Here is a 57671-nt window from a genome sequence, read left to right as displayed (position 1 = left end):
CGATGTGCATGCAGATCTGGCCGGTGTTGCCGAAGACGCCGAACAGCGTCCCCTCGACCCATTCCTCGACGTCGACGTCGTCGAGCACGATCATCGGGTTCTTGCCGCCGAGCTCGAGGCAGCAGCCGATCAGGTTGCGGCCGGCCCGCTCGCCGATGACGCGACCGGTCGCGGTCGAGCCGGTGAACATGACGTAGTCGGCGTTGTCGATGAGCGTCGGGCCGACGTCCGGGCCCTCACCGCACACGACCTGGAAGAGGCCCTTCGGCAGCCCAGCCTCCTCGAGCAGCGAGATGCCGTAGAGCGGCGACAGGGCGGTCTTGTTGTCGGGCTTCACCACGACGGCGTTGCCCGCGATGAGCGCCGGGATCGCGTCGGAGAGACCGGTCGCGAACGGGAAGTTCCAGGGCGCGATGATGCCGACGACGCCCTTGGGGACGCGGACCTCGGTCGAGCTCGACACGATCGGCACCGGGCCGCCGTGCTTCTTCGGCGCGAGCAGCTTCTTGGCGCGCTTGAGGTAGTACGACATCACCATCGGCGGGTCGCAGGTCTCCTCGATCGCCATCCGCCGGTTCTTGCCGCTCTCGACCTGGATGAGGTCGGCGGTGGTGTGGGCGTTGTCGACGAGCAGCGTGTGCGCGCGGTCGAAGACCTCGAGCCGCTTGGCGACGGGCCACTGGGCCCACAGCTCCTGGGCGGCGCGCGCCCGGGCGAACGCCTCCTCGATGTCCTCGGGCGTCGACTGCGGCAGCTCGACGAGGACCTCGCCGGTGTAGACCTCGGTCAGCTTCCAGGTGGCGCCGGTGCGCCCCGGGACGCGGGCGACCAGGCGCTCGAGCAGCTCGTCGGTGACGGAGGCGGGGCGCGTTGCGCTCACCAGGACACTCCGCCCAGGATCAGCTCGGCCGCCTTCTCGCCGATCATGTAGCACGGCGCGTTGGTGTTGCCGCCGGTGATGCTCGGCATGATCGAGGCGTCCGCGACGCGCAGGCCCTCGATGCCGCGGACCTTGAGGTCGGGGCCGACGACGGCGCGCTCGTCGACGCCCATCCGGCAGGTGCCGACGCCGTGGTAGACGGATGTCGAGCGCTCCTTGAGCGCGACCCGCAGCTCCTTGCCGTTCGGGATCGACGGCCCGGGGTGGATCTCCTCCTTGACCGCGCCGCCGAACGCGGCCGACGCCATGATCTCGCGGATCATCTCGGTGCCCTCGGCGAGCACCTCGACGTCGTCCGGGTGCTGGAAGAAGCCGTAGTCGATGAGCGGCGCGGCCGTCGGGTCGGCCGACGCGAGGCGCAGCGTGCCGCGGCTCTTGGGGTAGATCAGCGTCGAGAAGACGGTGAGCGCGGGGCGGCCGTCGGGCATGTGCCGGATCGGCTCGTCCTGGTTGGGGCTCGGGTAGGCCCAGGGCAGCATGTGCAGCTGGAGGTCCGGGACGTCGGTCGCGAGCGACGTCCGCACGAAGCCGACGGACTCGAACACCGAGTTGTCGAGGAAGGAACCGCCGCGCGTGAGGTCGCGCGCCATGCCCTTGAAGAAGGTCCACGCGTTGCCGCGGTAGCTGACGCTCGGTACGTGGAAGGACATCGGGTGGAAGAGGTGGTCGTGCAGGTTGTCGCCCACCGGGAGGTCGGCGATGCAGTCGATGCCGACGCTGGCGAGATGGTCGGCCGGGCCGACACCGGAGAGCATCAGCAGCTGCGGGCTGTTGGCGAAGCCGGCCGAGAGGATGACCTCCCTGCCAGCCTTGATGAAGCGCCGGGTGCCCCCGCCCTTGCCCTGGTCGATGACCTCGACGCCGGTAGCGCGGCCGTTGTCGATGACGACCTTCGCGACGTGGACCTCGGTCTGCAGCTCGAGGGTGCGCGGCTGCAGGTGGTGGACGTAGCCGCGGGAGGAGGAGTAGCGCAGGCCGTCGGCAGCGTTCTGCTGCATCCGGGCGATGCCCTCCTGCTCGGCGGCGTTGTAGTCGTCGAGGACCTTCACGCCGAGGGTGTCGGCGGTGGCCTGGATGAACTGGAGGCTGGCCTCCTGCGGCGTCTTGTTGCGGCTGATCTTGATCGGGCCGCCGGCGCCGCGGTAGGCGTTCTCGCCGTCCTCGAAGTCCTCGTAGCGCTTGAAGGCGGCGTTGACCGTGTCGGCGTCCCAGCCGGTGTTGCCCTCGGCCGCCCAGGAGTCGTAGTTGGCGCGGTTGCCGCGGACGTAGACCATGCCGTTGACCGAGCTCGAGCCACCGACCACCTTGCCGCGCGGGGCCGGCATCCGGCGGCCGTCGAGGCCGGGCTGCGGGACCGAGCGGTAGCCCCAGTCGAAGAGCTTCTCGAGCCGCGGCTCGGAGTGCATCGGGCCGATCATGCCGGGCTTCTTGGTGAAGTAGCCGTGCATGCCCTTGTCGTCGGACTTGCCCGCCTCGATGAGGATCACGCTGGCGCCGGACTGGGCGAGCCGCCCGGCGACGATCGAGCCGGAGCTGCCCGAGCCCACCACGATGTAGTCGGCCTCGTTGCTGTACGGAGCGCGCTTCGCCATCCGGTCCCATCCTCCTCGATCGGGGCCGGGCAGGTCGGTGGGGCGCCCGGCCAGGTCACTGTAACGCGTTCTAGTTTCGTTACGAAAGGGTTTCGTGTTTCGGCCTCCCGGGTGACTCCTGCCGTGCGGCGGCGCGGCGGAGGACGCCGGCGGCGGTCCGCTGCCCCCACTGCGTCGGAGGCGCGCACGCCCGGGTGGCAGGATGAGACGGGTGCGGATCCTGTCCATCCAGTCCTCGGTCGCCTACGGCCACGTCGGCAACTCCGCGGCGGTCTTCCCGCTGCAGCGTCTCGGGCACGAGGTCTGGCCCGTGTTCACCGTGCACTTCTCCAACCACACCGGGTACGGCGCGTGGCGCGGCCCGCTGCTCGACCCCGCCGACGTCCGCGAGGTGATCACCGGCATCGAGGACCGCGGCGTGCTCCCGACCTGCGACGCGGTGCTCTCCGGCTACCAGGGCTCCCCCGAGGTCGCCTCGGTGATCGTCGACGCCGTCCAGCGGGTCAAGGCGGCCAACCCGGCGGCGACGTACACGTGCGACCCGGTGATGGGCAACGCCAGGTCGGGCTGCTTCGTCAACCCGGCGATCCCGCCGATCATCCGCGAGCAGGTCGTCCCGGTCGCCGACATCCTGACCCCGAACCAGTTCGAGCTCGGCTTCATCACCGGCCGCGACGGCCTCTCCGAGCCGTCCTCCCTCGACGACATCCTCGCCGCCGCCGACGACGTCCGCGCGATGGGCCCCTCGGCCGTCCTGGTCACCTCGGTCGAGCGCGCCGGCGCCGCTCCCGACGTCATCGAGATGCTCGCCGTCACTGCCGACGGCGCCTGGATCGCCCAGACCCCGCGGCTGCCGATGAAGGCCAACGGCTCCGGCGACATCACCGCCGCCCTCTTCACCGCCCACCTGCACGGCACCGGCTCCCCCGCCGTCGCGCTGGGGCGCACCATCGCGTCCGTGTACGACGTGCTGAAGGCGACCCTCGAGTCGGGCGAGCGGGAGCTGCGGCTGGTCGCGGCGCAGGAGGCGATCGCGGCGCCGGACGAGCGCTTCGAGGTCACGCAGGTCCGCTGATCCCCAGCCCGCCTGGTCAGAGGTGGGAAGATTCTCAGAAACTGCACAGGGTCATCACCTGTCATTCGCGGGCACAATGTGTTGCAGGGACGTGCGGCCCGAACTTGCCGAGCTCAGTCGCACCATCGACATGGCGGTGCTCGGCCGCCGGATCAAGCCGGCTCGCGTCGCGGCCGGCCTGACCCAGGGCCAGCTCGCGATGCCCGAGGCCTCGACCGCCTACCTGTCGCGGATCGAGTCGGGCGAGCGCCGTCCCGACCTCAAGCTGATCGTCGCCTTCGCGGCGAAGGCCGGCGCGAGCCTCGAGCAGCTGCTCACCGGGCTCAACCGCGACCAGCAGGTCGAGCTCCGGATCCAGGTCGACCAGGCCGCCTGGAACCTCGGCCACGGTGACGCCACCGCCGCCCTCGCCTCGCTGCGCGCCGCCGCGCAGACCATCGAGGGCACGCCCGACACCGAGCTCTCCGCCGACATCCGCCGCCTCACCGCGCTCGCCGAGCAGGCCACCGGCGACCTCGACGACGCGATCATCACCCTCGAGGACGTCGACGCCGGCGACGTCACCGGCCGCGGCTGGCTCGAGGCCGCCGTGACGTTGACCGAGCTGTATGTCCTCGCCGGCGACGCGGCGCGCGCGGCCGACCTCGGCGAGCGGGCGCTCGCCGTCCTGGAGGCGGACGGGCTGGGCCAGGGCCGCCATGCGCTGGCGCTCGTCACCTCGCTCGCGCGGGCGCACCAGGCGCGCGGCGACCGCGAGCGGGCCGTCGCGGCCTGTCGCCGGATCAACCCCGAGCCGAGCACCGACCTGGCGCTCGCGGGGTCGTACCGGGCGGCGAGCGATGCCGCCCTGCAACGCAACCAGATCCACCTCGCCGACTCCTACGCCGCGACCGCGCGCCGGATCGGCGACGGTGTCGCCCAGCAGCTCGCGACCGCCCGCTACCACGCGGCGGTGGGCGAGCTGCTGCTCTCGAACGAGCCTCCCGACGCCCCTGCAGCCCGCGCCGCGCTGCACACCGCGACCGACCTCCTCGCCGCGACCGGCGGCCCCCACCCCGAGCTCGCCGCCGTCCGCGTCACCCTGGCTCGGGCGATCCTCCTCGACGGCGACGCCGACACCGCGCTCGCCGTCCTCGGCACCGACGCGGACGCCGACCTCGACCCGATCCTCGCCGCCACCCGTCACCTGCTGCTCGGCGAGATCCAGCGTGGCGCGCACCAGCACGGGGCGGCCCGCGCGAGCTTCGCCCACGCCGCCGACGCCCTGCGCGCCACCGGCTCCGACCGGGCAGGCGCGCAGCTGTGGTTCGAGCTGGGCGCGGTCTTCGACGACCTCGGCGACACCGATGCCTCCCGCGACGCCTATCGCCGCGCCGCGGCGGCCACCGGACTCGCCAGCCTGGGCGGCCAGCGCGCCCGCGCCACCCGATCCTGAGGCGTGAGCACCGACACGGCCGCCCCGACGCGGGATCCGTCGGACCCTGACTGCACTATGGGCGCGTGCTGCCCGAGGTGTCCGAGCTCCTCCCACTGGTCGACCCTCAGATCCTGGGTCGGCGGCTGCAGGCTGCCCGGCTCGCGGCGGGGCTGAGCGCGACCGATCTCGGACTGGGCGACGAGGCCCTCGGCGAGGTCGAGGACGGACGGGTCCGGGCGTCGCTCGCGCTGCTCGAGGTCGTCGCCGAGCGGGCGGGCACGTCGGTCGACGTACTGGTGACGGGGTTGCCGCGGGCTGTGCTGATGGACATCCAGGGTGAGCTAGACCTGGCCGGGTTCGGCGTCTCCGCCAGCAACACCACGACCGCATTGGCGGCCGCCGACCGCGCCCTTGAGCGACTCACGGGCGCCACCGCGCCTCCGCTCGCACGAGCGGCCCGCCGCCTGCGGGCCAGCGCTCTGGAAGCCGCCGGCGACCTTTCCAGTGCGATCGTCGACCTGCGCGCCATCACCGCCGAGCCCCTTCCCGAGGTGCAGTGGGTCAAGGACCTGATGGCGCTGTGCCGCTGCTACCGCGACACCGGTCGGCTCGACGAGGCGATCGAGGTCGCCGAGAGCCGACGTGGCGATATCCGCGCCCTCGGGCTGGCCGAGACCACGGAGGCCTTGCAGCTCACCATCACCACGGCCACGGCCTATGACGGTCGCGGCGAGTCCGGTCAGGCGAGGCGCGTCTGCAAGCGCGCCGCGCGCGAGGCCCAACGGCTAGGCCTGACCGTGGCACACGCGTCCGCGCTCTGGAACCAGAGCCTGGCCGTGCTCAACGACGGCGATCCCGAGGGAGCGCTCGCCCCCGCTCTCGAGGCCCTCGACCTCTTCATCACCCACGACGACACTCGCAATCTGGCCCGGCTGCGCGTCCACATCGCGATCACCCAGCTCGCGCTGCAGCCACCGGATGTCCTCGGCGCCCTCAGCATCCTCGACAGGGCCCGCGAGGAGCTCGAACGGTCGACGGCGTCGACCGTCGATGTGGCCATCCACCGACTGATCACCGCCCAGGCTCTCCAGCTCGCCGGCGACGACGAGCGGGCTGCCGCCGTCCTCGCCGAGAGCGAGGCCCTGATCCCGGCAGACATCCCGACGGTCCGAGCCTGGCAGGCCGCCCTCCGCGGACGGCTGGCCGCGGGGCGGGGCGACCTCGACGAGGCACGGGGGCACTACCAGGAGGCCGTCACCATCATGTACGCCCACAGCCCCGCCACCGACGCGGATTCCGGTCAGCTCTGGTTCGAGCTCGGCGAGGTCCTGACGGAGCTCGGTGAGGGCCGCCTGGCGCTCGAGGCCTACCGCAGCGCCGGCGTGGCCCGCGGGCTCCGCGTGACCTGACCGCCGCCCGAGCGGCCCCGGATCCGGTCCGAGGCCGCCGAGCGTGGGTGGAACGTCAGCAGCAGCCCACACGCACATTGGCCGACGCCATGGGCGGCGCGGCGACCGTCACTCCCATCACGGACATCCCCGCGACGACGCCGACCACCAGAACCCGCTTGAACCGCGACATGTCGCGCTCCCTCCGTCAGGGGGCCGCGCGCCTTTCGCGCACCCCTCGACGCGGGACTGTAAATAATTGACAACTTCAAAATCTCGTTCTGACAGATTTTGTTGCCTGCTGTTGCCAATGGGCCTCCTGGGGTGGCGCTGGTTCCACTCAGTGGCACGTCCAAGCACCCGAGCCAGGCGGCATCGACCGCTCTCGCGTAGGCAAGATCGGGCATTCACCAGGTTGGTGAATCTTCTTCGCGAGTCGGACCCCGGAAATCCGGACAGGGCGCGGCCGAGCGGGCAGGATGACCGCGTGGTGCCTGAGCCGAACGAGCTCCTCCGGCTGGTCGCGCCGACGACTCTCGGGCGGCGGATCCACGCTGCGCGGACCGCGGCCGGGCTGACGGACGCCGACCTCGGCCTAGCCCCGGTCGAGCTGGCCGACCTCGAGCACGGCGTACGACGGCCCGGGCTCGCGACGCTCGCGGCGATCGCGGAGCGGACGGGCGCGTCGCTCGCCGTCCTGTTGACAGGGCTGACGGACGACGAGCTGCTCGACATCGAGGGTCGGCTCGACCGGGCCGAGCTGCGCGTGCCGGCGGTGGACCCGGCGCACGCGATCGCGACCGCCGACCGGCTGCTGGCGCGGCTGGCGAAGGCCGGCGCGACGGCGCCGCACCTCGAACGCGCAGCGCGACGGCTGCGGGCGGCCGCGTTGGAGGCGGCGGGTGAGCTGAGCGACGCGATCGTGGAGCTGCTGCTCGTCACGGCCGAGCCGCTGCGGGAGGTCCGCTGGCTCGAGGACCTGATCTCGCTCAGCCGGTGCTACCGCGAGACCGGCGACCACGAGCGGGCGATCCAGGTCGGCACGGAGCGCCAGGACGTCGTCCGCGAGCTGGGGCTCGACGGGACGACCGAGGCGATCCAGCTCCTGGTGACGGTCGCCGCGGCGTACATCTTCAAGGGCGACTACCGCCACGCGCTGCGGCTGTGCCTGTGCGCCGCGGAGGAGGCCGACCGGTTCGGCCTCCCGGTGGGCCGCGCGTCGGCCTTGTGGAACGCGAGCCTGGTCAAGCTCGACCAGCTCGATCCCGCGGCGGCCCTGGACCTGGCGCTGGAGGCGCTGCGGATCTACGAGGAGAACGGCGACCTCCGCCGCACCGGTGCCCTGCGTGCGCAGATCGCGTGCATCGAGCTCGAGTTCGAGCCACCCAACGCCGCCAGTGCCCTGCAGCATCTCGCCCTCGCCGAACCGGAGCTGGAATGGGGCGGCGCCGGCGTCATCGCCAAGGCGCGCCACCGACTGGCCCGCGCCCGCGCCCACCGCGAGCTCGGCGACCCGGACGCCGCACAGCGGGCCCTCGACGAGAGCGCCTTGCTGCTGCCGCCCGATGCCCCCGGCCTGCGCGCCTGGCACTCCGTCGTCCTGGCCCAGCTCGCCGCCGACCGCCGCGACTTCGACGCCGCGCACGCCCGTCTGCAGGACGCCGCCCAGCGCCTGACCGCCCTCGGCGCGGACTCCGACGCGGGCCGCGCCTGGACCCGCCTCGGCGACACACTTGTCCAGGTCGGCGAGCACGCGCGCGCGGCCGACGCCTACCGCCGCGCCGGCGTCTCGCTGGGGCTGCGGCCGAGCCGCTGACGCGTCACCTAGGATTGCGCGGTGCCCGGGCGTCCGGGCACGCGCCGCGTTAGCTCAGTTGGCAGAGCATTCGTCTTGTAAACGAAATGTCGCGAGTTCGACTCTCGCACGCGGCTCCGCGACCGCCTTCCGTCATTCCGTCATTCCGGCCGTCGGTAGGAGCCGTCGAGCCGCGGGGCGACGACGCCGGCGAGCCCGGCCATCAGGACCGCCACCAGGACGGCCGCGCCGGGGATCAGGGCGAAGCTCGGCGAGAGCGGAACGTCAGCGTGGTCGAGGTGCATGACCGCGATCCCGAGAGGCGCCGCTGCCACGGCGCCCAGCAGCGGCCCCGGCAGTGCCGCCACGGCCACCTCCCACGAGCGGACGGCGGCCAGCTGTCGCGTCGACATCCCCACCGCCAGCAGGGTGAGGTCGGGGCCGCGTCGGCCGTGCTGGAAGGTCACCAGGTTGATCCCGAGAGCCATCAGCACCATCATCGCGGCCAGGCTCGCGCACACGAGCAGGGCTCCGGAGGTCAGCGCGGTCCCCCGCTCCCCGGCGACGTCGCGGTCGTTGAACAGGGGCGGGGCGTCCGGCCAGGCGCGCTGCACCGCAGCGGCCACGCGCGGCGCGTCGTCCGCGCTGACCGTGAACGCATAGCTCAGGTCGGACGGCTCGCGCTCGCCCACGGCACGGAAGGCAGCCGACACTCCCGACGCACGCCGTACGACCGCACGCACGACGCCGCCGGCGGACAGCGCCGCCTGGATCGGAGCCACCGGCGACGGGCGGCCCAGATCGTCGGTCGCCGGGATCTCGATCACGCGGTCTCGCGCGTCGCGGCCCTGCGCCTCCCACGCGACGCTCTGCGCGGCCCCGAGCACCATGCCGCAGACCAGCATGAGCAGCAGGAGGGCGAGGGCCATGCGCGAGGTCTCGCGGACGTGGTGGTCGACCCGCGCCGACGCCACCCGCAGCGGCAGTCGGGGGCGGCGACGCAGCACGCGGGCGACCGTCCGGGTCAGGAGCGGCGCCGCGAGAGCGACCCCGACGCCGCACAGCACGACGGCGACGGCCAGCAAGATCGCCAGTCGCGGCGGTGTGGCGATGTCGGCGTCGCGGTGTCGCAGCTGACTGATGACCACACTCGCCAGGATCAGCGCCCCGGCCAGCAATGGCGCGAGTCGGGCGAGGGACAGTGGCGCGTCGGCCCACCGCCGACGAGCAGCCCATCCGTCCCGGCCGACGCTGCGAGCGCCACCGACGGCGGCGATCGCAGCCACACCGGCGAGTGAGAAGCCGATGACTCGTGGGTTGAACGCCCGCGACGGCCACCAGGTGATGCCGAAGAGGCCCAGCCCCGAGAGGGCCTCCGCCACCGGCCAGGCCACCAGGAGTCCGAGCAGCGCACCGAGCAGCGACCACGCCAGCGAGTTCGCGGCGGAGACGGCACGGATCATGCGCAGCGGAGCTCCGAGCAGCTGCAGGACGGCGAGCCGCTGCCGGCGGGCGCCGTCGGCGACCCGCGCGACCCCGATCATGAGACCCACCGCGCCGGCCGCGATCGCCGACAGTCCGACCGCCCAGAGCGTGGCGAGGCCCCGGCGGCCGATCTCCTGGGCGACGTCGACCTCACTGCCGTCGTGGCCCGGCAGGCCGAACCCGACCAGCGCGCCGGTCCCCGGCCTGCCCCTCAGCTCTGCCGCGGACACCCCCATCACCACGACGACGTCGTCAGGATCGCGCAGACCGGCCCGACCGATCCGGCCGACGTCGCGTCCGCGCACCAGAGCAGTGAGATACGGGTTGTTGCCGCGCTGCCGGGCCGCGGCCGGCGACAGCCAGAGCTCGCCGGCCCGCGGCCATGCCCGTAGGCCGGGCGGCGGCGCCGTCGTGGTCGTCTGCGGCCCGAGCTCGAAGACGGTCGCCTCGCCGGCGCCGACGTCGAGAACCCGGACCCGCCCGAGCGGTGCCTCGGACCCGTGCGGCGAGACGAAGGTAGGCGACCGCGCTGCAGCGATCTCGGCGCGCGACGAGATCGACTGCAGCAGACCGAAGCCCAGCGCGATCGCGACCATCACGATCGCCGACCCGACGACGAGCCCCACCACCGCGCCACGCTCGGTGCGCGTGCGCGGCAGGAGCAGCCGTACGCCCAGACGCAAGCCGACCCAGGTCGCCCGGTCAGCCATCGACGATCCGCCCGTCGCTCATCACGATGCGGCGATCGCACCGACGTGCGACGCGCTCGTCGTGCGTCACCACCAGCAGCGTCGCGCCCCGCTCGGCCACCAGCTCGAGGAGCAGGTCGAGGACGGCGTCGCCGTTCGCGCTGTCCAGGGCGCCGGTCGGCTCGTCCGCGAGCACGAGCTCGGGACGGTGCACGATCGCTCGCGCGATGGCCGCCCGCTGGGCCTGCCCGCCGCTGACCGTGCCGGGCTTGTGGCCCCGCACCGCCGACAGACCCACGCGGACCAGCACCTCCCGCGCGTCGTGCAGCGCCTGCCTGCGACGTACTCCCCCGAGCTCGGCGGCCAGGGCGACGTTCTGCTCGAGCGTCAGCTCGGCGATCAGCTCGCCGAACTGGAAGACCAGGCCGACCCGCGACCGACGGAACGCCGCCCTGCTGTCGGCCGAGCCGGCAGGAACCGTCTCGCCGGCGACCAGCACCCGCCCGGCTTCGGGCACGAGGATCCCGGCCGCCGCCAACAGGAGCGTCGTCTTCCCACATCCGCTCGGCCCCATCAGCGCCGCCGAAGTGCCGGAGCCCACGGTGAGACTGACGCGACGGAGCACAGGCTCTGTGCCATAGGCGTGCGTCAGGTCGACGACGGTCAGCCCGTTGGCCGGCATCGCTCGATCCCCCTCAGTAGTAGGGATTGTAGTGGTACTTCCAGCCCGAGCAGTCGTCGCCGATGTACTGCAGCTCGCAGATCCGGTGGTGGAACTCGTGGGTCACCACCAGGTCGGGATCCCAGCGCACGGTGTTCGTGTTGAGCCACTGGTCACCCTTGAACTTCCACGGGCTGTAGCCGGCGATCTGGAGCCGGAACTCGACCGCACGATCGTTGGTCGAGCGGTCGTTGACATGGCCGCCGATCCGGAAGCCGCCGTGGTTGTCACCCGCGCTGTACCAGAGCTTCTGGCCGGAGTCGAAGGACACCTTCGCGTTGCCGTTCCACTGCTGCGCGATCGAGACCCAGCCGGTGTTGGCGGCCGTGGCCGCCCCGATCAGGCCGACGACGAGTGCGACGAGCAGCGCGATGAGGGTGCCGATCCGGCGTACGAGCGGACGGCGTCGTGTGGCGAGTGCGTGCATGGTTCAACCTCCGAGTGATCGATCTGTTCCCAGCACTCAAGGTCGGTCGACATTCGCCGTCAAGAGAGTTCAGCCACGATTGCCGCGCGATCTCGACGGACCGTCGCGCCCCGAGACCTAGGGTGTTCCTCGTGGACCTCCCCGTGCTGCCCCCCGTGCTCCCGATGCTCGCCAAGGCCGTCTCCGGCGTCCCCGACCCGGCCAAGTACGACGCCCAGGGCCTCAGCTTCGAGCCGAAGTGGGACGGGTTCCGGTGCATCCTGTTCCGCGACGGCGACGAGGTCGAGCTGGCGAGCCGCAACACCAAGCCGCTCACGCGCTACTTCCCCGAGCTGGTCGAGGCGGCGAAGGCGGAGCTGCCGGAGCGGTGTGTGCTCGACGGCGAGATCTTCGTGTCGCAGATGAGCGACGACGGGAAGGGGCGGCTGCAGTTCGAGGTGCTGCAGGAGCGGATCCATCCGGCGGCGTCGCGGATCGCGCTGCTGTCGGAGCAGACGCCGGCGGACTTCGTGGCGTTCGACCTGCTGGCACTCGACGACACCTCCTACCTGGAGCGGCCCTTCGCCGAGCGCCGCACCAAGCTCGAGGAGGCGCTCGCGCACCTCTCCGCCGACACGGGCCGCTGCCATCTGACGCGCACCAGCACCGACCCCGCCGTCGCCGAGGAGTGGTTCCACACGTTCGAGGGTGCGGGGCTCGACGGGGTGGTAGCGAAGCCGCTGAGCGCGCCGTACGCCCCGAACGCGCGGACCATGCTGAAGATCAAGCACGAGCGGACGGCCGACGTCGTCCTCGCCGGCTACCGCGAGCACAAGACGAGTACGCCGGAGAACCCGCTGATCGGCAGCCTTCTCCTCGGCCTGTACGACGGCGGCGAGCTGCAGCACATCGGCGTCAGCGCGAGCTTCACCGCCAAGCGCCGCGCCGAGCTGTGGCACGAGCTGCAGGCGCTCGTCGTACCCATCGAGGAGCACCCGTGGGGGCGCTGGCAGGAGTTCCTCGTCGCCAACCCCGGGCGGCAGCCGGGCACGCAGAGCCGGTGGAGCCAGGGCAAGGACCTGTCGTTCACGCCGCTGCGGCCCGAGCGGGTCATCGAGGTCAAGTACGACGCCATGGAGGGCCGCCGCTTCCGGCACACGGCCCACTTCAAGCGCTGGCGCGACGACCGCGACCCCGAGTCCTGCGGCTACGACCAGCTCGAGCAGCCGGTCCGCTACGACCTGGCCGACGTCCTCGGCGGTTGATCTCGACCCGCGCGGCATGCCGGGGCAGGATGGAGACATGACCAGCGACTCCGCTCCCCGCGAAGAGCCCTATGACGTCATCCTCCTCGTCGAGAAGGCCCTCACGGCCGCCGACGCCGCCCAGGTCCGCTCGCTGCACGTCGAGCTCGACGACGACCCGACGATCGAGGTCGTCTATCACGTGCTGCTCCCGATGGCCGACGCCGCCGCCGCCGTCGAGGCCTCGCTCGGGGTCATCGGCGGAGCCGACCTGATCGCGCCGCCGATCACGCCGTCGCCCGGCGAGATCGAGAACCTGCGCGAGGAGTACCGCGACCAGGCCGACCGCGACATCGCCACGACGCGCACCGTCCTGGCGTCCACCGGCGCCCACATCGGCAGCGGCACGATCGTCACCGAGCCGCCGGTCGACGCGCTCATCCACAAGGTCAAGGAGGTCGACGGGCGCGAGGCGATCATCCTCACCCGCCCGCACCTGGTCGCCGAGTTCTTCCACGTCGACTGGACCTCCCGCGCCCGCCGCAAGCTCGGGGTCCCCGTCCTCCACCTGCTGGAGCACGAGGAGTCGTAACAGCAACCCACCCGAGGTCGTTGGTCGGACATGTCAGCGCTGCACACCCTCGACGTCCGCCTCCTGGCGGCGCTCGCGGGCGCGCACCTGCCGCCCACCGACCGCGACCTGGCGCTCGACCTGTGCGACGGCGCCGTCGACGCGGTCCGCTCGCTCAGGCTGCGGCACCCCGGGCGCGCGGTGCGCGAGATCGTCGTCCTGATGATCGCCGAGGAGATCCCGGCCCTCGACCAGCGGGTGCGGGGCGACCTCGCGCGGCTGTGCGAGGTGGAGGTCGTGCGAGGGCTCTGAGCCGTCAGGTGCCCTCGACGCGGTTGCCGTCGGCGTCCCAGTGCTCGGCGACCTTCTTGCTCGGCTGCACCCGCGGCGGCTCGCCCGGCATCTTGGGGTAGTCGGGCGGGAAGTTGAGCTCGCTCGCGCCGTCGGCGATCTGCTGGTCCCAGAGGTCGAGCAGCGGCTGCAGCGAGTACGACGTGTCGTCGATCGCCGCCCACGGGTCACCGTCGGCGACCCGGTCGGGGACGGTGAACAGGTTGTAGTCACGCGGGTCGGTGACGTCGGCCAGCTCGGCCCAGGTCATCGGGGTGGAGACGGGGGCGCCCGGCTTGGGCCGCAACGAGTACGCCGAGGCGATGGTCCGGTCGCGGTTGTTCTGGTTGAAGTCGACGAAGATCCGCTCGCCGCGCTCCTCCTTCCACCAGGCGGTGGTGACCTGCTCGTCGCGGCGCGACAGCTCGCGGCCGAAGGCGATGGCGGCGTGGCGGACGTCGGTGAACTCCCAGCGCGGCTCGATCCGGACGTAGATGTGCACCCCCCGGTTGCCCGATGTCTTCGGGAAGCCCTCGAGCCCGAGGTCGGTCAGCAGCTCGCCTGCCACGCCCGCCACCCGAACCGCGTCGGTGAAGGTGGTGCCGGGCTGCGGGTCGAGATCGATGCGCAGCTCGTCGGGGTGGTCGACGTCGGCGCGTCGTACCGGCCACGGGTGGAAGGTGAGCGTGCCCATCTGCGCGCACCACACCGGGACGGCGATCTCGGTCGGGCAGATCTCCTCGGCGGTCCGGCCCGAGGGGAAGGTGATCTCGACGGCCTCGAGATAGTCGGGAGCCCCCTTGGGGACCCGCTTCTGGTAGAAGCCCTCCGCGTCGTTGTCGCGCGGCCCGGTGGCCAGCCGGAAGCCCTCGCGGACGCCGGAGGGCCACCGCTCCAGCGCGGTCGGCCGGTCGCCGAGCGCCCGCATCAGGCCGTCGCCGACGGCGGCGACGTACTCGGCGACCATCAGCTTGGTGACCTCGGGCGTCCGGTCGGTCGCCTCGTAGATCACCCGGTCGGGGCTCGACACCCGGACCTCGCGCTCCCCTGCCTGGACCATCGCCGCCGCGGTCTTCGCCATGCGACGACCTTAGAGGCTGGCCCGGACAGCGCTCAGCAGGTCAGGAGTCGGCGGGCTCGAGGCTCAGGCTGATCGAGTTGATGCAGTAGCGGTCACCGGTCGGGGTGCCGTAGCCGTCGGGGAAGACGTGGCCCAGGTGGGAGCCGCAGTTGGCGCAGCGCACCTCGACCCGCTTCATGCCGTGGCTGTTGTCCTCGATGTACTCGATCGTGTCGCTGATCGGCTGGTAGAAGCTCGGCCAGCCGCAGCCCGAGTGGAACTTCGTGTCGGACTCGAACAGCTTGGCCTGGCACGCCTTGCAGCGGTAGACGCCCTTGGTCTCGGTGTCGGTGTACTCACCGGTGAAGGCGCGCTCGGTGCCCGCCTGGCGCAGCACCTGGTACTCCTCGCGCGACAGCTCGGCGCGCCACTCCTCGTCCGTCTTCTCGACCTCGTAGCCCATGGGTACGAGCGTACTCAGCCGGTCACGCGGCGGCACCCGCGACGGGCATCCCGGCCTCCCGCCAGGCCGCGAAGCCGCCGACGACGTCGGTCGCGCGGTCGACGCCGAGGCGGCGCAGCGACTCGGCGGCGAGCGAGGAGGTGTAGCCCTCCTGGCACAGCACCACGACCCGGCGCTCGTACGACGCCTCGGGCAGCCGGGCGTCGCTGCGCGGGTCGAAGCGCCATTCGAGGACGTTGCGCTCGACGACCAGGACGGGCAGCCAGGGGGCGACCTCGCCCTCGACCGCGCGCTGGGCGGCGGGGCGGATGTCGACGAGCAGGGCGTCGAGCGCGATCAGCTCCTGGAAGGCGGCGCGGGCGCTGATCCGGTCGAGCCGGGTGCGGGCGTCGGCGAGCATCGCGTCGATGCCGTCGTACGTCATCGGGGTCTCGAAGGTGATGGTCATCGTCACCACTCCTCCCCGGCCCGCTCGACGCCGAGCGCCTCGAGCCGGTCGCCGCGGAAGCGGAACCGGGTCATGGTGGACAGCCGCGGCGAGTACGCGTGCAGCGACAGGGCCGGCACGTCGCCCTCGTTGCGGACGTCGTGCGCGTAGCCGGCCGCGAACGCCTTGCCGTCGCCCACGCCCAGGTCGACGAGCTGCAGCCCGCCGTCGAAGGTGTGCTCGACGAGCCCGCCCCGCAGCACGGTGAACGCGCCCGACGACGACCCGTGGTCGTGCCAGTCGGTCGCGGCGCCCGGCGGCCAGGAGATCAGCCAGAGCTCGTAGTCGTCGGTGGTGAGGAGGCGGATCCACGACCGCTCGGTCGGGTGGGCGTCGAGGAGGTGGAGGAGGTCGGGGTCGGCGGCGTGGTCGCGCACGACCTCGAGCAGGGGAAGGACGGCGAGCTGGGTCATCGGAGAGTCTCTCGGGTACGACGGCGCGTCGGCACGGACGCGGCCGCGGAGCTGCTGGATCGGGGTACGGGAACAGGACCGCGTCAGGCGGTCCGGGCGAGGTCGATCAACAACAGCGACAACACCGCATCGCGTCGCGCAGGGCGACGGCGAGAGCTGCGGTGGTGTCGGACATGCTCCGATTCTCTACCAACTCGGTGGGAAAACAAAGGCGGGACCACCGATCGGACGATCGGAGGTCCCGCTCACGGTGCCAGGCCGTCTCCGGGGACTCGGGGAGTCGTGTGCCTGAGAACCCGTCCAGGCGGGTTCTCAGGCACACGACTCCACCCGGGAAGGGCGGGCGGAGGCTCAGGGCAGCGCGGTCAGCAGCTCGCCGAAGGTGGTCCGGCGGCCGGTGTAGAAGGGGACCTCCTCGCGCACGTGGCGCCGGGTCTCCGAGCCGCGCAGGTGGCGCATCAGGTCGACGATCCGGGTGAGGTCGTCGGCCTCGAACGCCAGCATCCACTCGTAGTCGCCGAGCGCGAAGCTCGGGACCGTGTTGGCCCGCACGTCCGGGTAGTCGCGCGCCATCTGGCCGTGCTCGGCGAGCAGACGGCGGCGCTCGGCGTCGTCGAGGAGGTACCACTCGTAGGAGCGGATGAAGGGGTAGACCGCGACATAGGCGTGCGCGCGCTCGTCGGCGAGGAAGGCCGGCAGGTGGCTGCGGTTGAACTCCGCCGGGCGGTGCAGCGCCATCTGCGACCACACCGGGGCGAGCCGCGAGCCGAAGGCCGTGCGGCGCAGCCGGTGGTAGGCGTCCTGCAGCTGGTCGCTGGTGGCGGCGTGCCACCAGATCATCAGGTCGGCGTCGGCGCGCAGGCCCGCGACGTCGTACAGGCCGCGGACGACGACGTCCTCGGCGGCGAGGTCGGCGAGCAGGGCGTCGAGCTCCTCGGTCTCCTGCTTGCGGACGACGTCATCGGCCCCGAGCGGCTGCTCGAGCTTGAACACCGACCACATGGTGAAGCGGATGGTGTCGTTGAGCTCGTTGATCTTCGCCGCGTTGGTCTTGATGTGCGCCTGGGGGTCCTGGTCCGACATGTCTGCCATTGTGCCGCTCGCCCCTCAGCGGCCGTAGCCCGCCTCCCGCGCCTTGACGATGGCGTCGGCGCGGCCGGTCGCGTGCAGCTTGGCGTAGATCGCGGACACCGTGTTGCGGACGGTCTTGTTGGAGACGTACAGCTCCCCCGCGATCTCGTCGTTGGTGCGGCCCGCGGCGATCCGCTGGAGGACGTCGCGCTCGCGGTCGGTGAGCTCGGGGAAGGGCTCCTCGTCGGCCTGCGCGGCGGGCGCGGCGCCCGCGAACAGGCCGGCGATCCGGGCGGCGAGGCTGGCGCCGAACACCATCCCGCCGGCCGCCGCCGAGCGGATCGCGTGCTGCACCTCGTCGGCGCCGGCGCCCTTGAGCAGGTAGCCGCAGGCGCCCGCGCGGATCGCGCTGAGGATGGTGTCGTCGTCCTCGTTCATGGTCAGCATCACGACCCGCAGCCCGGGGTTGCGGCCGGTGAGGAAGCGGGTCGCCTCGATGCCGTCGAGGTGCGGCATCTGGATGTCCATGACGACCAGGTCCGGGTCGACCTCCTCGACCAGGTGCAGCGCCTCGCGGCCGTCGGCGGCCGACCCGACGACCTCGATGCCGTCGAGCGCGCCCAGCAGGGAGGTGAGTCCGTCGCGGACGATCTGGTGGTCGTCGACGACGATGACTCGGATGTTCATGCGGGGCTCCTCAGCGGAAGTCGGGCCCGGACGACGGTGCCGCCGTCCGGAGGTGAGCTGATCGTGGTGGTGCCGCCGAGCTCGGCGGCGCGCTCGCGCAGGCTGACCAGGCCGACGCCGGCCGCCCGGTCGGCGGGGATGCCGCGGCCGTCGTCGGCGAGCTCGACGACGAGGGCGTCGCCGGCGACGGCGAGGTCGAGGCGGGCCTGGGAGGCGTCGGCGTGGCGGGCGACATTGGTCAACGCCTCGCCGACGATCCGGTACGCCGCGACCTCGACCGCCGCGGGCAGCCGCAGGTCGTCGGGGGCGCTGACGTCGAGCGGGATCGCCAGGTGCTCGGCCTGCTGGCGGAGCGCACCGACGAGCCCGCGGTCGTCGAGGGCGGGCGGGCGGAGGTCGTGCACCAGCCGTCGTACGTCGGCGACGACGTCCTGCACCTGCGTGCTGACCGTCTCCAGCTGCTGCCGCGCGGCCGCGGGGTCACGGTCGACCGTCATCCGGGCCGCCTCGAGCTGGAACACGATGCCGCTCAGGGCCGGGCCGAAGCCGTCGTGCAGGTCGCGGCGGATCCGGCGCCGCTCCTCCTCGCGAGCCGTGACCAGCCGCTCGCGGCTGCGCTGGACCTCCTCGGCGAGCTGGCTGGTGCGCGCGGCGGTGGCAGCCTGGCGGACCAGGTCGCCGAGCAGCGCCTCGTCGCGCACGCTGAGCCGGCTGCGCAGGCCGCGCGCGGGCAGCACCAGGCGACCGATGGTGGCGTCGCGGTAGGTGATCGGCAGGGTGCGGACCTCGGCCGGCCGGTCGCCGTACGTCGTGACCAGACGCTCGCCGTGGCCGCGGTCGACCTCGACACTGACGAACGAGACGGCGAAGGCGCCGGCGACCGCGCGGGCGACCGCGGCGAGCTGCTCGGCGGTGTCGTCGGTGTTCTCGAGGGTCGAGGCGAGGCCGGCCACGGCGTCGTACCGGTTGCCGCGCTCGCCGAGCATCACCCGTCGTACCGTCGCCGAGAGCCGCTGCCGCAGCGGCCCGTAGAGCAGGACGGCCACCGCCAGCACGACCGCGACCACCTGCGCCTGGGTGAGCGCGTCGTCGAGGACCAGGGTGAGCATCCCGAGCACGGCGGCGTCGGCCGCGACGAGGACGGCGAGGGTGGCCGCGAGGACGACGGTGCGGCTGAGCAGGTCCTGGATCGGGACCAGCGTGGGCCGCACGATGGCGATCGTCATCGCGGTCGGCGGCAGCACGGTCGCGGCGAAGGCGCCGAGATAGTCGGCCCCCTCGAACGGGAACATCAAGCTGGCGATCAGGACCGCCACGATGACCATGACGCTCCACAGCAGCCAGCGCATCTGGTCGCGCTCGAGCCCCTGCGAGCGCAGGTAGCGGACCACGACGGTGAGCAGCGCGAAGAGGAAGCCGGCCACGCCGAGCCCGACGCCGATCGAGACGACCTGCTGGCCGTGGCCGGCAAGCGCCGTGATCGTCGTGGGATCGGGGTTCACGCCCGGTGGCAGGCGGTCGAGGCCGCGGTCGCCCTCCGACGGCGCGACGATCACGCAGGCGCCGCTGAGCACCAGCACCGCCACGTTGATCCAGCCGGCCGGCGTCCAGCGGCCGGGCAGGAAGCGACCGGTCGGGAAGACGAGGAGCAGGACGGCGGTGACCGAGGTGAGATAGGAGCCGAGCCGGTTGAGGATCCAGAGCATGAGCGTCATGCCCGGCCACGCGGTCGTCTCGGTCATCCCGGCGCCGACGTAGCTCTGCGAGAAGCCGTCGAGCGCCCAGAACAGCCCGGAGAACGCGAGCACCCAGCCGAACCGCTGGGACCGGTCGCGCATCAGCACGATGCCGGCGAGGACGCCGAGCAGCGCGCCGTTGAGCAGCCACGGCCAGCCGGGGCCACCGGCGATCCGCACGCCGGGACCGTCGTCCGGCGCCCCCATGTCGAGCCAGGCGGAGACCGGGACGAGCAGCACGCACAGCGCCGGCAAGGCGAGGACCGCGACGACCTGGAGGCCGCGCGGTCGTCGGTCCACCGGGTCGGGCCGGTCCTCGATCTGCACCGGCACATTGTGCAGCCGGTCCGCGCCCCCACGACGCGGACCGGCTGAATTGGTCAGGCTGGGCTCGATCACTTGCGGCCGCGGAACGCCTTGTCGCCGGCGAGGAAGCCGAGGGCGATGACGATGAGGCCGATCGGACCGGTCATGCCGGCCATGTACTGCAGGGGCGAGATGCCGAGCAGCAGGGTCAGGCCACCGCCGAGCAGACCGACCAGGCCGATCCACTTCGGCACGCCGCCCTTGCGGGACGCGCCGAACAGGGTGATGCCGGACAGGCCGAGCAGGCCCCAGCACCACGGCACGGTGCCGATCCAGTGGTTGTAGAAGGCGGAGTTCTCGGGCGCGACGAGCTTGGTGTCGCCCGCGGCGAAGATGAACTCGGTGTCGAGACCGGAGCCGATGATCAGGACCATCGCGGTGATCAGGACGCCGGAGAAGGCCACCAGCGGCAGCACGCTGTCGGCGCCCGTCGTCGCCCGCAGCCGGCGGTAGAGCCCCGCGGCGAAGACGATCATCAGCACCGCGCTGACCATCGAGGTCAGGTGGAAGGCGAGCATCTGCGGGACCATGTCGCCGAGCGCCTTCGCGACGGCGACCGGGTCGCCGGCGTTCTTGTCGTCGTAGACGGCGTGGACGCTGGAGGAGGCGACCACCATGCCGACTCCGGCGACGCCGGCCAGGAGGCCGGCGAGCGCCCAGCGGGTGGGCGGGTAGGTGGTGGGCGTGGCGTGCGACTCGGCACCGACGGGAGCGTCGGCGGCGGCCGGAGGGACGTAGGTGTGTGCGGTCATGGCAGGAAGGTGCCGGGCCCGGTGTCCCGCTCGACAGGGACAACCCGGTAGACCTCGCGGGACGATCGTGCCGCCGTAGCGTCATTCGTTCTGTGGGTGAGAGCCCACAGCACGTAGGACGTCAGCTCGCCAGGGCCTCCGCGGCGCGCTCGGCCGAGCCGATGGTGGCCGGGATGCCGACGCCGTCGTACGCCGCGCCGCACAGCGCGAGACCGGGGACGTCGGCGACCGCCGCGCGGATCCGGGCGACCCGGTCGGCGTGGCCGACCCAGTACTGCGGCAAGCCGCCGCCCCAGCGCTGCACCACCGCGTCGACGGGTAGGGCGCCGGCGGGCAGGCCGGTCGCCGTGGCCAGGTCGGCGAGGGAGGCGCGGACCAGCGCGTCGTCGGGCACCTGGAGCGAGCCCTCCTCGCCGTACCGGCCGAGGGAGGTGCGCAGCACGAGCAGCCCGTCGCCGGTCCGGCGGACCCAGTCCCACTTGGCGAAGGAGAAGGTCGACGCCTTCACGCGACGGCCGTCGACGGGCGGGACCAGGAAGCCGGACGCGCCGGTGTCGAGCGCCTCCGCGACGCTCGGGTCGTCGGCGCGGAAGGCGAGGGTCACCAGCGCCACCGAGGCGTAGCGGATCTCTTCGAGCTCGGCGGCGGCCGCGGGCGCCAGGTCGGCGAGGAGACGGGCGGTCGGGGCGGCGGGCGTGGCGAGGACGAGCAGGTCGGCGGACTCGTCGCCGCGCGAGGTGGTGAGCGTGAAACCCGCGCCGGTACGGCGGATCGCGGTCACCCGGACGTCGTACCGGACCTCGCCGTGCCGCTCGGCGAGGTCGGCCGCGAGCGCCTCGGGCAGCCGCCACATCCCGCCGTCGACGCCTGCGAACACGGGCGGCGCGTCGGCGGGCGGCGCCGGGACGACGACCTCCGGCCGGGCGAGCAGGTCGAGCAGCTGGGGCGCCGCGGAGCGCGCGGAGATCCGCCGCGCCTGGCCGGCGTAGACGCCGCCGAGCAGGGGCTCGACGAGACGATCGACCACCTCGTCGCCGTACCGGTCGGCGACGAGGGCGCCGACCGCGACGTCGCCGTCGACCGCCGGGACGTGCTGCGCGCGGGCGCGGGCGAGGCCGTCGGCGGACAGGATCCCGGTGGCGGCGAGGTCGTCGAGGTCGAGGGGTGCGCCCATCACGGTCCGGGGCAGGCGGCGCAGCGCGTCGCGGGTCCAGACGCGGGAGGTCGCGAGGGTCGGATGGGTCAGCGGCAGGTCGAGCGCGCGGGCGAGCGCGACGCCTTCGGGCCGGCGGTTGAGCATGGCCTCGGCGCCGATGTCGACGGTCACGCCGGCGACCTGGCCGCCGTGGAGCTTGCCGCCGACACGGTCGGTCGCCTCGAGGACGACGACGTCGTGGCCGGCCTCGGCCAGCCTCCGAGCCGCCGTCAGACCGCCGATCCCCGCTCCCACGACCACCGCCCGGCTCACGGCCCCAGCCTGCCATGCGCGCCGGGGAACCGGTGCGGCGGTCGGAGCGTCCGAGCGACATGAAGCCGACGCCGCATCCCGTCCGCACCCGCCTGTCCCTGGCCGTCGCCGGGCTCGCCTCGCTCGTCGCCCTCGCCGCGTGCGCGTCGGGCGGCTCCGCGAGTGACGCGGCGTCGAAGCGCGCCGCCGAGCCGGCCTCGGCGCCGGCGGCGGCGAAGGGGGGCCCCGCGGGTGCCCTGAGCTATCAGAAGGACGCCTCCGTGCAGGACTCCGGGCAGGGCTCCGTGCAGGACTCCGTGCAGGACTCCGTCAAGCAGGACGCCGCCGCGGACGACGCGATCATCTCGACCGGCAGCGTCTCGCTCGAGGCGACGGACGTGGCGACGGCGCGGCTCGACGTACGCAAGATCGTCGACCGGTTCCACGGCCGCGTCACCGAGCAGGAGACGACGACCGGCGACAAGGGCGAGCTGTCGACGGCGCGGATGGTGCTGCGGGTCCCGAGCGCGAGCTTCGACGAGGCGGTCGCGGCCCTGGAGGGCGTGGCGACGCTGACCGACTCCAGCACCAGCTCGGAGAACGTCCAGGCCGAGGTCGTCGACATCGCGGCGCGGGTGCGGGCGCAGCGTGCGAGCGTCGACCGGATCGAGGCGCTGCTGGCGCGGGCGCAGACGATCCAGGAGATCGTCGCCATCGAGGCCCAGCTCGCGAGTCGGCAGTCCGACCTCGACGCGCTCGTGGCCCGGCAGCGCTATCTCGCGGACCAGACCAGCGAGTCGACGATCAACGTGTACGTCGAGCACGCGGCCGCGCACCACGCGAAGCCGAAGAAGGCGCGGACCGGCTTCCTCGGCGGGCTCGAGAAGGGCTGGGACAGCTTCGCCGACGGGCTCGGCGGTGCGGCACTCGTGCTCGGGTTCGCGCTGCCGTGGCTCGCGCTCGGGGCCCTCGTGGGGACCCCGATCTGGCTGGCCGTACGCCGTCGCCGCCGCAACGCCCCGGCGCCCGCCGCGGCCGCCGCTCCCTGAGTCACCGAAGGCGTGCTAGTGTTTCTCTAGTCGATTACTTGACTTTGAGGAGCGCGCGATGCGGATCGAACAGCTGGAGTACCTGGCGGCGGTGACCCGGCACGGATCCCTGCGCCGGGCGAGCGAGAACCTGCACCTCTCCCAGCCCGCACTCAGCGAGGCGCTCACCAAGCTCGAGCGCGAGCTGCGGGTGACGCTGCTCGACCGGCACCGCTCGGGCGCCCGGATCAGCCGCGAGGGACGCGAGCTGCTGCCCTACATGACCGAGGTCCTCGACGCGGTCGACCGGCTGCGCGCAGCGGCCGGCACCCGCCGTACCGACGCGCGGATGATCCGGATCGGCACCGTCCACGCCGCCACCACGACCCTGCTCGTCCCGGCCGTCGACGCCTTCCAGCTCAGCCACCCGGGCACCACCGTCGAGGTGATCGCGCTCCCCCAGCCGCAGATCGACGAGGGCCTCGTCGACGGGTCGATCGACCTCGGGCTGGTCAACGTCCTCGACGGCGACGACGCCCCGGTCGGCCTCGACGGCGAGGACCTGCTGCACGGCCGGCCGGTCGCCGTCCTGCCCGCGGGGCACGTGCTCACCGCCCGCCCCCAGGTGACGATCGAGGAGCTGCGCCAGCAGCGGTTCGTGCTCATGCGCGCCGGCCACGTCATGCACCGCTACGTGCAGCGCGCCTTCGCCCCCGAGGCCCCGCCCGCCGCCCACAGCACCGACGGCGCCGAGCTCGGCAAGGCCCTCGTCGCCGAGGGCGTCGGCATCACGATCCTCCCCGACTACGCCGTCCACGGCGACCCGCTGCACCGGCTCGGGCTGATCGAGACCCGCGCGATCGCGGGCGAGCAGACGACGCTCACCCTGCAGCTGCGCCGTCGTACGACGCTGCAGCAGCCGCTCGCCGTACGGGAGCTGCAGGGGGCGTTGGCGGCGCGGGCGGCGGAGTACCGCGCCGCGGCGACCACCGCCGCGTCATGATGAGGCGATGACCGACACCCGCATCGCCGTCCTCATCGATGCCGACAACATCTCCCCCAAGTACGCCGCCGCGCTGCTCGAGGAGCTGGCGGCCTACGGCGTCGCGACGGTCAAGCGCGCCTACGGCGACTGGACGACCGCGAGCCTCGGCGGCTGGAAGTCCGAGCTGCACAAGCACGGCATCGTCCCGTTCCAGCAGTTCGCCTACACGAAGGGCAAGAACTCCACCGACTCCGCGCTCATCATCGACGCGATGGACCTGCTCTACGCCGGCAACGTCGAGGCGTTCGCGCTGGTGTCGAGCGACAGCGACTTCACCCGGCTGGCGACGCGGATCCGCGAGTCCGGCAAGCGGGTCTACGGCATCGGCGCGCGCAAGACGCCGCAGTCGTTCGTGGCGGCGGTCGACACCTTCATCTACGTCGAGGTGCTCGGGCAGGAGGGCGAGCCCGGCGACGCGGACGAGGCCCCCGAGGAGCCCACGACGCCATTGCCCAACCTGCAGAGCCTGCTCACCCGTGCCGTCAACGCCACGTCGGACGACGACGGCTGGGCCCACCTGGGGGCGATCGGCAGCTATCTGCGCTCCCTCGACTCCTCCTTCGACCCGCGCCTCTACGGGTCGCCCAAGCTGGCCGCGCTGGTCGAGGCGCAGCCCTACCTGACGACCAGCGGCGGCGGCAGCAGCGGCGTCCGCGTGGGCCTCAAGGGCAAGACGACCGCCCGGAAGGCCGCGACGAAGAAGTCCTAGGAGGGCGCGGCCGGTCAGGCCACCTTCCTGGTGGCCGCCGAGACCTTCACCACCGTCAGGCAGCCCGGACGGGAGGCGGTCACCCGGACCGTGATCCGCTTGCCCCGGTCGGCCTTCACCAGCCGGTACGTCGCGCCGGTGGCGCCCTTGATCGCCTTGCCGTTGCGCAGCCACTGATAGCGGAGCGTCGGCGTCGGCGCCCACGTGCCGGCCCGGGCGGTCAGCTTCCTGCCCACCTTCGCGGTGCCGGCGATCTTCGGCGTGGGCGTCGTCGCGAACGTCCCCGTGACCGCGGCGGTGGCACGTGAGGTCTTCACCTCGGTGACATAGCCGGCCTTGGTCGCCGTCACCCGCACCGAGATCGCCTTGCCGGCGTCCGCCGCCGTGAGCTGGTACGTCGGGCCGGTGGCGCCGGCGACGGGGCTGCCGCCGCGGAGCCACTGATAGGTGAGAGACGGCGCGGGGTCCCACGTGCCGGTGACCGCCGTGAGCGTCTGGCCGACGATCGTGCGGCCGGAGACGGTGGGCTCCGGCGCGGTGGCGAAGGGCGCGAGCACCGCTCCCGCGGGCACCGAGGTCGTCGACGCCGTCGCGTAGCCGGGCAGCGTCCCGGTGACCCGGACCGTGATGGTCCGGCCGGCATCGGCGTCGGCCAGGACGTAGGTCGAGGCGGTGGCGCCGTCGATCGCGACACCGCCGCGCAGCCACTGGCGGGCGAGCGTGACACCGGTCGGACCCCACGTCCCGGCGTCCACGGTCAGCGTGCCGCCGACGACGGCGTCACCGGACACGGTCGGCGTCGCCGTCGTCAGCGTGCCCTGCTGCACCGCGGCGGTCGCGGCCGACGTCTTCGCCGCGCTCTGGTAGCCGGTGAGCGATCCGGTGACCCTCACCGTGATGGTCTTGCCCGCCTCGGCCGCCGTCGGGACGAAGGTCGTCCCGGTCGCGCCGCTCACCTTCGTGCCGCCGGCGAACCACTCGTAGGCGAACGACGGCGTCGGCGTCCAGGTGCCGGGCTGGGCGGTGATCGTCTGGCCGACCACGGGCTGCCCCGTGATCGTGGGCGTGCCCTGCGCCAGCACGCCCTGGACCACGGCCGTCGGGTCGGAGGTCGTGGTCACCGGCGGATAGCCGCCGGCGAGCGTGCCGGTCACCTTGACCGTGATCCGCTTGCCGCGATCGGCCTCGACCAGCGGGTACGTCGACGCGGTCGCGCTGGTGATGGCAGCGCCGTCGCGCAGCCACTGGTAGCTCAGGACCACGCCGCTCGGCCCCCACGTGCCCGGGGTGGCGGTCAGGACCTGGCCGACGACCGCGCTGCCCGAGACGGTCGGCTTGGTGCCGGTGACACCGCCGCCGACGGTGGTCTGCGCCGAGACGCGGAGCGTGCCCGTGCAGCAGTCCCAGTTGTAGACGCTCATCCGGAGCTCGACGGTGGCGCCGGCCATCGCGGGGGTGAGGTCGAGGCTGCTGTTGGCGAGGTCGACGGTGCTGCCGACCTGCTTGCCGTCGACGTACCAGGAAGCCATCGGCTGGGTGCCGGCCGGCGAGAACGTCATGCCCGGCTGGATCGTGAGCCGGTTGCCCGGCATCGGGGTGCCTTGGATGGCGAGCGTCCCGGTCATCGTGGGCGTGCTGCCGCCGACCGGCCCGACGGAGAACGACGACGTCGCGGTGCGGTAGCCGGCGAGGGTGCCGGTGACCTCGACGGAGAGGTCCTTCCCGGCGAGGGCCGCGGTCGGGGTGAAGGTGGCGCCGGTCGCGCCGGGGATGACGACCCGGTCGCCCGCCGCGTAGGTCACCCACTGGTAGCCGAGCGCCACGCCCGCCGGCCCCCACGTGCCCGGCCGGACGGTCAGCGGCACGCCCGCCTTCGCCGCGCCGTCGACCCAGGGGTGACCGACCGTGAGCGAGGACCCGGCGGACGGCAGCGTGACCGTGCCCTGGAGCACCGGCTCGGCGAGGGACGGCGTCCACTCGGTCGCCGTCGCGAGCGTCGTCGCGTTGGTCCAGCACCGGTCGGCGTAGCGCTCGGCCCGGGTGTTGTACTCGTAGTCGTCGTCGTAGAAGCACACCTTGTAGGTGGCGCCGGCCTCGACCGTGCGGTCGAACCCGCCATCGGCGTCGGTCAGCAGCGGGCCCATCTGCAGGCCGTGGTCCCACTCGCCGGTGGCCGGATCCTTCGTGAAGACGTTCCAGCGGACGTTGGCCAGCGGCGCGCCGCCGGGCGCCACCGCGCGGAGCTGGATCGCCGGCGTGACCGTGACGGCCGAGGTGGCCGCGCGGGCCGCCGACGGCGGGAGGAGGAGCAGGGCCGCCCCGAGTGCGATCGTCATCAGGGCCCGCGAGATCAGCTTCACACCTCAGATCTACCCGCGCCCCCTGCGCGCCTGAACCGCGGAAACCGCGGAAGTCGGGCTCAGCCCAGCGGGTAGCCCTGCACGAACTCGGTCAGCCGGGCCAGCTGGTCGGGGTTCGTGCTCGGGATCACGCCGTGGCCGAGGTTGAAGATGTGGCCCCGGGCGGCGCGCCCGGCCTCGATGATCTCGGCCGCGCGGGCGGTCATCACCTCGGTGGGCGCGAAGACGAGCGTCGGGTCGAGGTTGCCCTGGACGCCGCGGTCGCCGACGAGCGGGATCGCCCGCTCGAGCGGCGTACGCCAGTCGACGCCGACCACGTCGGCGCCCGCCTCGCCCATCAGGTCGAGGAGGTTGGAGGTGCCGACGCCGAAGTGGATCCGGGGGACGCCGAGCGCGCCCACGCGCTCCAGGACGCGCGCCGAGTGCGGCTGGACGTAGCGGACGTAGTCGGCCGGGGTCAGCGCGCCGGCCCACGAGTCGAACAGCTGGACGGCGGACGCGCCCGCGGCGACCTGCGTCTCGAGGAAGACGGCGGAGACGTCGGAGATCTTGCGCAGCAGCGCGTCCCAGACGTCGGGGGCGCCGAACATCAGCGCCTTGGTCTTCGCGTGCTCCTTCGACGGCCCGCCCTCGACCAGGTAGGACGCCACCGTGAACGGCGCGCCGGCGAAGCCGATGAGCGGCGTGCCGCCGTTGATCGCGCCCAGCTCGCCGACGAGGCCCTCGACCGCCTGGGTGATGAAGCCGATGTGGTCGGGGGTCAGGTCGGGGATCGCGGCGACGTCGTCGAGCGTGCGCACCGGGTTGGCCACGACCGGGCCGACGCCGGGGACGATGTCGAGGTCGACACCGACCGCCTTGAGCGGCAGCACGATGTCGGAGAAGAAGATGGCCGCGTCGACGCCGTAGCGGCGGACGGGCTGGAGGGTGATCTCGACGATCAGGTCGGGATCGGCGCAGGAGTCGAGCATCGCGACGCCCTCGCGCACCTTGAGGTACTCCGGAAGCGACCGGCCGGCCTGCCGCATGAACCAGACGGGCGTGTGCGACACCTCCTCACCACGGGCGGCCTTGAGGAAGGCGCTGTCGGCGAGGGGGCTGGCGGTGTCGGTCACGGGACCAGGGTCTCAGGTGCACGGCGTGGGACGCACATCGATCGGGCTCCGAGGACCTATGGTGAGCCCATGGTCGCCCGGCAGGAGACGAGCCAGGGGTCCGGCGCGGCCGGCACACCCCCCGAGTTCGCTGCTGCCGTCGCAAGCCTCCGTACGGCGACCTTCCGGCCCGAGGTGTTCTGCGAGGAGATGCCCGCGCCCCAGCGGATCGCCCCCTACGCCACCGCGCTGTCGGCCGACGTGACCGTCGACGACGAGGAGGTCGCCACCGGGCGGCTCGTCGTCCTGCACGACCCCGCGGGCAATGACGCGTGGGAGGGCACCTTCCGCTGCGTCGCCTACTGTCGCGCCGAGATCGACCACGACCTCGCCACCGACCCGATGCTCACCGACGTCGGCTGGACCTGGCTGACCGACGCGCTCGCCGCGCACGGCGCCGAGCACGTCGCCGTGTCCGGCACGGTGACCCGGGTCGCGACCGAGAGCTACGGCACGATGGCCGGCGAGCCGGGCAGCGCCCAGCTCGAGGTCCGGGCGTCCTGGACCCCGGTCGACCCGAGCGCCCTGGCCACCCACGCCGAGGCGTGGGGCGAGCTGATGTGCACCGCCGGCGGCCTGGAGCCCGTGCCCGAGGGCGTCGCCGTGATGCCCTCGCGCCGCGGCCAGCGAGGCGGCGCCGGCTGATGGCGGACCAGCCGAAGAGCGCCGGCGCGAACGACGGAGCGGAACAGGCCGACGAGACGGAGCCGGTCGAGCTGCTCACCCTCGCCGACGGCCTCCCCCCGGTCATCGACACGCCGGAGGCGCTCGCGTCGTACTGTGCCGCGGTCGCGGCGGGCTCCGGCCCGGTCGCCATCGACGCCGAGCGCGCGTCGGGCTACCGCTACTCCAACCGCGCCTACCTGATCCAGGTCAAGCGCGAGGGCGCCGGCATCGGCCTCATCGACCCGATCCCGTTCCCCGACCTGTCGCCGCTCGCCGACGCGATCGGCGACGCCGAGTGGATCCTGCACGCGGCCACCCAGGACCTCCCCTGCCTCGCCGAGGTCGGCCTGCGCCCCAGCGCGCTCTTCGACACCGAGCTCGCCGGCCGGCTGCTCAGCTATCCGCGGGTCGGCCTGGCCACGCTCGTCGAGACCCTGCTCGACCGGCGGCTGCTCAAGGAGCACTCCGCCGTCGACTGGTCGACGCGGCCGCTGCCCGACACCTGGCTGGAGTACGCCGCGCTCGACGTCGAGGTGCTCGTCGAGCTCCGCGCGGTGCTCATCGAGCAGCTCGACGAGGCCGGCAAGTCCGACTGGGCGCGCCAGGAGTTCGAGAATCTGCGCGGCTTCCAGCCGGCCGTGCGCGTCGACGCGTGGCGCCGTACGTCGGGCCTGCACAAGGTCCGCGGCCGCCGTACCCTCGGCGCGGTGCGGGAGCTGTGGGAGACCCGCGACCGGATCGCCCGCGAGCGCGACGTCACCCCCGGCCGGCTGATCCCCGACGCGGCGATCGTCGCCGCCGCCACCGCCATGCCCGCCAACCGCGGCGCGCTGCTGTCGACGCAGGGCTTCCACGGCCGCGGCGCCTCGCGCTACGCCAACGAGTGGCTGGCCGCGATCAAGGCCGCCGCCGACATGCCCGAGGACGACCTCCCGACCCGGGTCACCCACGGCGACGGCCCGCCCGCGCCGCGGACCTGGGCCGACAAGGACCCGGTCGCCGCCCGGCGCCTCGAGCTCGCGCGCGCCGCGGTCGCGGCGATCGCGGAGGAGCACGCCGTACCGCTGGAGAACCTGCTCACGCCCGATAGCCTGCGCCGGGTGATGTGGTCACCGCCGCGCACCCGCGACGCGGTCGAGCTGCTGGAGGCGGTCATCGACCAGCTCCGCGGGCTCGGCGCGCGCAGCTGGCAGATCGGGCTGACCGCGCCGGCGCTGAGCCGCGCCATCCTCGACGCCGAGGCGCCGAAGAAGAAGCGGAAGGCTCAGCGGGTCGCCGAGTCGGAGGGCTCGTCGGACGCCGAGTCCGAGGGCGACTCCGACGGCGTGTAGCTCGGGTCGAGCAGGGTCCGCGACTTCTCGTCGATGGCGAGCAGCGCCGCCTGCAGGTCGTCGAGGGAGGGCGTCGTGAACAGCGCCTCGATGTCGGGATTGACCAGCTGACGCAGCTCGGTGATCGAGGTGATCAGCGGCGGCAGCTCGATCGAGCGCATCGCGTTGTTGAAGACCACCGAGTGCGCCGGGGCCAGGTCGGGCTGCAGGAAGTCCTTCGACAGCGCGATCGTCAGCTTGGCCGGCTGGATGTAGCCGGTCTCGGCGACGCGCGCCACCACCTCGTCGCTGACCAGGTAGGTGAGGAAGTTGGCCGACGCCTCCGCCCGGGCGGGGCGGCTGTGGGCCAGGCAGATGCCGTTGACCTCGGCGACCGTCTTGGAGGAGCCGAGCGACGGCATCGGCATCACGTCGAAGTTGAGCCCCGGCGTGCTGCGGAGCTCGGGCGTGAGGCTGCGGTCGCCGGCGATCATCGCCACCTTGCCGCGCTTGAACCAGTCGAGCGCCGAGCGCTGGGCCAGCTGGCGGGCGCTGAGCGTGAGCCGCGGGTCGCGGAGCAGCTCGAGCGTCTGGCGCAGCGCGCTGGTCGAGCTGTCGTCGCCGAGCGCGAGGCTGGTCGGGGTGTTGTCGTCGTCGAACACCTGGCCGCCGCCGGAGTAGACGAAGGGCGCCAGGCCGCGCAGCGTGGGCTCGATGTAGACGCCGCGCGTCTTGCGCCGCGGCCGGCTCGCGTACTCGGCGGCCGCGCGGAACTCGGCGAAGTTCCAGCCCGAGTTGTCGTCCTTCGGCGTGGGCAGGCCGTCGGTCTTCATCGCGGCGAAGTCGACCAGGTCGGTGTTGTAGTACATGACCATCGGCGACACCGTGTAGGGCATGCACTGCAGGTCGTTGTCGACCGAGAAGGCGGCGACCGCGTCGCGCGCGAAGTCGTCGCCGATCGGGATCTCGCGCTCGGTGAGCAGGTCGAGCAGCGGCTGGTTGCGCTTCTCGGCCATCACCTCGGCGAGGTCGCTGCGCGGCAGCAGGTAGAGGTCGGGCGCCGCGGAGCCGCCGCGGATCGCCTCCAGCATCGCGTCGGCCGTCGGCCAGGACACGATCGAGACGCGGGTGTCCTTGCTGCTCGCGTTGTAGTCGTCGACGACGGACTTGTAGGCCGCGACCTCGTCCTTGTTGCCCCACACCGCGAACTGCAGGTCGTTGCGGGTCACCGGCGCCGGGTGGTCGGCGCGCGGCTTCTCCTTCTCGCTGACGTCGGCCAAGACGATCATGCCGATCAGCACGGCCACGGCGACCGTGAAAACGACCGCGCCCGTCCGCCAGGTGAAGCGACCCACGCCCGTCATCCCTCTTCTCTCCCCCGACTCAGCAAACCGCCGCCACCCTACCGGTGGGTTCGGCGGAACCGGCTGTGTCGGTCGCCACGCCGTAGGCTGGACGGATGTCCGAGCCACGTCGTCATCACCGTCCCGCGCCGCGGGAGACGGCGTTCTTCGAGGAGTACGCCGACGGCACCGACCCCGCCCTGCTGACCGAGGCGGCCGAGCGGGCCGCCGTCCTGCTGGTCCGGGGCGCGCGCTCCACCGACGACAGCGGCGTGGCCGAGCGCCTGGTCCACCTCGCCGACACCGAGGGCATCGAGGCGATCGCCGAGCTCTGGTCGCACGCCCCCGCCGAGTCGCTCGCCGGCTGCCTGTGGCGCCTCTACCTGCTGCGCTCCTGGGTCTACGCCGACCCGACCGGCGTCGCCCGCCAGTTCGAGGCCGGCCGTCGCCACGCCGAGTTCGCCCGCGTCGTCGCAGGCGTCGCCGACCCGCCCGGACCCGACGAGCTGCGGCGGATGATCGACGAGGTCCTGCGCGGGATCGCCGACGGCGAGTTCGCCGACGTCCTCTTCCGCGCGGCCGCCTTCGCCCGCGTCGTCGCCGCCGGCCGCGCCGCCCTCACCGAGGTCCCCGACGCCGACGTCCGCCGGATGCTCGCCCTCGCCGAACAGGTCGAGGCCGCCGGCCATCTCGAGCTCGCGAAGCGCCTCGGCTGACTTCGCAGGAGGTCGTTCGACCCCGTACACTTGCCCGGTCGAGCACGCCGGGTCGCGGCAGCCCCGGGTCCCAAAATCAAGCCGCTACGAGCGGCCCTGCGCCGTGAGGCGCTCCCGGTCCGGCGTGCTCGATATCGAAGCACCGGACGTTTCGGTCGCGATTCGGGCGTTTTCGTGACCAGATCGTCCGGTACGACGCCGACCCGGTCTCAGAGCGCGTCGAAGGCCTTGCGCAGCCGGACGTCCGAGATCGGCCCGTCGGCGCCGAGGTGCTGCGCCCACAGCGAGACGCGGTACTCCTCCAGCATCCACCGGATCGCGCGCAGACCCGCCCCCGCCGGCCGGCCCTCGGGGAGGGCGGCGACGCGGGCCAGATAGGCCTCTTGGAGCCCCTGGACGGCGTCGAGGCGCTGGCGGTCCTTGGCGAGCGCCGCCGGTCCGCCGTTCTCGAGCGCGAGGCGGCGCTCGCGCATCGCGGCCAGCCAGACGCGGACCCGACGCAGGCGGGCGGCGCCGACGTCGCCGACGAAACCGTCGCGGACCAGGCGGCCGAGCTGCCCCTGGAGGTCGGTGAGCGCGGGGAGGAGCGGGAGGTCGGCGCGGCCGCTGAGCAGGCGGTCGACCTCGCGCCAGGTCTCCAGGACGCGGAGCAGCTCGTGGAGCGTGTCGCGGACGCCGGCGGGCGCCGAGGCGCGCAGCTCGGCCATCAGGGCGTCGTACTGCTCGCGGGTGCGGACCGGCGGCTGCGCGTCGACCGCGTCGACGACGACGGCGCGCAGGCAGTCGGCGACGAGCTCGCCCGTCGAGGCGTACGGCGTCCCCGCGATCCCCAGCTTCTGCGCATTGCTGAGCCCGTCGACGACGCCCGCCGTGGGCTTCGAGCCCAGCGCCAGCAGCGCCAGCCGGACGACGCCGAGCCGGTGCCGCGCGTCGCGCTCGTCGGCCGAGCCGTAGACCTGCAGGCCTACGGTCGCGCCCTCGTCGACGAGCCCGGGGAACGCCTCGACCTCGTGGCCGGCACGGGTCCAGGTGGCGGTGTCGGGGATCTCGTCGAAGACCCACGTGGTCTCGCCGGTGCGGGCGACGCCCGAGTCGGACGCGACCGACGCCATCGCCTTGTCGAACTCACCGGCCAGCGGCGCCTTCAGCTCGGTCAGCGACTTGCCGCGGCCCTGGACCGAGCCGCGCTCGTCGATCACGCGATAGGTCGGCTTGAGGTGCTCGGGCAGCGCGGTGAGATCCCACGCGTCGCGCGGGACGTGGACGCCGGTCGTGGAGCGGAGGTGGCGCTCCAGCGCGGGCAGCAGCGCCTCCTCCCCCGCGGGTACGGCGGCCAGGAACTCGCGCGCCGTGTTCGGAGCCGGCACGAAGCTGACGCGCAGCGCCTTGGGCAGGCTGCGGATCAGCTCGGTGACCAGCTCCTCGCGCAGACCGGGGACGATCCAGGAGAAGTCGTCGTCGTCGACCCGGTTGAGCGTCGCGACGGGGATGTCGATGGTCAGGCCGTCGTCGCGCGCGCCTGGCTCGAAGTGATAGCTGATCGGGAAGGTCAACCCGCCCGCGACCGACCACTCCTCCGGGTAGTCGGCCTCGCGGACCTCGTCAGCCGTGTCGTTGGTGAGCATCGCCGGGTCGAAGTCGAGGAGCGTCGGCTGCTCCCGGCGGGTGTCGCGCCACCAGCGGTCGAAATGGGCGCCACTGACGATGCCGGCGGGGACGCGGGCGTCGTAGAAGTCGAAGAGCGTGTGCTCGTCGACGACGAGGTCGCGGCGGCGGGCCCGGTGCTCGAGCTCCTCGGCCTGCTCGAGCAGCCGCTTGTTGTCGCGCAGGAAGTGGTGGCGCGTGTCCCACTCGCCGTAGACGAGCGCGTGCCGGATGAAGATCTCGCGTGACAGCTCGGGGTCGACCTTGCCGTAGCTCACCGCGCGGTCGGCGGCCAGCGGTACGCCGTACAGGGTGACGCGCTCGCGGGCCATCACCGCCTGGCGCTTGCGCGACCAGTGCGGCTCGGAGTAGGTCCGCTTGACCAGGTGGGCGCCGAGTCGCTCGGCCCAGCGCGGGTCGATCTCGGCGTTCTGGCGGGCCCACAGCCGGCCGGTCTCGACCAGCTCGCCGGCCATCACGAAGGCGGGGTTCTTCCGCGCCAGGCCGGAGCCGGGGAAGATCGCGAACTTCGTGCCGCGGGCGCCGAGATACTCGCGCGGCCCGGGACGGCGGCCGGCCTGCCGGGTGCCCGGCTTCGGCTTCTCGCGCTCCTCGAGGACGCCGACGTGCGAGAGCAGGCCGGACAGCAGCGCCTGGTGGATGCCGTCGGCGTCGGGGATGTCGCTCTGGGCCTCGAGCCGGACGCCCATCTCCTTGGTGACCTGGCGCAGCTGGGCGACGAACTCCTGCCACTCCCGCACGCGCAGGTAGTTGAGGTACTCGCGCTTGCACATCCGCCGGAACGCGCTGCCGGACAGCTCGCGCTGCTGCTGGCGCAGGTGCCGCCACAGGTTGAGCCAGGTCAGGAAGTCGGAGCCCTCGGCCTTGAAGCGGGCGTGGAACTGGTCGGCCTGCGCCTGCTCGGTCGGGCGGTCGGCGCCGGGGCGCTCGCGCGGGTCCTGCAGCGAGAGCGCGGCGACGATGACGAGGACGTCGCGGACGCAGCCCAGCCGCTCCGCCTCGAGCAGCATCCGGCCCAGCCGCGGGTCGATCGGGAGCCGGGCGAGGCGGCGTCCGACCTTGGTCAGCTCGCCCTGGCGGCCACTCGTGGCGACGGCGCCGAGCTCCTCGAGGAGCTGGGTGCCCGCCTGGACGTTGCGGCGGTCGGGCGGCTCGACGAACGGGAACCGCTCGATGTCGCCGAGCCCGAGCGAGGTCATCTGGAGGATGACGGATGCCAGGTTGGTGCGCAGGATCTCGGGGTCGGTGAACTCGGGGCGCGCCTCGAAGTCCTCCTCGCCGTACAGGCGGATCGCGATGCCGGCCGCCACGCGGCCGCAGCGACCGGACCGCTGGTTGGCCGACGCCTGGCTGATCGGCTCGATCGGGAGGCGCTGGACCTTGGTGCGCGCGGAGTAGCGCGAGATGCGCGCGACGCCGGTGTCGATCACGTAGCGGATGCCGGGCACCGTCAGCGACGTCTCCGCGACATTGGTGGCCAGGACGACGCGGCGCCGCGAGCCCTTCGCCGGCGCGAAGACGCGATGCTGCTCGGCGGCGGACAGTCGGCTGTAGAGGGGCAGGACGTCGACGCCCCGGATCCCCTCGCCCAGCGGGGCCAGCGCCTCGGCAGTGTCGCGGATCTCGCGCTCGCCGGGCAGGAACACCAGGATGTCGCCCGGCCCCTCCGCCGAGAGCTCCTTGACGGCGTCGACGATCGCCTCGGTCTGGTCGCGGACGATGGGCTCGCCCTCGTCGTCGTCCTCGGGGAGGTCCATCAGCGGCCGGTAACGGATCTCGACCGGGTAGGTGCGGCCGGACACCTCGACGATCGGCGCACGCACGGGGGGCTCCGCACGCACGGGGGGCCCCGCCCCCCGTGGACCCCCCGAAAAGACCGCGTGGCCGGTCTGATCCAGAGCGAAGTGCTCCGCGAACCGCTCCGGGTCGATCGTCGCCGAGGTGATGACCAGCTTGAGGTCGGGACGCTTGGGCAGCAGCTGGCGCAGGTAGCCGAGCAGGAAGTCGATGTTGAGGCTGCGCTCGTGGGCCTCGTCGATGATGATCGTGTCGTAGCGCCGGAGCATCCGGTCGCGCTGCAGCTCGGCGAGCAGGATGCCGTCGGTCATCAGCTTGATCCGGCTCTGCTTCGACGTCCGGTCGGTGAACCGGACCTGGTAGCCCACCAGGTCGCCGAGCTCGGTTCCGAGCTCCTCCGCGATCCGCTCCGCCACCGACCGCGCCGCGATCCGCCGCGGCTGGGTGTGGCCGATCATCCGCGGCCGCCCGTCCTCGCCGGGTCCGCCACGGCCCAGCTCGAGACAGATCTTCGGCAGCTGGGTGGTCTTTCCGGAGCCGGTCTCGCCGGCGACGATGACGACCTGGTGGTCGCGGATCGCCTCGGCGATGTCGTCGCGTCGGGCGCTGACCGGCAGGTCGGGCGGGTAGGTGATGTCCACAGCGGGACCATTGTTTCATCCGGGGTGGAGGGCTCGCCTCCCGCTTTCCCCGTCGCGCGCCTCCTCGCCGGCCGCGGTGCTCAGCGGACGTCGAATGCGAGCTCCTCCGGAGCCGTCGTCGCCGTGCTCGCGACCAGCACCACCACGCCCTCGCGCGGAAGCTCGCCGACGAGCTCCGACACGACGCCGTCGGTCGCGAAGCGCGCACGGGCGCCCCCGGCGACCTGGACGTCCTCGCAGGTCCAGCCCGCGCGACAACCGTCGGCGCCGGTCGCCTCCCACGTCGCGGCTCGGCCGATGGCCCGGAGCCGGATCGGCTTCGGCGCCCTGTCCTCGAGCACGTGCAGCAGGTCACGCAGGTCGCCGGGACCGAGCCGCGCCGGCGTCACCGGTGTGAGGCCGGACGACGCCGCCGCGGGCTCGCGCTCGCTCGCGGGCCGGGCCGTCTCCGGCCCGCCCGCGACCGCTGTCCACCCGACTCCCGCAGCCGCCACCGTCGCGACGGCACCGGCGGTGAGACCCGCCCGGCGCCGGCGCTCGCGGCGGCGCCCGCGCCGCACGTCGTCGTACGGAGTCGTGGTGGGGACGTCGATCCCCGCGGCCAGCTCGTGGATCCGCGCGGTCAGCAGGTCATCGGTCATGTCCGTTCTCCTCCGGTCTCGGCGGGGACGAGGACCCCGCGCAGTCGGGCGAGAGCGGCGGCGGTCTGGCTCTTGACCGTGCCCGGGCTGATCCCGAGGTCGGCGGCGGTCTCCTCGACGGACAGCCCCCAGTAGTGCCTCAGGACCACGACCCGTCGCTGCCCCGGCGCGAGCTCCCGTAGCGCGGACCACAGCGCGTCGGCGTCCTCGACGCTCAGCCCGGCGGCGGCTGCGCCGTCGTGGTCGTGCGCGGTGACGACCTCGCGCCGCCGCCAGCCGCGGGCGCCGTCGTCGAGGAAGGCGTTGAGCACGCTGCGCCGCGCGTAGGCCTCCACCGAGTCGGCGCGTCGCACCCGACGCCACGACGTGTAGAGCTTGGCCAGCGCCTGCTGCACGATGTCCTCCGCGCGGTGCGGCTCGCCGCACAGCAGGTACGCCGCCCGGTACAGCTGGACTCGGCGCGCGGCCACGAACTCCGTGAACTCCGCGTCGCGTCCCGCCTTCGGCTCTCCGGTCACGCCCACCTCCGCATCTCTCACCCTGCCTGACCGGGGTCGGCGGCGATCGGTTGGCTCGCCGCGCGAGAATCCGCGACCGACCTGGGTTACCGTGGACCGCAGATTGTCAGACAATCCGGAGGGCAGGGCCGATGACGGACATGGCAGATCGCACGTTCACCCCCGACGGCACCGACGGCACCGACGGCACCGACGCCGGCGCGACCGGCGCGCTGACGGCCGCGGAGGTCGAGCGGGCGGAAGCGCGCACGGCGCACAACTACCATCCGCTGCCCGTCGTCCTCGACCGCGGCGAGGGCGCCTGGCTGACCGACGTCGAGGGTCGCCGCTACCTCGACATGCTGGCCGGCTACTCGGCCCTCAACTTCGGGCACAGCCACCCGCGGCTGGTCGCGGCGGCGCACGCGCAGCTGGACCGGCTGACACTGACCAGCCGGGCGTTCGTGCACGACCGGTTCGCCGACTTCTGCGCCGGCCTCGCCGACCTGTGCGGCAAGGACCTGGTGCTGCCGATGAACACCGGCGCCGAGGCCGTCGAGACCGCGATCAAGGTCGCTCGCCGATGGGGGTACGACGTCAAGGGCGTGCCCGCCGACGAGGCCCGGATCGTGGTGATGGCCGGCAACTTCCACGGCCGGACGACCACCATCGTCGGGTTCTCCGACGACCCTGACGCCCGGGGCGGCTTCGGGCCGTTCACGCCGGGCTTCACCATGGTCCCGTACGGCGACCTGGCCGCGCTCGAGGCCGCCGTCACGCCGACGACGGTCGCGGTGCTGCTCGAGCCGATCCAGGGCGAGGGCGGCGTGATCATCCCGCCGGCCGGCTACCTGCGGGCCGTGCGCGAACTGTGCACCCGGGCGAACGTGCTGATGGTCGCCGACGAGATCCAGTCCGGGCTCGGCCGCACCGGCCGGACCTTCGCCTGCGACCACGAGGACGTCGTCCCGGACCTCTACGTGCTCGGCAAGGCCCTCGGCGGCGGCATCGTGCCGGTCTCGGCCGTGGTGGGCGACCGAGCCGTGCTCGGCGTCCTGCAGCCGGGGCAGCACGGCTCGACCTTCGGCGGCAACCCGCTCGCGTGCGCGGTCGGGACCGAGGTCGTCGCCATGCTCACCGGCGGCGAGCACCAGGCCCGGGCGCGCGAGCTCGGCGTCGTGCTCGCCGACCGGCTCGGGGCCATGGTCGGCCACGGCGTCGTCGGCTTCCGCTCGCGCGGACTGTGGGCCGGAGTCGACATCGACCCCGCGCTCGGCACCGGTCGCGACCTGTGCGAACGGCTGATGGCGCGCGGCGTGCTCGCCAAGGACACCCACGGCTCGACGATCCGGCTCGCCCCGCCGCTCGTCGTGTCGGACGACGACCTGGGCTGGGGACTCGACCAGCTCGAGGCCTGCCTTCGCTAGACCGCGCGGCCGGCTGCGCGCGGGCGACGGGTCGCGGACGACTCGTCGGCGCAGGCCGGTCGGAGGCGGCGGGAAGGCAGGGACGGCGGCGCGGGTGGACCGCGCGCCGCGAGGCTGAGGGAGGATCTCCGAGTGACCACACTCGACCTGAACACAAGGGTCCGACAGATCCTCGCCGACCTCGGCGCCGGCGACCCGTTCGCCGGGGACGCCGCCGCGGGTGACACCCCCGGCACGCTCGCCGCCCGCTCCCCCATCGACGGCTCCGAGCTCGGCCGGCTCGCGGCCCTGACCCCCGACGACGTGGCGGCCGCGGTGACCCGCGCGCAGGCGGCGTTCGAGCAGTGGCGCGTCGTACCGGCGCCGGTGCGGGGCCGGCTGGTCCGCGAGCTCGGCGAGCTGCTGCGCGACCACAAGGACCTGCTCGGCGAGCTGGTCTCGATCGAGGCGGGCAAGATCCGCTCGGAGGGCCTCGGCGAGGTCCAGGAGATGATCGACATCTGCGAGTTCGCGGTCGGCCTCTCCCGCCAGCTGCACGGCCTGACCATCGCCTCCGAGCGGCCCGGCCACCGGATGATGGAGCAGTGGCACCCGCTCGGCGTGGTCGGCGTGATCAGCGCCTTCAACTTCCCGGTCGCGGTCTGGTCGTGGAACGCCGCGCTCGCGCTGGTCGCGGGTGACGCCGTCGTCTGGAAGCCGTCGGAGAAGACGCTCCTGACCGCCCTCGCCTGCCAGGCCCTCGTCGCCGAGGCCGCCCGCCGGGTCGGGGCGCCCGCCGACATCGCGCAGGTCGTGATCGGTGACGCGACGGTCGGCGAGGCGCTCGTCGAGGACCCGCGCGTCCCGCTGGTCTCGGCCACCGGATCGACCCGGATGGGCCGGCTGGTCGCGCCGCGCGTGGCCGCTCGCCTCGGCCGCTGCCTGCTCGAGCTCGGCGGCAACAACGCCGCCGTCGTCGCACCCTCGGCCGACCTCGACCTGGCCGTGCGGGGCATCGTGTTCGCGGCGGTCGGCACGGCCGGCCAGCGGTGCACCTCTCTGCGCCGCGTCATCGTCCACGAGGACATCCACGACGACCTCGTCGCGCGCCTCGCGAAGGCCTACAGCACGCTCTCCATCGGCTCGCCGCTCGACAGCACGACGCTCGTCGGCCCGCTCGTCGACGCCACCGCGGCCGACGCCTTCCTCGCCGCCGTCGACCAGGCCCAGGCCGACGGCGGCCACCTGGTCACGGGCGGCCACCGCGCCGAGGACGCCGGCGCGAGCGGCGGCCAGTACGTCGTACCGGCGATCGTCGACATGCCCGCCCAGACCGACATCGTGAAGCAGGAGACCTTCGCGCCACTGCTCTATGTGCTGACCTATCGCGATCTCGACGAGGCGATCCGGCTGCACAACGAGGTCGCGCAGGGACTGTCGTCGGCGATCTTCACGCTCGACGTGCGCGAGGCCGAGACGTTCACGTCGGCGATCGGCTCCGACTGCGGCATCGCGAACGTCAACATCGGCACGTCCGGCGCCGAGATCGGCGGCGCCTTCGGCGGCGAGAAGGAGACCGGCGGCGGCCGCGAGTCCGGGTCGGACGCGTGGAAGGCCTACATGCGCCGCGCGACCAACACCATCAACTACTCCACCGAGCTGCCGCTCGCACAGGGCGTGGAGTTCGGGTGAGCCGCTAGAGAGCCTCGACGTTGCGCACCAGCGCCTCGCTGGAGTGCTTCACCGCGATCCCGACCACCGGCTTCACCGCGCTCGCGATCGCCTTGCCCGCGGGGCCGCCCGGGAGCGTGAAGGAGATCCACGCCTCCACGCGCGTCCGGTTGCCGCCGAGGTCGGTGAACGTCCAGCGCTGCGTGGTCTCGATCCCCTTGACCGACGTGAGCTCGAGCAGCCGGTCCTGCTCCCAGGCGGTGCAGACGATGCGGGCCTTGAGGGGTACGCCGACCTTCATCACGCCGTCGTACGCGGCGCCGACACCGCGCCGCTGCTCGGTGACCGGCTCGATCTTCGCGAGGCCGTACATCCAGTCCCGGGTCGTGCTGAAGTCGTCGACGTACTCGAACACCCGGCGCACCGGTGCCGCGATCTCGACGCTCTGCTCCACCACGTTGCTCACGGGCGGAAGTGTGGCACGCGCGCCCGGACCACGGAGGTCAGCGCGGCGGCGGCAGCGCGTCGGTCGCCTCCAGCTGCCCCATCCCGGTGACCATCAGCAGGTCCGCGACGATCGCCCGCAGCTGTGCCAGGATCGCCTCGGCGGTCAGGACGTCGCTGCGCTCGACCTGCCCGGTCGCCGCACCCACGGCGAGCACCTGATCGCGGGCGGCGATGGCGATCCGGTCGGCGTGCAGCTCGCGGGCGATGGCGTCGGCAGCCTCGGCGAGGTCGGCCGCCAGCCCGACGTACGACGGCGGCACGGGCAGGCGCCGGTAGGCGATGATCGTGGTCTGCCGGACCAGGACGCGGGTGCTGCGCAGCGCGCGGTCGAGGGGGTCGACGAGCTCGATCATCCGGCGCAGGGGCTCGCGGTGGCGGATCCGGAACGGCGAGGACGAGACCACCGACATGCCCTCCTCGGCGGCGGCCTGGAGCTCGCGGATCAGGCGGTCCGTCGTCCGGGCGTCGGCGAGGAGCTCGAGGGCGGGCGTGACCTCGCCGTCGACCATCACGTCGGAGGCGGCCCGCAGCAGCTGGGCGATCTTGCGGGCGACGGCCGCCGCCTGCTCGCGTGGCCGGCGCAGCGGGGCTGCGGGGACGACCATCGCGGCCACGAGGGCGACCGATCCGCCGATGACGGCGTCGGTCCAGCGCACGAAGGCGCCCTCCGCGCCGGGTAGCAGCACGGTCACGACGATCGACTGCACCGCGGCCTGCGAGACGAACATGATGCCGGCGTCGAGCAGCAGCGCGATCGACATCGACAAGAAGACGATGAGCGTCAGCTGCCAGGCCCCGGAGCCGATCCCGGCCACCACGACGTCGGCCATGAAGACGCCGATGGCGACGCCGAGGGTGACCTCGACGACCCGCCGCAACCGCTGCCCGTACGACGTACCGAGGCACAGCACCGCGGCGATCGGCGCGAAGAACGGCAGCCGGTGACCGAGCACGTCGGAGGCGATGAACCACGCCAGCCCGGCCGCGATCGAGCACTGTGCGACCACCCACAGCTTGTCCCGCCACCGGTCGATCCGCCCCTGCAAGGAGGTGGCGGAGCGGGTCCACATCCGGTCGAGTACCCCGTCGAAAGACGCCTCCACCCGCGCATCGTCCCATGGCGGGATGCGCCGCGGCTGCAGGGTCGTGTGCCTGAGAACCCGGATATCCGGGTTCTCAGGCACACGACTCCGCCGAAGGCGCTGGGTCAGACCGCCTTGGCCGGGAGGACCCGCTTGGAGACCAGGGCGATGACGTCCTCGTAGCGCGAGCCGGTGAACTTCTGGAACTGGTGCAGCGCGTGGGCGTCGAGGCCCACGAGGACCCGCGCCTGGTTCTTCTGGATGCCCTTGACGATGATCTCGGCGGCCCGCTCGGGGGTCATCTTGGCGAGCTTCTCGTCGAACAGCTTGGCCGTCGCCGCCTTGTCCTCCTTGTCGGAGACGCGGGCATTGCGGGCGATCGCGGTCTTGATGCCGCCAGGGTGGACCGACGTGACGCCGACCCGGTGACCGGCGATGAGCATCTCCTCGCGCAGCGCCTCGGTGAAGCCGCGGACCGCGAACTTCGTGGCGTTGTAGGCGCTCTGACCGGGCATCGCGAGCAGGCCGAAGAGCGAGGACAGGTTGACCACGTGGCCGTCGCCGGAGGCGATCAGGTGGGGCAGGAACTCCTTGGTGCCGTGGACGACGCCCCAGAAGTTGATGCCGACGATCCAGTCCATGTCCTTGTAGTCGAGGTCGACCACGTCGCCGGCCAGCGCGACGCCGGCGTTGTTGATGACGACATTGACCTGACCGAAGTGCTCGGCCACGCCGGCGGCGTACGACGCGAACGCCTCGCGGTCGGCGACGTCGAGGGTCGCGGTCCGGACGTCGGGCGAGCCGGCCTTGGTCGCCAGCTGGGCGGTCTCGGCGAGCCCGGCGGCGTTGACGTCGGACAGCGCGAGGCGCGAGCCCTTGGCGGCGAGGTTCAGCGCCAGGGCGCGGCCGATGCCGGATCCCGCGCCGGTGATGACGACGACCTTGTTGCTCAGGTTCTTCACGCGTTGACTGCCTCTCGGTGGGTGCTGCGGTCATCGGCCACGACGTCGTACTTGTCGAGGTCGAACTTGCTCAGGTGCTGACGGAAGGTGAACGTCTGGCCCGGCCACAGGGTGGTGTTGTTGCCGAACTTGTCGAGGTACCAGCTCGCGCAGCCACCGGTCTGCCACACGGTGGGCTTCATCCGGCGACGGATCTCGGCGGTCCATGCGTCCTGCGCGGCGCGGGTCGGCTCGACCGCGGCGAGGCGCTCGCGGCGCATCGCCTTGGCGGCCTCGACGACATAGCGGACCTGCGACTCGATGATGAAGATCATCGACGAGTGGCCCAGCGCCGTGTTGGGGCCGACGATCTGGAACAGGTTGGGGAAGCCGTGGAAGGTCGTCCCCTTGTAGGCCGCCATGCCGGCGCCGTCCCAGACGTCGGCGAGGGTACGGCCGTCGCGGCCGGTGACGTGCTGCGCGATCGGCGGCTCGGTGACGTAGAAGCCCGTGGCCACGACGAGGACGTCGATCGGCCGCTCCACGCCGTCGGCGGTGACGACGGCGTCGCCGGTGATCTTCGTGATCGGGTCGGTCACCAGGTCGACGTTGTCGGCGTCGAGCGCGGGATACCACTTGTTGGAGATGAGGATCCGCTTGCAGCCGGCGCGGTAGGCCGGGGTGACCTGGCGGCGCAGCTCGGGGTCGCGGATGCCCTTGGCGATGTTCTTCCGGCCCTGCGCCTCGACGGCCTTCATCAGCTGGGGGAAGCGCGCGAACGCCGGGACCCGGGCCTCGAGCGTGGCGTAGACGAATGAGCGCAGCGCGCGCTGCGCGCCGGGGACCTTGGCGAAGACGGTCTTCTCGAAGTCGCTGAATGCGCGCTCGTTGCGCGGGATCACCCAGTTGGGCGTGCGCTGGTAGACGTCCATGTGGCCGACGACCTTCTGCAGCTCGGGGACGAGCTGGATGGCGGAGGCGCCGGTGCCGATGACGGCGACCCGCTTGCCGGTGAGGTCGACGTCGTGGTTCCAGCGGGCGGAGTGGAAGATCTCGCCCTGGAAGTCGTCGATGCCCTCGATCTCGGGCAGCCGCGGCTCGGAGAGCCCGCCGGCGCCGGCGATGAGGGTGCGGGCGGCGTAGACGCGCTCGCCCTCGGGGCCCTCGACGCGGACCGTCCAGCGCTGGTCGGCGTCGTCCCAGGTCGCGTCGACGACGGCGGTGTCGAACACGAAGCGGTCGAGCGTGCCGGACTCCTCGGCGACCTTGCGGGTGTAGTCCCAGATCTCCTGCTGCGGCGAGTAGACCTTCGACCAGTTCGGGTTGAGCGCGAAGGAGTAGGAGTAGAGCTGGCTCGGGACGTCGCACTCGGCACCCGGGTAGGTGTTGATGTGCCACGTGCCGCCGACGTCGCTGTCCTTCTCGATCACGACGAAGTCGCGCTCGGCGGCCTCGTCGAGCTTGATGGCGGCGGCGAGCCCGGCGAATCCGGCTCCGACGATGAGGTGGTCGACGTACGTACGACCGGGAGTAGCGCTCATGGGAGGGACGCTATTGGCGCTATTGAACATCTGTCAATAGACTGCTCGGCGTGACGGCGACCACCCCCTCCTCCAGCCCGCGCACCCGGCTCTCGCCGGAGCAGCGCCGTACCCAGCTGCTCGACCTGGGCGTCCGCCTGCTCGCCACCCGCTCGCTCGACGAGCTCTCGATCGACCTGCTCGCCGAGGAGGCCGGCATCTCGCGCGGCCTGCTCTACCACTACTTCGGCGGCAAGCAGGGCTTCTACGAGGCCGTCGTCCAGCACGCCGCCGACGACCTCTACGCCCGGACGGCGCCGCCGAGCGAGGGCGAGCCGCTCGACCGACTGCTCGCGTCACTCGCCGGCTACGTCGACTACGTCATCGCCAACGACACCGGCTACCGCTCGCTGGTCAAGGCCGCCTCGGGCAGCAACGACGCGCTGCGCGCGATCTACGAGACGACCTTCGCGGCGCTCGCCGACCGCTTCTTCACCGCCGACCCCGGCGGGCTGGTCATCCCCGACACGCCCGCCGTACGACTGGTGCTGCACGCGTGGCAGGCGATGGTCGAGGACCTCGTCCTCACCTGGTGCGAGACGCCGGCGGGGCTGACCCGCGAGGACCTGCTCCAGGTGATCACGGGCTCCCTGCCCGCACTCATCGACGCCCTCCCCAAGTAGCACCCTCCCGGCGCCGAGGCTGCAGGGCTCCGGCGCCGAGGTTGCAGGGTTCCAGCGCCGAGGTTGCAAGGTTCGGCTGGCGAGAGCTTCACCTGTCACTTGCGTCCCACGACCGACCGGTATCCGTCCGATCACCTGTGTAGGACGGCCTGCGTCCACAGGTGCGAGATCAGGCGCTGCGCCGCGGCACCCGAGCGCCGACGCTCCTCACATGGACCTTCTGCTCCCCGCCCGCAGCCCGTTCACGGCGGCGATGGCACGCGCCGCCGGCATCAGCCGACACCAGCTCGACCGACTTAGTGCGACCGGGCAGGTCGAACAGCTCCTCTACGGCGTGTACGTCGCCACGGCGACCCCCGACAGCATCGGACTCCGCGCCCGGGCTGCCTCGCTGGTCCTGCCGGAGCACGCCGTGGTCTGCGATCTGTCCGCGGCCTGGCTGCACGGGATCGACCTGCTCGACCTCGCCGACCACGACGCCGTCCCCGACCTCGACTCGGTGTCGATCGACGACCACGCAGGCTCGCGCCGCAAGGGGATCTTCGGCGGCAAGCGCTCCGTCCTGCCCGACGAGGTCACGTACCTCGAAGGCGTGCGCGTCACCACACCGATCCGGACCGCGTGCGACATCGCGCGTCTGCACGGGCGGCTGCGCGCGATCGCGGCGCTGGATGCCTTCCGAGGTCGATTCGGCATCACCGAGGCCGACCTGGTCGCGATGCTGCCGCGGTTTGCGCGCCAGCGCGGCGTCGTACAGCTGCGGGAGCTGGTTCCGCTCTCGACCGACCTGGTCGACTCCCAGCCGGAGTCGTGGATCCGGCTGCTGATCCACGACGAAGGCCTGCCGATGCCGGCGGCGCAGGTCGCCGTACTGGTGGACGAGTGGGGCTGGGTGCGCATGGAGAACGCGTACGAACACCTCCGCATCGCCGTCGAGTACGACGGCGCCCAGTTCCACACCGCCGCGACCGACCGCGAGCACGACCGGCTCCGCCGCGAGGCGCTGGCCGCCATCGGATGGACGGTCATCGTGGTCCGGAAGGAAAACCTGGCCGCCAACGCCCGGTCGGCGTGGCTGCGCCGGCTCGCGCGGGAGATCCAGACCCGGCGGACCGAGGCTCCGGTCAAGCGTCGCTATGCGCGCGGCGCCGACCGGTCGGCGTACCGGCGTACCTGGATGCGGTAACCCTGCAACCTCGACCCCGGAACCCTGCGACCTCGACCCCGGAACCCTGCAACCTCGGCGGGGTCAGGCGTGGCCGTCGAACATCGAGGTGACGGAGCCGTCCTCGAAGACCTCGCGGATGGCCCGCGCGACGAGCGGGGCGATCGACAGCGTGGTGAGCTTGTCGAACTGCTTCTCCGGCGGGACCGGCAGGGTGTTGGTGATGACCACCTCGGTGGCGCTGCAGTTCTTGAGCCGGTCGACGGCGGGGTCGGAGAGGATCGCGTGGGTGGCGGCGATGATGACGCCGGCCGCGCCCTCGGCCATCAGGGCCTCGGCGGCCTTCACGATGGTGCCGCCGGTGTCGATCATGTCGTCGGTCAGCACGCACATCCGGCCGCGGACGTCGCCGACGACACGGTTGGCGACGACCTCGTTGGCCACGTCGGTGCGGCGGGTCTTGTGGATGAACGCGAGCGGGACACCGCCGAGGCGGGCGGCCCAGCGCTCGGCGACCTTGATCCGGCCGGCGTCGGGCGAGACGACGGCGAGCTCCTGGTCGCCGTACTTGCCCTTGATGTAGTCGGTGAGGATCGGCAGCGCCATCAGGTGGTCGACGGGGCCGTTGAAGAAGCCCTGGAGCTGGTCGGCGTGCAGGTCGACGGTGATGATCCGGTCGGCGCCGGCCGTCTTGAACAGGTCGGCCATGAGGCGGGCCGAGATCGGCTCGCGGCCGCGGTGCTTCTTGTCCTGGCGGCTGTAGCCCCAGAACGGCATGACCACGGTGATCCGCTTGGCGGAGGCGCGCTTGAGCGCGTCGACCATGATCAGGTGCTCCATGATCCACTCGTTGATCGGAGTGGTGTGGCTCTGGATCACGAACGCGTCGCAGCCGCGGACGGACTCCTCGTAGCGGATGTAGATCTCGCCGTTGGCGAACTCCCGCGCCTCGGTCGGGACGAGCTGCTGGTCGAGGATCTGAGCGACCTCGTCGGCCAGCTCGGGGTGTGCTCGGCCCGAGAAGACCATCAGGTTCTTCTCGGTCGTCCGCTTGAGTCCGCTCACTTCTGTGACTCCCCCTGGGTCGCCGCCGCTGGTGCCTACGATTCTGCCCGCTCGGCGCCGTCGCCCCCAAGTCCGGGTCCGTTTTCGGACTGTTCACCGGTGGCGTCCGCCACACCCGCCCCGGCAGCCTCAGCAAGCGCGGCCTCGGCGGCCGCGGCCTGGGCGGTGCCGACCCGCCGCTTCACGACCCAGCCCTCGAGGTTGCGCTGGGGCGAGGTGCTGACCGCGAGCGCGCCCGGCGGCACGTCCCGACGTACGACGGTGCCGCCGCCGGTCGACGCGCCGTCGCCGATCACGATGGGCGCGACGAACGTGTTGTTGGAGCCCGTCTTGGCCTGCTTGCCGATGACCGTGCGGTGCTTGTTGACGCCGTCGTAGTTGGCGAAGATCGTGCCGGCGCCGATATTGGTGCCGGCGCCGATCTCGGCGTCGCCGACGTAGGACAGGTGCGGAACCTTGGCGCCGTCGGCGATCGTGGCGTTCTTGGTCTCGACGAAGGTGCCGATCTTGCCGTCGGCGCCGAGCAGGGTGCCGGGGCGCAGGTAGGCGAACGGTCCGACGCTCGCGCCGGCGCCGATGACGGCCAGCTGACCGTGCGCCCGTACGACGCGCGCGCCGGCGCCGATCTCGCAGTCCTCGAGCGTGGTGTCGGGGCCGACGACGGCGTCCTCGGCGACGACCGTCGCGCCGAGCAGCTGGGTGCCGGGCAGGAGCGTCACGTCGGGCGCGAGGACGACGTCGGCGTCGATCCACGTCGTGGCCGGGTCCATGACGGTGACGCCGTCGCGCATCCAGCGGGTGACGATCCGGCGGTTGAGCTCGCGGCCGAGCTCGGCGAGCTGGGCCCGGTCGTTGGCGCCCTCGGTCTGCAGCGCGTCCTCGACGGCGTGCGCGGCGACGGTGAGCCCGGCGTCGCGGGCGAGGCCGATCGCGTCGGTGAGGTAGTACTCCCCCTTCGCGTTGTCGTTGCCGATCCGCCCGATCGTGTCGAGCAGGAAGGCCGCGTCGAAGGCGAGGATCCCGGAGTTGATCTCGGTGATCGCGCGCTGCTCGTCGGTGGCGTCCTTCTCCTCGACGATCGCCTGGACGACGCCCGCGGGGTCACGCACGATCCGGCCGTAGCCGAAGGGGTCGGCCACGATGCCGCTGAGGATGCTGACGGCGGCGCCGGCCGAGCGGTGCGAGGCGGTGAAGGCCTGCAGGGTGGCGCCCTCGAGGAGGGGCGTGTCGCCGTAGGCGACGAGGACGGTGCCGGAGCGGGGCGCGTCGGGCAGCGCCTCCAGCGCGATCCGTACGGCGTGCCCGGTGCCGAGCTGCTCGTCCTGGACGGCGAGCACCGCGTCGGGCCGCTCCTCGCTGATGTGGGGCGCGACCAGCTCGCGCTGGTGACCCACGACGGTCACGATCCGGGTCGGCTCGAGCACCGCGACGGCCTTGAGGACGTGGCCGATCATGCTGCGCCCGCCGATGCGGTGCAGCACCTTCGGGGTCTTCGACTTCATGCGGGTGCCCCCGCCGGCGGCGAGGACGATGACGGTCAGCTGGTCGGTCACCCGGCCACCCTAATGGGGTGGGATCAACGCCCGTCGAGCCAGGCGAGCACGGCCAGCACCCGCCGGTTGTCGTCGCCGGCCTGGGGCAGGTCGAGCTTGGTGAAGATGTTGGCGATGTGCTTGCCGACAGCCTTCTCGGTGACGACGAGGCGGGCCGCGATCGCCGCATTGGACCGGCCCTCCGCCATCAGCGTGAGCACCTCGCGCTCGCGGTCGGTGAGCCGGTCGAGCGGCCGCGAGCGCGCGGAGACGAGGGCCGCGACGACCTCGGGGTCGAGGACGGTCCCGCCGCCGGCGACCTGGTGGACCGCGGCGAGGAAGGCGTCGACGTCGGCGACCCGGTCCTTGAGCAGGTAGCCGACCGCGCCCTCGCCGCCGGCCAGCAGGTCCCGCGCGTAGAGCGGCTCCACCCACTGGCTCAGCACCAGGACCGGGAACGCCGGTCGCGCCGACCGCAGCTCCGCCGCCGCCACCAGGCCCTCGGTGGTGTTCGTCGGCGGCAGCCGTACGTCGAGCACCGCGATGTCGATGTCGGGGCGGGCGAGTGCCCGGGTCAGGGAGGGCGCGTTGTCGACGGCCTCGACGACCTCGATCCCACCCGCCTCGAGGATGCGGGTCAGGCCCACCCGGAGGAGGGCCTGGTCCTCGGCGAGCACCGCTCGCAGGGCGCCTCGACCGGTCGCGCTGTCGGTCACTCCGGCCGGCACGGCACCTCCATCCGGACCGTCGTCGGTCCTCCCGCGGGGCTGTCCACGACGAGCGACCCGTCGAAGGCGTCGAGCCGGCGCGCCACCCCGGCGAGGCCGGACCCGGTCGCGTCGGCGCCACCGCGGCCGTCGTCGCCGACGACGAGGACGAGCCGTCCGTCGCCGTAGGTCCCGGTCACCCAGGCGCGCGCGGCTGCCGCGTGCTTGGCGGTGTTGGCGAGGCACTCGGCGACCGCGAAGTAGGCGGCGGACTCGACCGGCGCCGGCAGCCGCGGCGCGTCGACCGCCACCGCGACCGGCATCGGCAGGGCCAGGGCGAGCGCCTCGATCGCACCGGCGAGGCCGCGGTCGGCGAGCACCGGCGGGTGGATCCCGCGGACCACGGAGCGCAGGTCGTCGAGCGCGTCGAGGGTGGTCTCCCGGGCCTCGCGCAGCAGTGCGGCGGCGGCGTCGGGGTCGGTCTGCAGCAGCTTCTCGGCGAGGCCGACGCTCATGCCGACCGAGGCGATCCGGGCCTGGGCGCCGTCGTGCAGGTCGCGCTCGATCCGGCGTACCTCGGCGGCGTTGTGGTCGAGCGTCTCGGCGCGGGACTCCTCGACCCGGCCGACCCGCTCCTCGAGCTCGGCCACCCGGTCGTGGCCGAGGATGGCGCGCTCGGCGCGGGCGCGGGCGGTGACGAGCGGTACGGTGACGAACCACCAGGCCAGCAGCATCGGGCCGCTGAGCAGGAGCAGCAGGAGCCACACCCACTCCCCCGCGGTGAGCGCGAGGATCAGCCAGGTCGCCGGGGCGGTCACCAGCGCCACCGGCACCAGCGACATCACGAAGCCGCCGGTCGCGGAGAAGCAGAGGAAGGCGAAGTCGCGCCACCGGGCCTGGTCGCGCAGCCAGGACGCCGGCCGGATCAGCGCGAGGCCGTGGGCCGGGGCGTAGCGGGCCGGGATCGTCTCCCCCAGCACCCGGCCGCTGGCCTGGCGGTGGGCCGAGGTCAGCGCCGCGGTGGCCGGCACGACGGCCAGCGCCAGCACGAAGCCGACGCCGACCAGGCCGAGCGGGATGCAGAGCAGGGTGAGGATCGCCAGCGCGAGCGACGGCACGAACGAGACGGCGTAGCCGGCCGAGAGCAGGGTCAGTCGCGCCCGCTCCCGCAGTCCGTCGACAGTGACCGTGGCGTCCATCGCCGCCCAGTCTGTCATCGCGCCACGCTCCGCACCGCGCCCCGCGCCGACCCCAGGGTCACCGCCGCCACCGCGCCGACGATCGCCGGAACCAGCCACAGCCCGCCGTCCGGGACGACGCCCTCGTGCCGCGCCACCGCGAACGGGACGACGGTCGTCAGCGCCGCCAGGACGCCGAGCAGCACGCCGATCACCGCGACCACGGCGGCCTCCGCCACCACGGATCCGCGGACCTGGGCGGGCGTCGCGCCGAGCAGCCGCAGCCGGTCGAGCTCGGTACGGCGATGGGCGACCGTCGCGACGAAGGCGTTGACGACCATGATCACCGCGAACAGCGACAGCATCGCGACGACCACGTTGTTGAGCAGGTTGATCGTGTCGCCGTCGGCGTTGCCGGCAGGAACGGTGCGACCGTCGATGTCGACGAGCAGCAGGGTGCCCGTCGCGGCCGACGTCAGCACGATCACCGGCGCCAGGACCCCGGACAGCAGGTGCGCCCGCCGCGCCGTGTTGTACGACGCCAGGTGGGCGCTCGCGCTCGACGACGCGCCCGCGACCAGCCGGATCGGCGCGGCGCACCAGCGCAGCAGGACCGGCGCGAGCACGGCCAGCCCGACGCCGACCAGGATCGAGCTGGAGCCGCTCGTCGACATCGCCGCGTAGGGGTCCGCGTCGTGCGCGGTGACGGTGATGGTGATGACCGCCATCGCCAGTCCGTAGCCGATGAGGAGCACCGCGATCGCGACCCGCCACCAGCGCATCCGGCCCTGCTCCGCGGCGCTGTCGCGCACCAGGACGCCCGCCGGTCCGCGGGTCGCGCGCCGGGCGGCCACCGCGGCGGCGATGCCCGCGACGAGCAGGACGAGGGCGGCGCCCGCGAGGGCGGAGAGCGGGCCGCCGTCGTACGGGGTGGCATCGGTGACGAGGCCGCCGGAGCGGATCATCTCGAACAGCAGGCGCCCCGTCACCGAGGCGATCGCGGCGCCGACCGCCGCCGCGAGCAGCGCCACTGCCGCGGTCTCGCGGGCGATGAGCCGGCGGGCCTGGAGCGGCGTGGCGCCGACGGTGCGGAGCAGGCCGATCTCGGTGGCCCGCTGGGTGGTGGTGATGCCGACCGTCGAGGCGACCGAGAAGAGCACGATGACCGCGCCCCAGCCGCCGACGACGGCGCCCATGATGAGGAGCGTGTCGGCGTCCGGGCCGCTCGCCGAGAAGGACGACTCGGCGAGCGCCGCGAACGAGCCGATGAGCACGGTGCCGAGCAGGACGGCGAGGAAGGTCGCCGTCGCGGCGAGCGGCCGGTGGCGCAGGCTGCGCACCGAAAGCCAACCGGCGACCCCGACCACAGCCCGGGGTCCCCGGTCGATTGTTCGCCGGAGGAGCGAAGCGGGAGAGGCGAAGAATCGAGTGGGGTGGCTCATCGGGCCACCACCAGCTGGTCGAGGTGCGCCAGCTGACCGGCGACCGCGTCCGCGGTGGGCTGGGCCATCCGGCCGGCGACCCGGCCGTCGACGAGGAAGACCACCTCGTCGGCGTACGACGCGGCGACGGGGTCGTGGGTCACCATCACCACGGTCTGGCCGAGGTCGGTGACGCTGCCGCGGAGCAGGCCGAGGACCTGCCGGGCGGTCGCGGAGTCGAGCGCGCCGGTCGGCTCGTCGGCGAGCACCACCTCCGGGTCGGTCACCAGCGCCCGCGCGATCGCGACGCGCTGCTGCTGGCCCCCGGACAGGCTGCCGGGCAGGTGGTGCGCGCGCGCGGCGAGGCCGACCCGGTCGAGCAGCGCGCGGACCCGCGCCCGGTCGGGACGCCTGCCGGCGAGGCGGGACGGGAGCCCGACGTTCTGCGCGGCGGAGAGATAGGGCAGCAGGTGGAAGCCCTGGAAGACGAAGCCGATCCGCTCGCGGCGCAGCCGGGTACGACGCTCCTCGTCCCAGTCGGTGACGTCCTCGCCGCCGATGAGCACCCGGCCGCCGGTGGGGCGCTCGAGGCCGGCGGCGCAGGACAGGAAGGTGGACTTGCCGGAGCCCGACGGCCCCATGACGGCGGTGAAGGTGCCGCGCCGGAAGGCGAGGTCGACGCCGGCGAGGGCGGTGACCTCGGCGGCGCCGGCGCCGTAGGTGCGGGTGAGGTCCTGGACCTCGAGGGCGATGGGTGACATGGCTGCTCCTGAGCGGCGGGAATCGGTCACCACCGACGCTAGGAACGATCCGGCGTGGGCTCGATGGGCCTGATCCGCCGCTTCGGGGTGGGGTTTTCCCTACCCCGGCGCCCGGTCAGCCGACGCCGCGGGCGAGCGCGGCGTCGTACTGGGCCTGGAGGCCCTCACGCAGTCCGACCGTCGGCGCCCAGCCGAGCAGCTCGCGCGCGGCCGTCACGTCGCCCGACGTACGACGGGCCTCGCCGCGGCCCGCCGCGTGCCGCTCGAGCGGCACCGCTCTGCCGGCGATCTCGCCGAGCACGTCGAGCGCGTCGGAGAGCCGGACCTGCGTGCCGCCGGCGATGTTGAGGACGGTCCCTGGCGGGAGGTCGGCGTCGAGGCAGGCCAGGTTGGCGTCGGCGATGTCGCCGACATAGGTGAAGTCGCGGACCTGCCCGCCGTCGCCCAGCAGCGGGAACGCCGGCCCTCCGGTCACGGCCGCGACCATCTTGCTGAACGCCATGTCGGGGCGCTGGCCGGGGCCGAAGACGGTGAAGTAGCGCAGCGACACGACCGGCAGCCCGCGCGCCTTCGCGTACGCCGTGCCGAGGTGCTCGGCGGCGAGCTTGGAGACGCCGTACGGGCTGAGGGGCGCGGGCAGGGCGTCCTCGCGGGTCGGGAAGGCGGCCGCGTCGCCGTAGACGGACGAGGAGGAGGCGAGCACCACCCGCCGGATCCGCGGGGCCTCCAGGACGGCGTCGAGCAGCCGCTGGGTCGCGCCGACGTTGTCGCGCAGGTAGTCGCCGAAGTCGCCGTCCCACGAGTCCCGCAGGCCCGCACGGCCGGCCTGGTGGGAGATCACGTCGACGCCGCCGACCACCTCGTCGAGCGGGTCGTGCGCAAGGTCGCGCTCGAGGAAGGTGAAACCGGGCCGGTCGAACAGCGTCAGCAGGTTGTCACGCTTGGCCGCGAGGTCGTACACGGGGCGGAGCGCGTCGACCCCGATCACGGTGTGCCCCGCGTCGAGGAAGCTGCGCGCGACGGCGCTTCCGACGAATCCTGCGACGCCGGTCACCAATGCGGTCAGCTCGTTGCTCATGGTCCGGCAAAGATTAGGGAGAACGACCTCCTCGGCGCGAACGGACGTGGGATTCTGTCCCGACCCCCGAGGAGTGACGATGCCCCCACGCCCGACCCGCGCCGTCTACACGGCGCTGATCGGCTCCTACGAGCTGCTCCAGGAGCAGCCCGTCGCCCGCACCTCGGACGTCCCGTTCATCTGCCTCACCGACGACCCCGCGCTGACCAGCGAGACGTGGGAGGTCCGGCTCGTCGAGCCCGCGTTCGCGATGGACTCGGTGCGCTCGTCGCGGGTGCTCAAGGTGCTCGGCGGCGGCCTCGACGACTACGACGAGACGCTGTGGGTCGACTCCCGGATCGTGCTGCAGGCCGACCCGCACGAGATCCTGGACGCCATGCTGGCCGAGGGCGACCTCGGCTTCCTGCTGCACAGCTTCCGCGACTCGGTGCTGACCGAGTTCGACGTCTGCGCGCGATCCGGCCTCGACGAGCCGGGCCGGATCTACGAGCAGCTGATGCACTACGCCGAGACCCGGCCGGAGACGCTCGACGAGGTGCCCCTCTGGGGCGCGATCATCGCCCGCCGCTGGACGCCCGACGTTCACCGCGCGATGCGGAGCTGGATCGACCACATCCTGCGCTACTCCCGCCGCGACCAGCTGTCGTCGCGCTACGTCCTCGCCGACTTCGACCGCCTGACGACCTTCGCGATCGACAACCTCGACTCCCCCTGGCACCACTGGGTCGACGAGAGCCTGATCGGCCGCAACACCAAGATCCGGGTGAGCGCCTACCGCACCGCGATCCGGGCGCCGCTCGCCGAGCTGGCCGAGGCACGGACGACGATCGCCCGCCTCGAGGGCGAGCTCGCGGCCTCCCGGCAGGCGCGGACCGAGCTGGACGAGCAGGTCGGCCGGCTGCGCGAGCGGGTCGAGCGGCTCAAGGCCAAGGTCGACCGCCACCGCGCGCGCGAGGCGCGGCTGCGGGCCCGGCTGGCCGCGGCCGAGGAGACCGTGGAGCCGCGGCCGCGGCGGGCGTCCGGCCTGCGCCGCCGCTGACCTTCCGCGGATTCGACGGGTCACAGGCCGCCTCCGGGCGGACATCGTGGCGCAGGTGCCGAACTCCCGCCCGGACCGCCCCGACTGTTAGCCTTGAACGGTTCCAGTCTTCGAGGTCCCCTGCGATCTCCCGGCCCACGAGAGGGTGAGCAGGACGGTCGCCCGGTCCTCGACGCGCGCAGCGGCGCTGCGGCTGGTCGCGTTCTTCGTCGCGGGGATGCGGCTGGCCACGCTCGCCCAGATGGCGCCGTCGCTGGTGCCCGCGCTGACCGACGCGGACCGTCCGGCGCTGACCGCCGCGACCTGGGTGCTGGCGGTGACGTCGCTGGTGGGGCTGGCGGCGATCGTGCTGGCGCGACGCCGGCCGACCGGGACGTCGTACGCCGTCGCGGACGTGAGCATCGCCGTCGCCCTGCTCGTCGCCGGCATGTGGTCGGTGCCGGTGCCGGAGCGACTGGGGTCGTGGGTGGGCTTCCAGGCGGCGTACGCGCTGTGCGTGGCGTGCTCGCTGGTGGGCGTGCGCTCGCGGGCCCGGGCGTTCGCGCTGGTGGCGGTGCTGGCGACGGCGGAGGCGGTCTACCTGGCGCCGACCGTCGACCGGTGGGCCGACCTGCTGCAGCTGGTGAGCAACATCCTGACCGTCCTCGTCATCGGGCCGCTGGCCTGGGTCTGCACGCAGATGCTGATCCGGATCGGCGCCGATGCCGACGAGGCGCACCAGCTCGCCGCCGACCTGGCCACGGCCGAGGAGGAGCGGCGGGCGCGGACCGCGATCCACAACGGCACCGCCGTGATGCGGCTGCTCATGGAGTCGGCCGACGGCGCGCAGGCGCCGGGACTGCGACAGCAGGCCGAGATCGAGCTCAACCGGATGCGCGCCTACCTGACCGGCGACCCGCTCCCGGCGACCGGCGGCAGCACGTCGCTGGCGGCGGTGGTCACCGCGGCCCGGGCCGAGTTCGACGACCTGCCGGTGACGCTCGTGACCGACCTCGCCACCGGCGTGGAGCTCGACCGGGCCCTCGCCGACGACCTGGCCGCGGCGCTGCGCAGCCTGCTGCTCAACGTGCGACTCCACGCCCGCGCCGACCAGGTGGTGCTCCATGCCGAGGAGCGCGACGACCGTGACGGCTGGGAGATCAGCGTCCACGACAACGGGGTCGGCTTCGCGACCGACGAGGCGTCGTACGGCGTCGGGATCAGGGACGTCGTCGTCGGGCAGCTCGCCCGCTCCGGCGTCCGGACCGACATCGACAGCGTCCCCGGCCTCGGCACCACGGTCACCCTCACCCTCACCACCGCAGACCTCCCGACCGCCACGACCTGACCAGGAGAGCCGAGTGCCCACGCCGCGCTTCGCGCACGTCGACGACACCACCGCGCTGCGCGCATCGCTGGGCCTGCTGCTGCCCGACCTCGACTTCGTCTCCGCCCACCCGAGCGTCGAGGACCTGCTCGCCCACCGCCCGGACGCCGACGTCGTCATCCTCGACCTGCACCTCGCCACCGCCGGCCAGCCCGAGGCCACCCAGGGCCCGACCGCGATCCGGCTGCTCGTCGACGCCGGCTACCGCGTCTGCGTCTACACCCAGGAGCAGCGCCGCTTCGTCCTCGCCGCCTGCCTCGCCGCCGGCGCCACCGGCGTGGTCTCCAAGACCGACTCGCTCGCCGCCACCGAAGCAGCCTTCCGCGCGGTCGCGGCCGGCGAGCTCGTCGTACCGCCTGCGGTGGCGGGCCTGCTCGAGGTCCTGGTCCGCCGCGGCAGCCTCACCCTCGTCTCCCCGCGCCAGCGCCAGGTGCTCGCCGCGCGCGCCCGCGGGCTGACCTATGCGGAGATGAGCCGGACCATGTTCCTGGCGGAGTCGACGCTGCGGGGCTACTGGATCGAGCTGAGCCAGACGGTCGAGAAGTACCTCAAGGAGACCTCGCCCGGCGACATCGAGCATGCGCTGGGGCTCGGGCCGGGCGACCTGCTCGCCACGTGACGCCGTGACCCAGCCGGCGCGCTCGCCACTGTCGGGCTCTGGGCGAACGCACCCGTGACGGACTGGCTCCCCAGGTAGGAGTCGAACCTACGTCGCTTGTCCTGATTCAAAGTCAGGCGGGCCCTGCCGGCAGACCAACTGGGGATGGCGGGCCCAGCCTAGATGTTCTGTCCACGCAGGTTGGGCACGAGGTCGGCTGGTGACTTGCCGCCGAGTGCGGTGT

At 72.9% G+C, this 57671-nt stretch carries 51 protein-coding genes and 2 tRNA genes (1 of these 53 running past the window's edge); 21 read left to right on the top strand and 32 right to left on the bottom strand.

The genetic code is table 11. The features are described from left to right. Window positions 1-880, bottom strand: partial view of a succinic semialdehyde dehydrogenase gene (locus tag AB4880_RS25950; protein ID WP_367922130.1) — the 5' portion only. It extends 680 nt beyond the left edge of the window; the window shows 880 of its 1560 coding nt (coding positions 1-880); its start codon is at window positions 878-880; the stop codon falls past the left edge of the window. Then, the gene (locus AB4880_RS25945; protein ID WP_367922129.1) at window positions 877-2532 is read right to left on the bottom strand and encodes a GMC family oxidoreductase; all 1656 of its coding nucleotides are present in this window, start codon (window positions 2530-2532) and stop codon (window positions 877-879) included. The genes AB4880_RS25950 and AB4880_RS25945 overlap by 4 nt, the downstream gene beginning before the upstream one ends. A gap of 202 nt (window positions 2533-2734) precedes the next feature. On the opposite strand from AB4880_RS25945, the gene pdxY reads away from it, so the two are divergent. From pdxY to AB4880_RS25920, 5 genes are all read left to right on the top strand, one after another. After that, on the top strand, window positions 2735-3607 hold the full coding sequence (gene pdxY, locus AB4880_RS25940; protein ID WP_367922128.1) for a pyridoxal kinase PdxY: 873 nt from the start codon (window positions 2735-2737) through the stop codon (window positions 3605-3607). Window positions 3608-3698: 91 nt separating this feature from the next. After that, complete coding sequence (locus AB4880_RS25935; RefSeq protein WP_367922127.1) at window positions 3699-5042, top strand: helix-turn-helix domain-containing protein; 1344 nt, start codon at window positions 3699-3701, stop codon at window positions 5040-5042. A 65-nt stretch (window positions 5043-5107) separates the two neighbouring features. Further along, on the top strand, window positions 5108-6433 hold the full coding sequence (locus AB4880_RS25930) for a helix-turn-helix domain-containing protein (RefSeq protein WP_367922126.1): 1326 nt from the start codon (window positions 5108-5110) through the stop codon (window positions 6431-6433). A gap of 466 nt (window positions 6434-6899) precedes the next feature. Next, window positions 6900-8228, top strand: coding sequence for a helix-turn-helix domain-containing protein (locus AB4880_RS25925; protein ID WP_367922125.1), 1329 nt, complete (start codon window positions 6900-6902; stop codon window positions 8226-8228). A gap of 43 nt (window positions 8229-8271) precedes the next feature. Beyond that, a tRNA-Thr gene (locus AB4880_RS25920) sits at window positions 8272-8344 on the top strand. Between the two features lie 24 nt (window positions 8345-8368). Here the strand turns inward: AB4880_RS25920 and AB4880_RS25915 are convergent. From AB4880_RS25915 to AB4880_RS25905, 3 genes are read right to left on the bottom strand one after another with little or no spacing between them, the layout of a single operon-like run. Beyond that, window positions 8369-10402 (bottom strand): hypothetical protein, encoded by a 2034-nt coding sequence (locus tag AB4880_RS25915; protein ID WP_367922124.1) that lies wholly within the window; start codon window positions 10400-10402, stop codon window positions 8369-8371. Continuing rightward, window positions 10395-11063 (bottom strand): ABC transporter ATP-binding protein, encoded by a 669-nt coding sequence (locus AB4880_RS25910; protein WP_367922123.1) that lies wholly within the window; start codon window positions 11061-11063, stop codon window positions 10395-10397. Before AB4880_RS25910 ends, AB4880_RS25915 begins: the two co-directional genes overlap by 8 nt. A gap of 13 nt (window positions 11064-11076) precedes the next feature. Further along, window positions 11077-11529: a hypothetical protein gene (locus AB4880_RS25905; RefSeq protein ID WP_367922122.1), complete on the bottom strand. Its 453-nt coding sequence runs from the start codon at window positions 11527-11529 to the stop codon at window positions 11077-11079. A gap of 131 nt (window positions 11530-11660) precedes the next feature. On the opposite strand from AB4880_RS25905, the gene AB4880_RS25900 reads away from it, so the two are divergent. Genes AB4880_RS25900 through AB4880_RS25890 form a run of 3 tightly spaced genes read left to right on the top strand, consistent with a single transcriptional unit; the run spans window position 11661 to window position 13635 of the window. Beyond that, window positions 11661-12773, top strand: a complete 1113-nt coding sequence (locus AB4880_RS25900; protein WP_367922121.1) for an ATP-dependent DNA ligase — start codon at window positions 11661-11663, stop codon at window positions 12771-12773. 37 nt (window positions 12774-12810) lie between these two features. After that, window positions 12811-13344 (top strand): hypothetical protein, encoded by a 534-nt coding sequence (locus tag AB4880_RS25895; protein WP_367922120.1) that lies wholly within the window; start codon window positions 12811-12813, stop codon window positions 13342-13344. Window positions 13345-13374: 30 nt separating this feature from the next. Then, window positions 13375-13635: a hypothetical protein gene (locus AB4880_RS25890; protein ID WP_367922119.1), complete on the top strand. Its 261-nt coding sequence runs from the start codon at window positions 13375-13377 to the stop codon at window positions 13633-13635. Between the two features lie 4 nt (window positions 13636-13639). Here AB4880_RS25890 and AB4880_RS25885 read toward each other — a convergent pair whose 3' ends face one another. The 9 genes from AB4880_RS25885 to AB4880_RS25845 form a co-directional block, all read right to left on the bottom strand. Then, complete coding sequence (locus tag AB4880_RS25885) at window positions 13640-14734, bottom strand: DNA polymerase domain-containing protein (RefSeq protein WP_367922118.1); 1095 nt, start codon at window positions 14732-14734, stop codon at window positions 13640-13642. Between the two features lie 40 nt (window positions 14735-14774). Further along, a complete protein-coding gene (gene msrB, locus AB4880_RS25880; protein WP_367922117.1) occupies window positions 14775-15176 on the bottom strand; it encodes a peptide-methionine (R)-S-oxide reductase MsrB in 402 nt (133 codons plus the stop codon). A gap of 22 nt (window positions 15177-15198) precedes the next feature. Then, entirely contained in the window at window positions 15199-15624 is a 426-nt protein-coding gene (locus AB4880_RS25875; protein ID WP_367922116.1) for a rhodanese-like domain-containing protein, read from the bottom strand. Window positions 15625-15626: 2 nt separating this feature from the next. Beyond that, the gene (locus AB4880_RS25870; RefSeq protein ID WP_367922115.1) at window positions 15627-16076 is read right to left on the bottom strand and encodes a cysteine dioxygenase; all 450 of its coding nucleotides are present in this window, start codon (window positions 16074-16076) and stop codon (window positions 15627-15629) included. Window positions 16077-16427: 351 nt separating this feature from the next. After that, a complete protein-coding gene (hemQ, locus tag AB4880_RS25865; RefSeq protein WP_367922114.1) occupies window positions 16428-17159 on the bottom strand; it encodes a hydrogen peroxide-dependent heme synthase in 732 nt (243 codons plus the stop codon). Between the two features lie 24 nt (window positions 17160-17183). After that, window positions 17184-17834, bottom strand: a complete 651-nt coding sequence (locus AB4880_RS25860; protein ID WP_367922113.1) for a response regulator transcription factor — start codon at window positions 17832-17834, stop codon at window positions 17184-17186. Beyond that, the gene (locus tag AB4880_RS25855) at window positions 17831-19897 is read right to left on the bottom strand and encodes a histidine kinase (protein ID WP_367922112.1); all 2067 of its coding nucleotides are present in this window, start codon (window positions 19895-19897) and stop codon (window positions 17831-17833) included. Before AB4880_RS25855 ends, AB4880_RS25860 begins: the two co-directional genes overlap by 4 nt. 68 nt (window positions 19898-19965) lie before the next feature. Continuing rightward, window positions 19966-20688 carry a hypothetical protein gene (locus AB4880_RS25850; RefSeq protein ID WP_367922111.1) on the bottom strand — a complete coding sequence of 241 codons (723 nt, stop codon included), beginning with the start codon at window positions 20686-20688 and terminating at the stop codon, window positions 19966-19968. A gap of 121 nt (window positions 20689-20809) precedes the next feature. Then, complete coding sequence (locus AB4880_RS25845; protein ID WP_367922110.1) at window positions 20810-22156, bottom strand: protoporphyrinogen/coproporphyrinogen oxidase; 1347 nt, start codon at window positions 22154-22156, stop codon at window positions 20810-20812. A 59-nt stretch (window positions 22157-22215) separates the two neighbouring features. On the opposite strand from AB4880_RS25845, the gene AB4880_RS25840 reads away from it, so the two are divergent. Genes AB4880_RS25840 through AB4880_RS25830 form a run of 3 tightly spaced genes read left to right on the top strand, consistent with a single transcriptional unit; the run spans window position 22216 to window position 24917 of the window. Beyond that, window positions 22216-23184, top strand: a complete 969-nt coding sequence (locus AB4880_RS25840) for a DUF4349 domain-containing protein (protein WP_367922109.1) — start codon at window positions 22216-22218, stop codon at window positions 23182-23184. A gap of 58 nt (window positions 23185-23242) precedes the next feature. Continuing rightward, window positions 23243-24166 carry a LysR family transcriptional regulator gene (locus AB4880_RS25835; RefSeq protein ID WP_367922108.1) on the top strand — a complete coding sequence of 308 codons (924 nt, stop codon included), beginning with the start codon at window positions 23243-23245 and terminating at the stop codon, window positions 24164-24166. A 7-nt stretch (window positions 24167-24173) separates the two neighbouring features. After that, a complete protein-coding gene (locus tag AB4880_RS25830) occupies window positions 24174-24917 on the top strand; it encodes an NYN domain-containing protein (protein ID WP_367922107.1) in 744 nt (247 codons plus the stop codon). A gap of 14 nt (window positions 24918-24931) precedes the next feature. Here AB4880_RS25830 and AB4880_RS25825 read toward each other — a convergent pair whose 3' ends face one another. Then, window positions 24932-27277 carry a hypothetical protein gene (locus tag AB4880_RS25825; RefSeq protein ID WP_367922106.1) on the bottom strand — a complete coding sequence of 782 codons (2346 nt, stop codon included), beginning with the start codon at window positions 27275-27277 and terminating at the stop codon, window positions 24932-24934. Between the two features lie 59 nt (window positions 27278-27336). Continuing rightward, window positions 27337-28392 (bottom strand): uroporphyrinogen decarboxylase, encoded by a 1056-nt coding sequence (gene hemE / locus AB4880_RS25820; RefSeq protein ID WP_367922105.1) that lies wholly within the window; start codon window positions 28390-28392, stop codon window positions 27337-27339. A gap of 69 nt (window positions 28393-28461) precedes the next feature. Here hemE and AB4880_RS25815 point away from each other — a divergent pair, with 69 nt between their 5' ends. Together AB4880_RS25815 and AB4880_RS25810 are read left to right on the top strand one after the other, a co-directional pair. Beyond that, the gene (locus tag AB4880_RS25815) at window positions 28462-29076 is read left to right on the top strand and encodes a DUF3000 domain-containing protein (protein WP_367922104.1); all 615 of its coding nucleotides are present in this window, start codon (window positions 28462-28464) and stop codon (window positions 29074-29076) included. Then, a complete protein-coding gene (locus AB4880_RS25810) occupies window positions 29076-30428 on the top strand; it encodes an HRDC domain-containing protein (protein WP_367922103.1) in 1353 nt (450 codons plus the stop codon). Before AB4880_RS25815 ends, AB4880_RS25810 begins: the two co-directional genes overlap by 1 nt. Here AB4880_RS25810 and AB4880_RS25805 read toward each other — a convergent pair. Further along, entirely contained in the window at window positions 30362-31762 is a 1401-nt protein-coding gene (locus tag AB4880_RS25805) for an extracellular solute-binding protein (protein WP_367922102.1), read from the bottom strand. The two genes, AB4880_RS25810 and AB4880_RS25805, sit on opposite strands and share 67 nt — an antisense overlap. A gap of 104 nt (window positions 31763-31866) precedes the next feature. On the opposite strand from AB4880_RS25805, the gene AB4880_RS25800 reads away from it, so the two are divergent. Then, a complete protein-coding gene (locus AB4880_RS25800) occupies window positions 31867-32466 on the top strand; it encodes a hypothetical protein (RefSeq protein WP_367922101.1) in 600 nt (199 codons plus the stop codon). Window positions 32467-32675: 209 nt separating this feature from the next. Here the strand turns inward: AB4880_RS25800 and hrpA are convergent, their stop codons facing one another. The 3 genes from hrpA to AB4880_RS25785 all read right to left on the bottom strand — a co-directional run bounded on the left by hrpA (window position 32676) and on the right by AB4880_RS25785 (window position 37728). Beyond that, window positions 32676-36569: an ATP-dependent RNA helicase HrpA gene (gene hrpA, locus AB4880_RS25795; protein ID WP_367922100.1), complete on the bottom strand. Its 3894-nt coding sequence runs from the start codon at window positions 36567-36569 to the stop codon at window positions 32676-32678. Window positions 36570-36649: 80 nt separating this feature from the next. After that, window positions 36650-37210 (bottom strand): hypothetical protein, encoded by a 561-nt coding sequence (locus AB4880_RS25790; protein WP_367922099.1) that lies wholly within the window; start codon window positions 37208-37210, stop codon window positions 36650-36652. Next, a complete protein-coding gene (locus AB4880_RS25785; RefSeq protein ID WP_367922098.1) occupies window positions 37207-37728 on the bottom strand; it encodes a SigE family RNA polymerase sigma factor in 522 nt (173 codons plus the stop codon). Before AB4880_RS25785 ends, AB4880_RS25790 begins: the two co-directional genes overlap by 4 nt. A 140-nt stretch (window positions 37729-37868) precedes the next feature. On the opposite strand from AB4880_RS25785, the gene rocD reads away from it, so the two are divergent. Beyond that, complete coding sequence (gene rocD / locus AB4880_RS25780; protein WP_367922097.1) at window positions 37869-39134, top strand: ornithine--oxo-acid transaminase; 1266 nt, start codon at window positions 37869-37871, stop codon at window positions 39132-39134. A gap of 132 nt (window positions 39135-39266) precedes the next feature. Continuing rightward, window positions 39267-40805 (top strand): L-piperidine-6-carboxylate dehydrogenase, encoded by a 1539-nt coding sequence (gene amaB / locus AB4880_RS25775; RefSeq protein WP_367922096.1) that lies wholly within the window; start codon window positions 39267-39269, stop codon window positions 40803-40805. 4 nt (window positions 40806-40809) lie between these two features. Here amaB and AB4880_RS25770 read toward each other — a convergent pair whose 3' ends face one another. From AB4880_RS25770 to AB4880_RS25755, 4 genes are all read right to left on the bottom strand, one after another. Next, the gene (locus tag AB4880_RS25770; protein WP_367922095.1) at window positions 40810-41250 is read right to left on the bottom strand and encodes an SRPBCC family protein; all 441 of its coding nucleotides are present in this window, start codon (window positions 41248-41250) and stop codon (window positions 40810-40812) included. A gap of 37 nt (window positions 41251-41287) precedes the next feature. Next, window positions 41288-42394 carry an FUSC family protein gene (locus AB4880_RS25765; protein WP_367922094.1) on the bottom strand — a complete coding sequence of 369 codons (1107 nt, stop codon included), beginning with the start codon at window positions 42392-42394 and terminating at the stop codon, window positions 41288-41290. 104 nt (window positions 42395-42498) lie between these two features. Then, window positions 42499-43335, bottom strand: a complete 837-nt coding sequence (locus AB4880_RS25760; RefSeq protein WP_367922093.1) for an SDR family NAD(P)-dependent oxidoreductase — start codon at window positions 43333-43335, stop codon at window positions 42499-42501. Next, the gene (locus AB4880_RS25755) at window positions 43332-44855 is read right to left on the bottom strand and encodes a flavin-containing monooxygenase (protein ID WP_367922092.1); all 1524 of its coding nucleotides are present in this window, start codon (window positions 44853-44855) and stop codon (window positions 43332-43334) included. Before AB4880_RS25755 ends, AB4880_RS25760 begins: the two co-directional genes overlap by 4 nt. Window positions 44856-44905: 50 nt before the next feature. Here AB4880_RS25755 and AB4880_RS25750 point away from each other — a divergent pair, with 50 nt between their 5' ends. Together AB4880_RS25750 and AB4880_RS25745 are read left to right on the top strand one after the other, a co-directional pair. After that, on the top strand, window positions 44906-45517 hold the full coding sequence (locus AB4880_RS25750) for a TetR/AcrR family transcriptional regulator (protein ID WP_367922091.1): 612 nt from the start codon (window positions 44906-44908) through the stop codon (window positions 45515-45517). Between the two features lie 211 nt (window positions 45518-45728). Continuing rightward, window positions 45729-46703: a type IV toxin-antitoxin system AbiEi family antitoxin gene (locus AB4880_RS25745; RefSeq protein ID WP_367922090.1), complete on the top strand. Its 975-nt coding sequence runs from the start codon at window positions 45729-45731 to the stop codon at window positions 46701-46703. 63 nt (window positions 46704-46766) lie between these two features. On the opposite strand, the gene AB4880_RS25740 is transcribed toward AB4880_RS25745, so the two are convergent. From AB4880_RS25740 to AB4880_RS25710, 7 genes are all read right to left on the bottom strand, one after another. After that, the gene (locus tag AB4880_RS25740) at window positions 46767-47747 is read right to left on the bottom strand and encodes a ribose-phosphate diphosphokinase (RefSeq protein ID WP_367922089.1); all 981 of its coding nucleotides are present in this window, start codon (window positions 47745-47747) and stop codon (window positions 46767-46769) included. 35 nt (window positions 47748-47782) lie between these two features. Further along, a complete protein-coding gene (glmU, locus tag AB4880_RS25735) occupies window positions 47783-49300 on the bottom strand; it encodes a bifunctional UDP-N-acetylglucosamine diphosphorylase/glucosamine-1-phosphate N-acetyltransferase GlmU (protein WP_367922088.1) in 1518 nt (505 codons plus the stop codon). Between the two features lie 23 nt (window positions 49301-49323). Next, entirely contained in the window at window positions 49324-49965 is a 642-nt protein-coding gene (locus AB4880_RS25730) for a LuxR C-terminal-related transcriptional regulator (RefSeq protein WP_367922143.1), read from the bottom strand. A 26-nt stretch (window positions 49966-49991) separates the two neighbouring features. Then, window positions 49992-51203, bottom strand: a complete 1212-nt coding sequence (locus tag AB4880_RS25725; protein WP_367922087.1) for a sensor histidine kinase — start codon at window positions 51201-51203, stop codon at window positions 49992-49994. Then, window positions 51200-52504 (bottom strand): FtsX-like permease family protein, encoded by a 1305-nt coding sequence (locus tag AB4880_RS25720; RefSeq protein ID WP_367922086.1) that lies wholly within the window; start codon window positions 52502-52504, stop codon window positions 51200-51202. The genes AB4880_RS25725 and AB4880_RS25720 overlap by 4 nt, the downstream gene beginning before the upstream one ends. A gap of 98 nt (window positions 52505-52602) precedes the next feature. Beyond that, entirely contained in the window at window positions 52603-53346 is a 744-nt protein-coding gene (locus AB4880_RS25715) for an ABC transporter ATP-binding protein (protein ID WP_367922085.1), read from the bottom strand. 115 nt (window positions 53347-53461) lie between these two features. Then, window positions 53462-54424: an NAD-dependent epimerase/dehydratase family protein gene (locus AB4880_RS25710; RefSeq protein ID WP_367922084.1), complete on the bottom strand. Its 963-nt coding sequence runs from the start codon at window positions 54422-54424 to the stop codon at window positions 53462-53464. Between the two features lie 79 nt (window positions 54425-54503). Here AB4880_RS25710 and AB4880_RS25705 point away from each other — a divergent pair, with 79 nt between their 5' ends. The 3 genes from AB4880_RS25705 to AB4880_RS25695 all read left to right on the top strand — a co-directional run bounded on the left by AB4880_RS25705 (window position 54504) and on the right by AB4880_RS25695 (window position 57448). After that, window positions 54504-55463, top strand: coding sequence for a glycosyltransferase domain-containing protein (locus tag AB4880_RS25705; RefSeq protein WP_367922083.1), 960 nt, complete (start codon window positions 54504-54506; stop codon window positions 55461-55463). Window positions 55464-55608: 145 nt separating this feature from the next. Further along, window positions 55609-56790: a hypothetical protein gene (locus AB4880_RS25700; RefSeq protein WP_367922082.1), complete on the top strand. Its 1182-nt coding sequence runs from the start codon at window positions 55609-55611 to the stop codon at window positions 56788-56790. 13 nt (window positions 56791-56803) lie between these two features. Then, a complete protein-coding gene (locus tag AB4880_RS25695; RefSeq protein WP_367922081.1) occupies window positions 56804-57448 on the top strand; it encodes a response regulator transcription factor in 645 nt (214 codons plus the stop codon). 63 nt (window positions 57449-57511) lie between these two features. Here AB4880_RS25695 and AB4880_RS25690 read toward each other — a convergent pair. Further along, window positions 57512-57593 (bottom strand) — tRNA-Gln (locus tag AB4880_RS25690). Window positions 57594-57671: the final 78 nt, after the last annotated feature.

It is taken from the genome of Nocardioides ginsengisoli (assembly GCF_039537225.1).
Classification (GTDB): domain Bacteria; phylum Actinomycetota; class Actinomycetes; order Propionibacteriales; family Nocardioidaceae; genus Nocardioides; species Nocardioides ginsengisoli.
The sequence above is the reverse complement of the archived record's forward strand: the minus strand, read 5'-3'. Positions and strand labels throughout refer to the sequence as shown.

Coding starts and splice junctions, on each gene's coding strand:
- AB4880_RS25945 (WP_367922129.1), bottom strand. CDS start 2,532: ATGGCGAAGCGCGCTCCGTACAGCAACGAGGCCGACTACATCGTGGTG.
- pdxY (WP_367922128.1), top strand. CDS start 2,735: ATGAGACGGGTGCGGATCCTGTCCATCCAGTCCTCGGTCGCCTACGGC.
- AB4880_RS25915 (WP_367922124.1), bottom strand. CDS start 10,402: ATGGCTGACCGGGCGACCTGGGTCGGCTTGCGTCTGGGCGTACGGCTG.
- AB4880_RS25910 (WP_367922123.1), bottom strand. CDS start 11,063: ATGCCGGCCAACGGGCTGACCGTCGTCGACCTGACGCACGCCTATGGC.
- AB4880_RS25905 (WP_367922122.1), bottom strand. CDS start 11,529: ATGCACGCACTCGCCACACGACGCCGTCCGCTCGTACGCCGGATCGGC.
- AB4880_RS25895 (WP_367922120.1), top strand. CDS start 12,811: ATGACCAGCGACTCCGCTCCCCGCGAAGAGCCCTATGACGTCATCCTC.
- AB4880_RS25890 (WP_367922119.1), top strand. CDS start 13,375: ATGTCAGCGCTGCACACCCTCGACGTCCGCCTCCTGGCGGCGCTCGCG.
- AB4880_RS25885 (WP_367922118.1), bottom strand. CDS start 14,734: ATGGCGAAGACCGCGGCGGCGATGGTCCAGGCAGGGGAGCGCGAGGTC.
- msrB (WP_367922117.1), bottom strand. CDS start 15,176: ATGGGCTACGAGGTCGAGAAGACGGACGAGGAGTGGCGCGCCGAGCTG.
- AB4880_RS25875 (WP_367922116.1), bottom strand. CDS start 15,624: ATGACCATCACCTTCGAGACCCCGATGACGTACGACGGCATCGACGCG.
- AB4880_RS25870 (WP_367922115.1), bottom strand. CDS start 16,076: ATGACCCAGCTCGCCGTCCTTCCCCTGCTCGAGGTCGTGCGCGACCAC.
- hemQ (WP_367922114.1), bottom strand. CDS start 17,159: ATGTCGGACCAGGACCCCCAGGCGCACATCAAGACCAACGCGGCGAAG.
- AB4880_RS25860 (WP_367922113.1), bottom strand. CDS start 17,834: ATGAACATCCGAGTCATCGTCGTCGACGACCACCAGATCGTCCGCGAC.
- AB4880_RS25850 (WP_367922111.1), bottom strand. CDS start 20,688: ATGACCGCACACACCTACGTCCCTCCGGCCGCCGCCGACGCTCCCGTC.
- AB4880_RS25840 (WP_367922109.1), top strand. CDS start 22,216: ATGAAGCCGACGCCGCATCCCGTCCGCACCCGCCTGTCCCTGGCCGTC.
- AB4880_RS25835 (WP_367922108.1), top strand. CDS start 23,243: ATGCGGATCGAACAGCTGGAGTACCTGGCGGCGGTGACCCGGCACGGA.
- AB4880_RS25830 (WP_367922107.1), top strand. CDS start 24,174: ATGACCGACACCCGCATCGCCGTCCTCATCGATGCCGACAACATCTCC.
- AB4880_RS25815 (WP_367922104.1), top strand. CDS start 28,462: ATGGTCGCCCGGCAGGAGACGAGCCAGGGGTCCGGCGCGGCCGGCACA.
- AB4880_RS25810 (WP_367922103.1), top strand. CDS start 29,076: ATGGCGGACCAGCCGAAGAGCGCCGGCGCGAACGACGGAGCGGAACAG.
- AB4880_RS25800 (WP_367922101.1), top strand. CDS start 31,867: ATGTCCGAGCCACGTCGTCATCACCGTCCCGCGCCGCGGGAGACGGCG.
- AB4880_RS25790 (WP_367922099.1), bottom strand. CDS start 37,210: ATGACCGATGACCTGCTGACCGCGCGGATCCACGAGCTGGCCGCGGGG.
- rocD (WP_367922097.1), top strand. CDS start 37,869: ATGGCAGATCGCACGTTCACCCCCGACGGCACCGACGGCACCGACGGC.
- AB4880_RS25755 (WP_367922092.1), bottom strand. CDS start 44,855: ATGAGCGCTACTCCCGGTCGTACGTACGTCGACCACCTCATCGTCGGA.
- AB4880_RS25745 (WP_367922090.1), top strand. CDS start 45,729: ATGGACCTTCTGCTCCCCGCCCGCAGCCCGTTCACGGCGGCGATGGCA.
- AB4880_RS25725 (WP_367922087.1), bottom strand. CDS start 51,203: ATGACAGACTGGGCGGCGATGGACGCCACGGTCACTGTCGACGGACTG.
- AB4880_RS25715 (WP_367922085.1), bottom strand. CDS start 53,346: ATGTCACCCATCGCCCTCGAGGTCCAGGACCTCACCCGCACCTACGGC.
- AB4880_RS25710 (WP_367922084.1), bottom strand. CDS start 54,424: ATGAGCAACGAGCTGACCGCATTGGTGACCGGCGTCGCAGGATTCGTC.
- AB4880_RS25705 (WP_367922083.1), top strand. CDS start 54,504: ATGCCCCCACGCCCGACCCGCGCCGTCTACACGGCGCTGATCGGCTCC.